At 73.0% G+C, this 55,331-nt stretch carries 53 protein-coding genes and 2 pseudogenes (2 of these 55 running past the window's edge); 21 read left to right on the top strand and 34 right to left on the bottom strand.

What is annotated here, in order from left to right; all coding sequences use genetic code 11:
* The 3 genes from AB0M30_RS23550 to AB0M30_RS23540 all read right to left on the bottom strand — a co-directional run.
* On the bottom strand, positions 1-501 hold the 5' portion of the coding sequence (locus AB0M30_RS23550) for a geranyl diphosphate 2-C-methyltransferase (RefSeq protein WP_364587070.1). Its footprint begins 351 nt before the window's first position; only the first 501 of its 852 coding nucleotides appear in the window; it begins with the start codon at positions 499-501; its stop codon lies beyond the left edge, outside the window.
* Positions 502-735: 234 nt separating this feature from the next.
* Positions 736-2,283, bottom strand: a complete 1,548-nt coding sequence (locus tag AB0M30_RS23545; protein WP_364587067.1) for a multicopper oxidase domain-containing protein — start codon at positions 2,281-2,283, stop codon at positions 736-738.
* Positions 2,276-2,668 carry a hypothetical protein gene (locus AB0M30_RS23540; protein ID WP_364587064.1) on the bottom strand — a complete coding sequence of 131 codons (393 nt, stop codon included), beginning with the start codon at positions 2,666-2,668 and terminating at the stop codon, positions 2,276-2,278. Before AB0M30_RS23540 ends, AB0M30_RS23545 begins: the two co-directional genes overlap by 8 nt.
* A gap of 76 nt (positions 2,669-2,744) precedes the next feature.
* Here AB0M30_RS23540 and AB0M30_RS23535 point away from each other — a divergent pair, with 76 nt between their 5' ends.
* Positions 2,745-3,626: a LysR family transcriptional regulator gene (locus AB0M30_RS23535; RefSeq protein ID WP_364587061.1), complete on the top strand. Its 882-nt coding sequence runs from the start codon at positions 2,745-2,747 to the stop codon at positions 3,624-3,626.
* Here the strand turns inward: AB0M30_RS23535 and AB0M30_RS23530 are convergent.
* The 5 genes from AB0M30_RS23530 to AB0M30_RS23510 all read right to left on the bottom strand — a co-directional run bounded on the left by AB0M30_RS23530 (position 3,595) and on the right by AB0M30_RS23510 (position 9,867).
* Complete coding sequence (locus AB0M30_RS23530; protein ID WP_364587058.1) at positions 3,595-4,425, bottom strand: carbohydrate ABC transporter permease; 831 nt, start codon at positions 4,423-4,425, stop codon at positions 3,595-3,597. The genes AB0M30_RS23535 and AB0M30_RS23530 overlap by 32 nt on opposite strands.
* Entirely contained in the window at positions 4,422-5,327 is a 906-nt protein-coding gene (locus AB0M30_RS23525; RefSeq protein WP_364587055.1) for a sugar ABC transporter permease, read from the bottom strand. The genes AB0M30_RS23530 and AB0M30_RS23525 overlap by 4 nt, the downstream gene beginning before the upstream one ends.
* Positions 5,324-6,658: an extracellular solute-binding protein gene (locus AB0M30_RS23520; protein ID WP_364587052.1), complete on the bottom strand. Its 1,335-nt coding sequence runs from the start codon at positions 6,656-6,658 to the stop codon at positions 5,324-5,326. The genes AB0M30_RS23525 and AB0M30_RS23520 overlap by 4 nt, the downstream gene beginning before the upstream one ends.
* A 58-nt stretch (positions 6,659-6,716) precedes the next feature.
* The gene (locus AB0M30_RS23515; protein WP_364587049.1) at positions 6,717-7,406 is read right to left on the bottom strand and encodes a DUF3152 domain-containing protein; all 690 of its coding nucleotides are present in this window, start codon (positions 7,404-7,406) and stop codon (positions 6,717-6,719) included.
* A 1,453-nt stretch (positions 7,407-8,859) separates the two neighbouring features.
* On the bottom strand, positions 8,860-9,867 hold the full coding sequence (locus AB0M30_RS23510; protein WP_364587046.1) for a polysaccharide deacetylase family protein: 1,008 nt from the start codon (positions 9,865-9,867) through the stop codon (positions 8,860-8,862).
* 195 nt (positions 9,868-10,062) lie between these two features.
* Here AB0M30_RS23510 and AB0M30_RS23505 point away from each other — a divergent pair, with 195 nt between their 5' ends.
* Positions 10,063-11,022 (top strand): hypothetical protein, encoded by a 960-nt coding sequence (locus tag AB0M30_RS23505; protein WP_364587044.1) that lies wholly within the window; start codon positions 10,063-10,065, stop codon positions 11,020-11,022.
* 146 nt (positions 11,023-11,168) lie between these two features.
* Here the strand turns inward: AB0M30_RS23505 and AB0M30_RS23500 are convergent, their stop codons facing one another.
* Positions 11,169-11,639 (bottom strand): hypothetical protein, encoded by a 471-nt coding sequence (locus tag AB0M30_RS23500; RefSeq protein WP_364587042.1) that lies wholly within the window; start codon positions 11,637-11,639, stop codon positions 11,169-11,171.
* Between the two features lie 1,394 nt (positions 11,640-13,033).
* Positions 13,034-13,375, bottom strand: coding sequence for a WGxxGxxG family protein (locus tag AB0M30_RS23495; protein WP_360171962.1), 342 nt, complete (start codon positions 13,373-13,375; stop codon positions 13,034-13,036).
* Positions 13,376-13,650: 275 nt separating this feature from the next.
* Between AB0M30_RS23495 and AB0M30_RS23490 the strand changes: the two genes are divergently transcribed.
* The 3 genes from AB0M30_RS23490 to AB0M30_RS23480 all read left to right on the top strand — a co-directional run bounded on the left by AB0M30_RS23490 (position 13,651) and on the right by AB0M30_RS23480 (position 15,342).
* Positions 13,651-13,992 (top strand): hypothetical protein, encoded by a 342-nt coding sequence (locus tag AB0M30_RS23490; protein WP_360171959.1) that lies wholly within the window; start codon positions 13,651-13,653, stop codon positions 13,990-13,992.
* A 298-nt stretch (positions 13,993-14,290) separates the two neighbouring features.
* On the top strand, positions 14,291-14,668 hold the full coding sequence (locus tag AB0M30_RS23485; protein WP_364587039.1) for a hypothetical protein: 378 nt from the start codon (positions 14,291-14,293) through the stop codon (positions 14,666-14,668).
* Positions 14,669-14,988: 320 nt separating this feature from the next.
* Entirely contained in the window at positions 14,989-15,342 is a 354-nt protein-coding gene (locus AB0M30_RS23480; protein ID WP_364587037.1) for a hypothetical protein, read from the top strand.
* A 49-nt stretch (positions 15,343-15,391) separates the two neighbouring features.
* On the opposite strand, the gene AB0M30_RS23475 is transcribed toward AB0M30_RS23480, so the two are convergent.
* On the bottom strand, positions 15,392-16,489 hold the full coding sequence (locus AB0M30_RS23475) for an AI-2E family transporter (RefSeq protein ID WP_364587035.1): 1,098 nt from the start codon (positions 16,487-16,489) through the stop codon (positions 15,392-15,394).
* 128 nt (positions 16,490-16,617) lie between these two features.
* Between AB0M30_RS23475 and AB0M30_RS23470 the strand changes: the two genes are divergently transcribed.
* Positions 16,618-17,559 (top strand): glycoside hydrolase family 43 protein, encoded by a 942-nt coding sequence (locus tag AB0M30_RS23470; RefSeq protein WP_364587032.1) that lies wholly within the window; start codon positions 16,618-16,620, stop codon positions 17,557-17,559.
* 80 nt (positions 17,560-17,639) lie between these two features.
* Entirely contained in the window at positions 17,640-18,809 is a 1,170-nt protein-coding gene (locus AB0M30_RS23465) for a hypothetical protein (RefSeq protein ID WP_364587029.1), read from the top strand.
* 2 nt (positions 18,810-18,811) lie between these two features.
* On the opposite strand, the gene ligD is transcribed toward AB0M30_RS23465, so the two are convergent.
* Both ligD and AB0M30_RS23455 read right to left on the bottom strand, forming a co-directional pair.
* Complete coding sequence (gene ligD, locus AB0M30_RS23460; RefSeq protein WP_364587026.1) at positions 18,812-20,824, bottom strand: DNA ligase D; 2,013 nt, start codon at positions 20,822-20,824, stop codon at positions 18,812-18,814.
* A gap of 102 nt (positions 20,825-20,926) precedes the next feature.
* Positions 20,927-21,484 (bottom strand): helix-turn-helix domain-containing protein, encoded by a 558-nt coding sequence (locus tag AB0M30_RS23455; protein ID WP_364587023.1) that lies wholly within the window; start codon positions 21,482-21,484, stop codon positions 20,927-20,929.
* 122 nt (positions 21,485-21,606) lie between these two features.
* Between AB0M30_RS23455 and AB0M30_RS23450 the strand changes: the two genes are divergently transcribed.
* Complete coding sequence (locus AB0M30_RS23450; RefSeq protein WP_364587020.1) at positions 21,607-22,311, top strand: alpha/beta hydrolase; 705 nt, start codon at positions 21,607-21,609, stop codon at positions 22,309-22,311.
* A 1-nt stretch (position 22,312) separates the two neighbouring features.
* On the opposite strand, the gene AB0M30_RS23445 is transcribed toward AB0M30_RS23450, so the two are convergent.
* Positions 22,313-23,191, bottom strand: a complete 879-nt coding sequence (locus AB0M30_RS23445; RefSeq protein WP_364587017.1) for an RNA polymerase sigma-70 factor — start codon at positions 23,189-23,191, stop codon at positions 22,313-22,315.
* Between the two features lie 159 nt (positions 23,192-23,350).
* Between AB0M30_RS23445 and AB0M30_RS23440 the strand changes: the two genes are divergently transcribed.
* Together AB0M30_RS23440 and AB0M30_RS23435 are read left to right on the top strand one after the other, a co-directional pair.
* On the top strand, positions 23,351-23,824 hold the full coding sequence (locus AB0M30_RS23440; protein WP_364587015.1) for a carboxymuconolactone decarboxylase family protein: 474 nt from the start codon (positions 23,351-23,353) through the stop codon (positions 23,822-23,824).
* A gap of 28 nt (positions 23,825-23,852) precedes the next feature.
* Complete coding sequence (locus AB0M30_RS23435; protein WP_364587012.1) at positions 23,853-24,470, top strand: class I SAM-dependent methyltransferase; 618 nt, start codon at positions 23,853-23,855, stop codon at positions 24,468-24,470.
* Here AB0M30_RS23435 and AB0M30_RS23430 read toward each other — a convergent pair.
* Positions 24,463-25,215, bottom strand: coding sequence for an HAD family hydrolase (locus AB0M30_RS23430; protein ID WP_364587010.1), 753 nt, complete (start codon positions 25,213-25,215; stop codon positions 24,463-24,465). The genes AB0M30_RS23435 and AB0M30_RS23430 overlap by 8 nt on opposite strands.
* On the opposite strand from AB0M30_RS23430, the gene AB0M30_RS23425 reads away from it, so the two are divergent.
* A complete protein-coding gene (locus AB0M30_RS23425) occupies positions 25,214-25,858 on the top strand; it encodes a hypothetical protein (protein ID WP_364587007.1) in 645 nt (214 codons plus the stop codon). The genes AB0M30_RS23430 and AB0M30_RS23425 overlap by 2 nt on opposite strands.
* A gap of 25 nt (positions 25,859-25,883) precedes the next feature.
* Here AB0M30_RS23425 and AB0M30_RS23420 read toward each other — a convergent pair whose 3' ends face one another.
* On the bottom strand, positions 25,884-26,330 hold the full coding sequence (locus AB0M30_RS23420) for a DUF4383 domain-containing protein (RefSeq protein ID WP_364587091.1): 447 nt from the start codon (positions 26,328-26,330) through the stop codon (positions 25,884-25,886).
* Positions 26,331-26,477: 147 nt separating this feature from the next.
* Here AB0M30_RS23420 and AB0M30_RS23415 point away from each other — a divergent pair, with 147 nt between their 5' ends.
* Complete coding sequence (locus AB0M30_RS23415; protein ID WP_364587005.1) at positions 26,478-26,636, top strand: hypothetical protein; 159 nt, start codon at positions 26,478-26,480, stop codon at positions 26,634-26,636.
* Between the two features lie 2 nt (positions 26,637-26,638).
* On the opposite strand, the pseudogene AB0M30_RS23410 reads toward AB0M30_RS23415, so the two are convergent.
* Positions 26,639-26,812: pseudogene (locus AB0M30_RS23410) on the bottom strand (DUF2188 domain-containing protein); the annotation flags it as partial.
* A 66-nt stretch (positions 26,813-26,878) separates the two neighbouring features.
* Positions 26,879-27,676, bottom strand: a pseudogene (locus AB0M30_RS23405) (manganese catalase family protein); the annotation flags it as partial.
* Positions 27,677-27,800: 124 nt separating this feature from the next.
* On the opposite strand from AB0M30_RS23405, the gene AB0M30_RS23400 reads away from it, so the two are divergent.
* Entirely contained in the window at positions 27,801-28,526 is a 726-nt protein-coding gene (locus AB0M30_RS23400; RefSeq protein WP_364587003.1) for an ATP-binding protein, read from the top strand.
* 192 nt (positions 28,527-28,718) lie between these two features.
* Here AB0M30_RS23400 and AB0M30_RS23395 read toward each other — a convergent pair whose 3' ends face one another.
* From AB0M30_RS23395 to AB0M30_RS23355, 9 genes are all read right to left on the bottom strand, one after another.
* A complete protein-coding gene (locus AB0M30_RS23395) occupies positions 28,719-29,456 on the bottom strand; it encodes a hypothetical protein (protein ID WP_364587001.1) in 738 nt (245 codons plus the stop codon).
* Positions 29,457-29,525: 69 nt separating this feature from the next.
* The gene (locus AB0M30_RS23390; RefSeq protein WP_103338248.1) at positions 29,526-29,777 is read right to left on the bottom strand and encodes a DUF2188 domain-containing protein; all 252 of its coding nucleotides are present in this window, start codon (positions 29,775-29,777) and stop codon (positions 29,526-29,528) included.
* 74 nt (positions 29,778-29,851) lie between these two features.
* Positions 29,852-30,718: a 4-hydroxyphenyl-beta-ketoacyl-CoA hydrolase gene (gene couO, locus AB0M30_RS23385; RefSeq protein ID WP_364586998.1), complete on the bottom strand. Its 867-nt coding sequence runs from the start codon at positions 30,716-30,718 to the stop codon at positions 29,852-29,854.
* Positions 30,719-30,732: 14 nt separating this feature from the next.
* Positions 30,733-31,626 (bottom strand): 3-hydroxyacyl-CoA dehydrogenase NAD-binding domain-containing protein, encoded by an 894-nt coding sequence (locus tag AB0M30_RS23380; RefSeq protein WP_364586995.1) that lies wholly within the window; start codon positions 31,624-31,626, stop codon positions 30,733-30,735.
* A complete protein-coding gene (locus AB0M30_RS23375) occupies positions 31,623-33,545 on the bottom strand; it encodes an acetoacetate--CoA ligase (protein ID WP_364586992.1) in 1,923 nt (640 codons plus the stop codon). Before AB0M30_RS23375 ends, AB0M30_RS23380 begins: the two co-directional genes overlap by 4 nt.
* A complete protein-coding gene (locus AB0M30_RS23370) occupies positions 33,542-34,318 on the bottom strand; it encodes a crotonase/enoyl-CoA hydratase family protein (protein ID WP_364586989.1) in 777 nt (258 codons plus the stop codon). Before AB0M30_RS23370 ends, AB0M30_RS23375 begins: the two co-directional genes overlap by 4 nt.
* On the bottom strand, positions 34,315-35,853 hold the full coding sequence (locus AB0M30_RS23365; protein WP_364586986.1) for a long-chain fatty acid--CoA ligase: 1,539 nt from the start codon (positions 35,851-35,853) through the stop codon (positions 34,315-34,317). The genes AB0M30_RS23370 and AB0M30_RS23365 overlap by 4 nt, the downstream gene beginning before the upstream one ends.
* Before the next feature lie 11 nt (positions 35,854-35,864).
* A complete protein-coding gene (locus AB0M30_RS23360; RefSeq protein WP_364586983.1) occupies positions 35,865-36,968 on the bottom strand; it encodes an NAD(P)-dependent alcohol dehydrogenase in 1,104 nt (367 codons plus the stop codon).
* Positions 36,969-36,984: 16 nt separating this feature from the next.
* Positions 36,985-38,457 carry an aldehyde dehydrogenase family protein gene (locus AB0M30_RS23355; protein ID WP_364586980.1) on the bottom strand — a complete coding sequence of 491 codons (1,473 nt, stop codon included), beginning with the start codon at positions 38,455-38,457 and terminating at the stop codon, positions 36,985-36,987.
* 310 nt (positions 38,458-38,767) lie between these two features.
* Between AB0M30_RS23355 and AB0M30_RS23350 the strand changes: the two genes are divergently transcribed.
* Together AB0M30_RS23350 and AB0M30_RS23345 are read left to right on the top strand one after the other, a co-directional pair.
* Entirely contained in the window at positions 38,768-40,369 is a 1,602-nt protein-coding gene (locus AB0M30_RS23350) for a sialidase family protein (RefSeq protein WP_364586978.1), read from the top strand.
* Positions 40,370-40,627: 258 nt separating this feature from the next.
* Entirely contained in the window at positions 40,628-41,053 is a 426-nt protein-coding gene (locus tag AB0M30_RS23345) for an STAS domain-containing protein (protein WP_364586975.1), read from the top strand.
* 19 nt (positions 41,054-41,072) lie between these two features.
* On the opposite strand, the gene AB0M30_RS23340 is transcribed toward AB0M30_RS23345, so the two are convergent.
* On the bottom strand, positions 41,073-42,008 hold the full coding sequence (locus AB0M30_RS23340; protein WP_364586972.1) for an NAD-dependent epimerase/dehydratase family protein: 936 nt from the start codon (positions 42,006-42,008) through the stop codon (positions 41,073-41,075).
* 134 nt (positions 42,009-42,142) lie between these two features.
* Here AB0M30_RS23340 and AB0M30_RS23335 point away from each other — a divergent pair, with 134 nt between their 5' ends.
* Positions 42,143-42,820 (top strand): TetR/AcrR family transcriptional regulator, encoded by a 678-nt coding sequence (locus tag AB0M30_RS23335; protein ID WP_364586969.1) that lies wholly within the window; start codon positions 42,143-42,145, stop codon positions 42,818-42,820.
* A gap of 161 nt (positions 42,821-42,981) precedes the next feature.
* A complete protein-coding gene (locus AB0M30_RS23330; RefSeq protein ID WP_364586967.1) occupies positions 42,982-43,518 on the top strand; it encodes a phosphatase PAP2 family protein in 537 nt (178 codons plus the stop codon).
* Here the strand turns inward: AB0M30_RS23330 and AB0M30_RS23325 are convergent.
* Positions 43,490-44,422 carry an anti-sigma factor RsbA family regulatory protein gene (locus tag AB0M30_RS23325; protein WP_364586964.1) on the bottom strand — a complete coding sequence of 311 codons (933 nt, stop codon included), beginning with the start codon at positions 44,420-44,422 and terminating at the stop codon, positions 43,490-43,492. The two genes, AB0M30_RS23330 and AB0M30_RS23325, sit on opposite strands and share 29 nt — an antisense overlap.
* A 124-nt stretch (positions 44,423-44,546) precedes the next feature.
* Between AB0M30_RS23325 and AB0M30_RS23320 the strand changes: the two genes are divergently transcribed.
* Positions 44,547-45,167 (top strand): hypothetical protein, encoded by a 621-nt coding sequence (locus AB0M30_RS23320; RefSeq protein ID WP_364586961.1) that lies wholly within the window; start codon positions 44,547-44,549, stop codon positions 45,165-45,167.
* Positions 45,168-45,173: 6 nt separating this feature from the next.
* Here the strand turns inward: AB0M30_RS23320 and AB0M30_RS23315 are convergent, their stop codons facing one another.
* The 4 genes from AB0M30_RS23315 to AB0M30_RS23300 form a co-directional block, all read right to left on the bottom strand.
* Complete coding sequence (locus tag AB0M30_RS23315) at positions 45,174-45,620, bottom strand: hypothetical protein (RefSeq protein ID WP_364586958.1); 447 nt, start codon at positions 45,618-45,620, stop codon at positions 45,174-45,176.
* Positions 45,617-46,918, bottom strand: a complete 1,302-nt coding sequence (locus AB0M30_RS23310) for a cation:proton antiporter (protein ID WP_364586955.1) — start codon at positions 46,916-46,918, stop codon at positions 45,617-45,619. The genes AB0M30_RS23315 and AB0M30_RS23310 overlap by 4 nt, the downstream gene beginning before the upstream one ends.
* Before the next feature lie 64 nt (positions 46,919-46,982).
* The gene (locus tag AB0M30_RS23305; RefSeq protein ID WP_364586952.1) at positions 46,983-48,074 is read right to left on the bottom strand and encodes a histidine kinase; all 1,092 of its coding nucleotides are present in this window, start codon (positions 48,072-48,074) and stop codon (positions 46,983-46,985) included.
* Positions 48,071-48,730: a response regulator transcription factor gene (locus AB0M30_RS23300; protein WP_364586949.1), complete on the bottom strand. Its 660-nt coding sequence runs from the start codon at positions 48,728-48,730 to the stop codon at positions 48,071-48,073. Before AB0M30_RS23300 ends, AB0M30_RS23305 begins: the two co-directional genes overlap by 4 nt.
* A 212-nt stretch (positions 48,731-48,942) precedes the next feature.
* Between AB0M30_RS23300 and AB0M30_RS23295 the strand changes: the two genes are divergently transcribed.
* The gene (locus tag AB0M30_RS23295) at positions 48,943-50,079 is read left to right on the top strand and encodes an alpha/beta hydrolase-fold protein (RefSeq protein ID WP_364586946.1); all 1,137 of its coding nucleotides are present in this window, start codon (positions 48,943-48,945) and stop codon (positions 50,077-50,079) included.
* A 28-nt stretch (positions 50,080-50,107) separates the two neighbouring features.
* Here the strand turns inward: AB0M30_RS23295 and AB0M30_RS23290 are convergent, their stop codons facing one another.
* Complete coding sequence (locus AB0M30_RS23290) at positions 50,108-50,980, bottom strand: S1 family peptidase (protein ID WP_364586944.1); 873 nt, start codon at positions 50,978-50,980, stop codon at positions 50,108-50,110.
* A gap of 192 nt (positions 50,981-51,172) precedes the next feature.
* Here AB0M30_RS23290 and AB0M30_RS23285 point away from each other — a divergent pair, with 192 nt between their 5' ends.
* Positions 51,173-51,679 carry an SET domain-containing protein gene (locus AB0M30_RS23285; RefSeq protein WP_364586941.1) on the top strand — a complete coding sequence of 169 codons (507 nt, stop codon included), beginning with the start codon at positions 51,173-51,175 and terminating at the stop codon, positions 51,677-51,679.
* Between the two features lie 3 nt (positions 51,680-51,682).
* On the top strand, positions 51,683-55,331 hold the 5' portion of the coding sequence (locus AB0M30_RS23280; RefSeq protein WP_364586938.1) for an amino acid adenylation domain-containing protein. 554 nt of this gene lie beyond the right edge of the window; only the first 3,649 of its 4,203 coding nucleotides appear in the window; its start codon is at positions 51,683-51,685; the stop codon falls past the right edge of the window.

The following is a 55,331-nucleotide window of genomic DNA, read 5'->3' as shown; positions in this document are numbered from 1 at the left end:
CATCGTGCTCTCGTTGTTCCAGATGCCCTGGAACGCCCCGGATTCGAACCCGGTGTCGAGCATGTTCCGCAGGTGGTAGCGCACCGAGCCGTCGATCCCGCGCTGCCGCACGTGCGCGTTGGCGAACCCGACCTGCTGCTCCGAAATGGAAATGCCGTCGACCTGGCAGCCGAACCGCAGGTGCGCCATGACGCTCGTGCCGCCGCGGCCGCAGCCGGCGTCGAGCAGCCGGTCCTCCGGCGTGATCGGGCCCAGGTGGTCGAGCAGGACGTCCGCCTGCGCGGTCTCGAGGCGGTGCATCTCCGCGATGATCGCCTCGTCGCGCTGGGCGGCCGGGGTTTCCAGCACGGCCGGGTCGTAGTCGCCGAGGCCGTAGTGGTGGTGGTAGAGGCCGTCGACGTCGCCCAGCCGGAGGTTCACCGGGTCCTTTTCCGCGTTCCAGTAGTCGGCGACCGACTGCTGGTACGCGGTCCGGGTCACGGGTTTCTCGAGAGCGGTCATCGATTGAACTCCTCGGTCGTTTCCTTGGCAGGAAAGGGATCCGTCGGCGGCTTCCCCTTACTGGGAGACGCTAGTGGCGGGAGTTTCACAGGGACAAGAAGCTTCACTCGGGCTCCGCCGTCGTGGCCCGTCCGGACCAGTGGGACCCGTGCCGGAAGTGGCCGGGGCCGGGCTGCCGCCCCTCGTTCGAGATCGCGGCCGCCTCGACCGGGTGACGAAACGCGACAGCGCGTGTCAGGTGATTTCGAGGTTCGCCATCATGCCCATGTCCTCGTGTTCGGCGTTGTGGCAGTGGAAGAGGTAACGACCGCGGTAGCCGTCGAACCGGGTGAGGATCTCCGCCGCTTCGCCCGGGCGCAGCGCCACGGTGTCCTTGAGCCCGGCGTCCTGCGGCAGCGGTGGCCGCCCGCCGCGCGAAAGCACCCGGAAACCCGCCAGGTGCAGGTGGACCGGGTGGTGGACGTCGGCGACGAGCCGCCACAGCTCGACGTCGCCGAGGGGGACGGTGACGTCCGTGCGGGCCGGGTCGAACGGCCGCCCGTCGATCAGCCAGCCGGATCCGCCGTCCCTCCGCCCGGCCCGGAAGGAGAAGTCGCGCACCCGGACCGGCCGGTCCCACGGAGTCAGGTCCGTCGACAGCACCGCGGGAACGCGGCTGTCGTCCCGGGCGCGGCGCGCGACCCGGAAGGCCATCACCTCGGCGGTGCGCCCGGACCCCAGCCGGTTGAGCAGGCGGACGTGGCCGCCCGCCGGGACGCCGGCGAAGTCGACGACGACGTCGTAGCGCTCGGCCGGCCCGACGGGCAGGGCGGCGTGGGTGACCGGCGCGGCGAGCAGCCCTTGATCGGCGCCGATCTGGACGAGCGGGAGCCGCCGCCCGTCGCCGGCGACCGCCTCGAGTTCGTAGTGCCGGGCGTTCGAGGCGTTGAGGATCCGCAGCCGGTACCGGGCCGCGTCGACCTCGTGCACCGGCCACGGCGCGCCGTTGACCAGGAGGACGTCGCCGAGCACCCCGCCCAGGAAGCTTTCCCGCACGCCCGGCCGCTCCCGCAGCGTGCCGTCCACCGACGGGTAGTCGAGGCTGCCGTCCGCGGCGAACGCGCGGTCGGTGAGCAGCAGCGGCAGCTCCCGTGGTCCCGACGGCAGGCCGAGCGCTTCTTCGGCGTCGTCGCGCACGATGTGCAGCCCGGCGAGGCCGCGCCAAAGCGCCGGAGCCGTGAAGTCCATCCGGTGGTCGTGGTACCAGAGCATCGCCGCTCGCTGGTCGAGCGGGAAGGTGTGGGTGCGGGTCAGCCGCGTCCGCACGGCCCGCGGGTCGGGCATCGGGTGGTGGTCCGCCGGCCACTTCGCGGGCAGCACCAGGTCGGTCGGGTAGCCGTCGGAGTCCGCCGGTGTCCGCCCGCCGTGCAGGTGCACGACGGTCGGCACGGGCAGCTCGTTGCGGTGGGTCACGGTGATCGCCTGGCCCCGGCGCGACTCGATCGTCGGCCCCGGGAACGTGCCGTCGTAGGTCCACATCGGCGTCCGGATCCCGGGCAGGACCTCGATTTCCGCGACCCGCTGGGTGATCTCGTAACGGCCGGGAGCCACCGGCGCCAGCACCCCGGGCAGCGGCAGCGGCACCTGGAACGGCGGGGGCAGCGGCACGGCACTGCGCAGTTCGGCGCCGGTGAGCGCGGGACGCCGGGACAGCGCGGCCGCCGTGGACAGCCCCGCGGCGGTCAGCAGGCCGAAGGCGCCGCCGAGGCGCAACGCCTGGCGCCGCGACAACCCCTCACGCATCGACGGCCTCCAGGGGACGGCGCCACAGGGCGACGACCAGCACGACGAGCCCCGCGACGGTCAGCACGCCCAGCGGCAGGTGCAGCCACAACGCGCCGGCCAGCCCGGCGAAGTACTGGATCGTCTCCGCGGCCGCCACCGCCGTCGTGGCGAGGAACGGCCACGCCCGCCGCACGCGGACCCAGACCAGGATCGCGGCGATCGCCTGCAGGTAGCCGAGGGACGTGACGACGTCGGCCCCGGCCGCGTGCAGGCGCAGGCCGTCGTAATCGCCGCTCAGGTACACGCCGGCGAACACCGGCTGGCCGGCGATCGCCACCAGGTGCGCGCCCGCCGCGGCCCGCAGCACCCAGCCGGCGGGTCTCGTTTTCGCTGTGCTTTCCACGCTCCGAAGCTATGACCGCGCGGTCATCGTGTCTAAGATCAATATCGCTATGCCGTTATGACGGGGGAGGCATGACGTGGACCTGGGGGCGCTGCGGCAGTTCCTCGTGGTGGCCCGGCTGGAGCACCTCAGCCGCGCGGCCGAAGAGCTGCGCGTCGCCCAGCCGTCGCTCAGCCGCACCATCGCGCGGCTGGAGAACGAGCTCGGCACCCCGCTGTTCGACCGGGCCGGGCGGCTGCGGCTCAACGACGCCGGGCAGCTCTTCCGCGGCTACGTCGAGCGCGCGCTCGGCGAGCTCGACGCGGGGCGGCGCGCGGTCGCCGACGCGACGGGAGAAGGGTTCGGCACCGTGCGGCTGGCGTCGGAAACCTTCCTCACCCTGACCCGGCCGCTCGCCGCGTTCAAGCGGGCCCACCCGGACGTCGAGGTCGAGCTGCACCAGCTGCCCGCCGATGCGATGGCGCGGGCGCTGCGGGCCCACGAGATCGACCTTTGCGTGGCGTCACAGCCGATTCCCGACGACGGCCTGGCCGGGGTGCGCCTGCTCGACGAGCCGGTGCTGGTGGCCACGCCGCTCGGCCACCGGCTGGCGGAGCGCGCCTCGGTCGCCGTCGAAGACCTCGCGGGCGAGCCATTCGTCACCGCCCGGCCCGGGCACTGGCACCGGCGGCTGCTCGACCGGCTCTTCGCCGCCCGGGACCTGACGCCGAAGATCGTCTTCGAAGGCGACGAACCGGGTGCCATCCAGGAACTCATCAGCGCCGGGCTCGGCATCGGGCTCAACCCGGCGATGGCCCGCCGCGTGGCCACGCAGGTGCCGGTCGTCTGGATCCCGGTGGACAGCCCGGACTGCCGGCGCACGATCACCCTGTTCTGGGCCGCGGGCGACCGCCTGCCCGCCGCGGCCCGGCTGATGCGCACCACGCTCACCGGGTGGGCGTGGGACCCTCCGTCGTGATCCCGGTGAGGAAGTGGCGCTGCGCCACGAAGAACACGATGAGCAGCGGCACGGTGGTGAGCACGCTGCCGGCCAGCACGATCTCCCACCGCTGCTCGCCCGCCTGGCCGAACTGGTCGGACAGCGCCTTGAGCCCGCGGGGCAGCGTGTACAGCGCCGGGTCGCGAAGGTAGATCAGCGGCTTGAGCAGGTCCGACCAGCTGGCCTTGAGCTCGAACACGAAACTGACGATCAGCGCCGGGCGGCACAGCGGCACCGCGATGCGCCAGAACAGCGTCCAGTGGCCGGCGCCGTCGACGCGCGCGGCTTCGAACACCTCCCGGGGCAGGCCGAGGAAGAACTGGCGCAGCAGGAAGATGTAGAACGCGCTGCCGAACAGGTTCCCCGCCCACAGCGGCACCTGCGTGTGCGCCAGGCCGGCGCTGTTCCAGATCAGGTACACCGGGATCATCGTCACCGCGGCCGGCAGCATCATGGTGGCCAGCACCAGGCCGAAGAGCGCGCTGCGGCCGGGGAAGCGGAAGTACGCGAAGCCGAACGCCACCAGCGAACTGGTCAGCGTCACGGCCACGGCCGCCGCGAGTGACACGACGACGCTGTTGAGGAACCAGGCCGCGACCGGTGCGGCCCGCCAGATCTCGACGTAGTTGTCCCACGCCCAGGTCCGGGGGATCAGCAGGTTGTCGAAGACCTGCGCGCGCGGCTTGACCGACGCGCTCAGCAGCCAGACGAACGGGTAGAGGAACAGCACGGTCGCCGCGGCCAGCGCCGTCCAGCGGACCACGCGGCGCGCCGTCACCGGTCACCGCCTTCGTAGTAGACGAACCGGCGGCTCAGCCGGACCTGCACGAGCGTGATCGCCAGGATGACGACGAACAGCAGCCACGCCATCGCCGAGGCGTAGCCGAGGTGGAGGAATTCGAAGGCCTGCTGGAAGAGGTAGATCAGGTAGAACAACGCCGCGTCGTTGCTGTAGGTCGCCGAGGCCGCGGAGCCGTAGAAGGCGGTGTAGGCCTCGTCGAACGACTGCAGCGCCGCGATCGTCTGGACGATGAGGGTGAAGAACAGCGCTCCGCTGATCATCGGGACGGTGATCCGCCGGAACCGCTGCCACGCCGACGCACCGTCGAGCTCGGCGGCCTCGTACAGCTCCCGGGGCACTCCGCGCAGCGCGGCCAGGTAGATCACCACCGTGCTGCCCACCGACCACAGGTGCATGAGCACCAGCCCCGGCTTCACCCACGGCCCGTCGGTGCTCCACTGTGGACCGTCGATGCCGACCAGCCCCAGCACGGCGTTGACCAGGCCGGCCTGGCCGTTGAACAGGATGAGGAACAGCACGCCGACGGCGACCTTCGGGGTGATCTCGGGCAGGTAGAACACCGTGCGGAAGAACCCGGCCGACCGGTGGCCCGCCCGGGTGAGCAGGGAGGCCAGCGCCAGCGAGACGGCCATCGTGGCCGGGACCGACATGATCGTGTAGACCAGGGTGTTGACCAGGCTCTTGCGCACGGCGGGGTCTTCGAGGAGCCGCCGGTAGTTGGCCCAGCCGACGGCGTCGGGCGACCGCAGCGCGTCGTAGTCGGTGAAGGAGAGCACCAGGCTGGCGATCATCGGGATCGCCATGAAGATCACGAACCCGATCATCCACGGCGACAGGAAGGCATACGCGGCCCAAGCTTCCTTCGTGCGCCGCTTCACCGGTGCGCCACCGCGGCGTCGAGCGCGCGCTGGGCTTCCTGCTGGGCTTGGCGCAGGGCGTCGGCGGGCTGCTGTTCGCCCGAGAGCACCCGGTTGACGGCGTTCTGCCAGGCCGTCTTGAATTCGGAGCCGGCCGGGGAGGCCGGCATGGTGAAGGCACTGTCCTGCGCCCGCAGCACGGTCCGCACGGCGGCGTCGAACGCGGGCCGGTCCTTCAGCTGCACGAGACTGCCGAAGATCTCTTGGTCGGCGACGCGGTTGCCGGTGTAGACGCCGGTGAACGCCTTGCCGGCGGCTTTCCGCTTCTCCGCCCGCGCCTTGGCGGCGGCGACCCAGGTGGGCGCGTCGGTCATCGTCTTGATCCAGGCGCAGGCCTGCTCCTTGTGGGTGCTCCCGGCCGGGATCACCCAGGCGCTGCCGGTGACCCAGTCGATCGGGGTGCCGGCGGTGTCGGTGAACGGCGCCGCGGAGACCCGCACGTCGGGGGAGTAGTTGGCGAGGACGTTGAGGTACCAGTCGTCCATCAGGCTGGCCGCCAGCTGGCCCTGCTTGAACGGGTTCTTCTCGCCGAAGAAGTCGAACGAGTCGCGGAAGGCCTTCACCGTGCTCCAGCCGCCCTGGGCGTCGATCAGCGACTTGGTGTAGGTCAGGGCCTCGGCCAGCTGCGGGTCGTCGAGATGCGCGGTGCGGCCGTCGTCGCTGAGCATCCGCACGCCGTTGGCCCTGGCCCACAGCGGGAGGAACTCGGGGATCTTCGGGTCGAACCCGATCCGCGACAGCCCGCCGCCCGCGCGGACGGTGAGCTTCCGCGCGGCCGTGGTCAGCTTGGCGCGGTCGGCGGGGGAGACGTCCTGGGCCGTCATCCCGCTCCCTTCGACGGCGGCGTCGTTCACGAGCAGGACCCGGTTGTCGTAGAACTCGGGCAGGCCGTAGACCTTGCCGTCGAGGGTGACTTCCGCGAGGGCGGCGGGCCGGTACTGGCCGACGTCGACGTGCTGCTTGGCGATGCAGTCGGTGAGCGGCTCGAGGGTGCCGCGCGCGGCGTAGGTGCCGAGCAGCTGCCGGTCGAGGTAGACGAGGTCGGGCGGGGTGTGCGAGGCGACGGAAGCGAGGAACTGCTGGGCGTCGAAGGCACTGCCGCCGATCTTCACGGTGGCCGGCGCGATCGCCTTGCCCGCCAGGTCGGCCCGGGTGGTGGCGATTTCGTCGCCGAGGCCGAACCCCATGGTCGTCAGGGTGGCCGCGGCGCCGGTGTCGCCACCGCTCCCGACCCCGCCACACCCGGAGAGCACCAGGACCGCCGCCGCACCGGCCAGAAGTTTCCGCGCCATCGCACACCCCTCCCAGAGGCGGCGTGGGTACCCGCTGGGCGAGGGTCCAAACCAGTGGTCAGTGCGGCGCGGCAACCCACGGGTTGGGGCGGCAGACGGCACCGTCGGGACGGACCTTCGTGGCGGCACCGGGTTCGCCGCGGTTGAGGTTCGCGAGGTAGGTGTTGGAGAGCCCGAAGGTCTGCTGCATCATCACCGGCGCGGGCGCGCCGGGGGCGGGGCAGCCGACGTGGCCGAGGCCGAGGGCGTGGCCCATCTCGTGGTTGATGGCGTAGGCGCGGTAGCCGGCCAGGTCGCCGTCGTAGGAGTGGGCGCCGCGGAGCCAGCGGGCGAGGTTGACGACGATCCGGTGGTCCCGCGACAGGCGGCATGACGAGTCGAAGGGGATGCTGAAGCCGCAGAGGTCCGGGCGCCGGGCGGTGCCGGGAGTGGTCAGGCTGATCCGGACGGCCGGCTCGGTGTCGGCGTCGGTCTCGGTCTCGCCCAGTCGGCGGAAGGTCACGGCCCCGAGCCCGATCCAGCCACGGGGGTCGGCGAGGATCGCGTCGACGTCGTGGCCGAAGGACGGAAGGTCGACGCCGTCTTCGATTTCGACGGTGTAGGTGAGGAGTTTCTCGCCGCTGCCGAACTTCTGGCCGGTCCCGGGGAGGACGTGCCAGGTCCCGCCACCGGCTTCGGTGACCGCCACCCCCTCGGGCAGGGCGGCCGGTTCGGGAGCGGCTTTCGGGGCGGCGGTGGTGGCCGGCACGGTGGGCAGAGCGGCAGCGACACCGGAGATCCGCCGGGGCTGAGCGGCTTCCGGGGTCAGGAGAAGGGCAAGGGCAAGAGCAACGGCGAACACGAGCACAGCGGGCGGCCACCAGGCGACGGGGGCGGGCTCGGGCGCGGGCGCCGGGGGCGGGGGGACGGGCGGTTCGGCCGGGGTGGCGGGTGGGCGCGGAACGCGGGGCGCGGGCGGGCCGACCGAGATCGCTGGGGCGACGGAGATGGTGCGGGGTCGCCGTGCCTGGGGTTCGGTTTTGGGCGCGGGTTCGGGGGTGGATCCGGGTTCCGGCGTGGATGCCGGTGCGGGGGTGGGCGCCAGTGCGGTCGCGGGTGCCGGTTGGGATGTGGGCGCGGATTCGGCTGCGGATTCGGTTGCGGGTGCCAGTTCGGGTGTGGGTGCTGGTTGGTATGTGGGTGCCAGCGCGGTTGTGGGCGCCGGTTCGAGTGTGGGCGCGGGTTCGGTTGCGGGCGCGGATTCGGGCGCGGGTGCCGGTTCGAGTGTGGGCGCGGGTTCGGTTGCGGGCGCGGATTCGGGTGCCGGTGCCAGTTCGGGTGTGGGTGCCAGCGCGGTTGCGGGCGCCGGTCGGGATGGGCGCGCCGATTCGGGTGCGGGCGCCGGTTCAGATGCGGGTGCGGGTGCGGCCGGCGCTGGGGCCATCCGGGCCGCAGCGGTCGGTGCGGCTGAGGTCGCTTCTTCGGTGGCGGTCCGCTGCTCGGGCGGCCAAACCGGGGCGCGTGTTGCCGTGGAAGCCAGGCGCGCCTCGGGAATCGGTGCGGCCGAGGGCGGCGGCGCGGGCGCTACCGGGGCGGCCGGAGCCGCCAAAGCCGCCTGAGCCACCGAGGCCGGCGCGGCCGGTGGTGCGGGGTGGCCTGGGGCGGTTTCGGTCGCCGGGGCCGGGGCCGGGGCCGGGGCCGGGGCCGGGGCCATCCGGGCCTCCCGGGCCGGTGCTGCCGGGCGGCCCGGCACAGTCCGAGTCGCAGCGGCCGGACTTTCCCCGACCGGAACTGCCGGAGCCGGAGCTGCCGGTGCCGGAACCGCGGGACTCGGAGCCAACGGAGCCGAAGCCGCCGGAGCTGCCGAAGCCGCCGGTGCCGAAGCTCCCGGAGTCGGAACCGCCGGAGCCGGAGCCGGAACCGGAACCGCCGGTGCCGAAGCTGGAGCCGGAGCCGCCGGTGCCGAAGCGGCCGGGGGAGCTGCCGGTGCCGAAACCGCCGGGCCCGGAGCCGCGGGAGCCGGAACCGCCGGTGCCGAAGCCGCCGGCGCCGAAACCGCCGGTGCCGAAGCCGCCGGAGCTACCGGAACCGCTGGAACCACCGGTGCCGGTCGACCGGCCGGTGGCGGGATCCGAGGCGCCCTCGGCGCCTGAACCCCCTGCGGCGGCGCCGGCCGCCGTCGGGGCTGGGGGAGCCAGTCCACTCGGGCCAATGGGTGTCGTTCAGTAGGCAAGGCCCACGCTCGCACACTCCGGCGCCACCGGGCCCCCGGTTCGCGGGTACGACACCGTCGACGGGTCGCCGTCGGAGGTGTAGCGGTGGCTCGTGGGCGCGGCCAGCTCGTCGAGCCAGTGGGCCGAGCCGTACTCCGCCTCCGAACCCGCCGACTGCGACCGGATCCGCGGGATCGCGGCGGGATCGAACTTGGCCGAGCACGGCGACGGCGCGGGGCCGGCCCCCACCAGCAGCGCGCCGCCGTACGCGTAACCCGGGCCCTGCAACGCCAGGCCCGTGCGGTGCGGGCGGCTTCCGTACGGCAGGGCCAGCGTCGTCGGCTGGTAGCCCGGGACCGCCTGGCGGATCAGCGCGTCCTCCTCCGCGATGGCCGCCGTCACCGCCGGTTCCGCCGCCGTGCGCAGGTTCGTGTGGTGCCGGGTGTGGTTGCCGATCTCGAAGTGGTGCTCGGCCAGCCAGCGCAGCGCGCGCCCGTCCGCGTCGCCGCCGAACGGGTGCTCGTTGACGTACAGGCTCGCGACCGGGCGGAACCGCGGGTGCGCCGCCGCGACGTCCAGGAGGATGCGGACCGCCGTGCCCGGTTCCGGTTGGCCCTGGGGCGTCAGGCGGAACGTGCTCGGGTCGCCGTCGTCGAACGTCAGGACCACCGGGTGCGCGCCGGCCGGGAGGTCGAGCCGGCGGGAGACCAGTTCCGCCGTCGTGACCGGGACGTAGTCCTCGGCCGCGAGCCGCTCGAGCTCGGCCGTGAAGTCGGCGGGGGTGCGCTCGTAGACCGACTTCGGCTGCTCGACGAGGCGGTGGTACATCAAAACCGGCACCTGGCCGAGCTCGTCGGCGCCGACCTGCCGGGCGGCGGCGGGCGTGATGCGGACCGGCGCGGCGGCGGGCGCCGGGTGCGGCGGCGAGGGCGCCGGGGCGACGGGCGCGGGGCCGCCACAGGCCGCCAGCGCGAGGACGGCGGTGAACCCGGCACCGGACCGGAAAAGGCAACGCATGCGGGGAAGTGTGCGTCCGGCCCGCCGCCGGCGCGGGCCGGGCCACCGGGTCGGGTGAGCCCGCAATGGCTTGCCACCGCCCGGAAAGCCGGGTTTCCGCAGGCCGACGCCACGAGCCCGAAAACGGCTTTGGCACGATTCGGTGATTGCCGGAAAACCGGTTTGGCGAAGATCGCCGACGGGTATTTCCCCGCGATGGTCCCGAAAAAGGCGGTCGCCGCCGAACGAACCTTCGATCGACGCCTGGTCCTCACCGCCGCCCTCGCGGGCTTGGCCACGAGTGCGTGTGGTGCGCTGCAACGAGGAAAGGTGCTGGCCGGGCCGGCCCCGGCCGCCGCCGCGGCAGCACCCGCGGCCGTCGCGGCGCCGCCGCCACCCCCTCCGAACCCGCTCGAAAAAGGCCTGCTCGTCGGCTTTTGCGGAGCTCCGGGCGCGAAGGCGCTCGGCCGCATGACGGGTGACCTCACCGAAGCGAGCCGGGCGCTGCGCCGCCAGATCGAGGCGTTCCCGGCAGGACGTCCGGTCACCCCGGTCGTCGAGCTGATCGCCACCACCGTGCACCGCTCACCGGGCGAGGACGGCATGTTCCGCAGCCGCTGCGGGGACGAGACCGTGCGCGACTACCTCGACGCCGCGCGGGCGCTGAACGGGTTGCTGCTGCTGAACATCCAGCCCGGCCGCGCCGATTTCCTCCCCGAGGTCCAGGCCTACGAGCGCTGGTTGACCGAGCCTGACGTCGGCGTCGCGCTCGACCCCGAGTGGGCCGTGGAACCGGGTGTCATCCCGGGCAAGAAGTTCGGCCGCACGACCGGCGACGAGCTCGACGGGGTCGCGCAGTACCTCGGGGCCCTGGCCGAGACGCACCGCCTGCCCGCGAAGGTGATGATCTACCACCAGGTCGCCGCGTCCGTCGTGCGTGACGAAGAGCTTCTGAAGCCGCACAAGGGGGTTTCGGTCGTCAAGGTCGTCGACGGCATCGGTTCGGCCGCCGCCAAGAAGGCGACGTGGAAGACGTTGATGACGACCATGCCCGCCCACGTGCGGCCGGGCTTCAAGCTGTTCTTCGAGGAGGACACCCGCCGCGGCGCGGGCCTGATGACCCCGGCCGACGTCCTGGCGCTGAGCCCCACCCCCGCCTACGTCGTCTACGAATAGCCGGAAGCGACAGCGAAAGCCCGGTGCGGTCCGCCGCACCGGGCTTTCGCGTGCCGGCATCGGTCCGCGCGGACGACGAAAGCCCGGCGCGGGAGGGGAACCGCGCCGGGCCGTCGCCGGCTTGTCCGTCCGGGGTACCGGCCGGCTCAGCCGACCGGGACGGGCAGCCCGCCGAGAAGGTCGTTCACCAGCGCGGAAAGGCTGATCAGTACCCGCTGCAGCAGCGCGTTGAGCAGGGCCGACACCGGCGGCAGCGCCTGGCGCTCCGCCATCTTGGCGGCGAGCTCGTCGACGCCCTTGCGCGCTTCGGCGTTGTCCTTCTGCGCCGTGGCCGCGCTGTCCTTGGCCGCGGCCTGGATCGAGTACCGCTTGCCCTGGGCCAGATCCGACAGCAGCGGGTCGAGGCGGGCGAGGGTGGCCTGCGTGCCGGGCACGTCCCCGTTGTCCGCCCGCGACGCCAGCTGGTCGCGCAGGCCCTGGACCTCCGCCGCGGCGGAGGTGGTGCTCGACGAACCGCTGCCACCGGGCCCGCCCGCCGTCGCCACACCCACCCCCGCCAAGGTCACCGCGGCGGCGGTGACGAACACCGTGAGCGCTCGGGTCAGTGCACTTTTCATGTCGTACTCCTCCGGATTGTGCGATGCCGACTGCGATCATGGTGAGCGCCGTCCGGCGATAACGCGAGCGGATGTCCGGGTGCCGGCGGAACCGGTTGATTTCACACGGTGTGCGGCCCCGCGAGTTCCCCGGAACAAACATCGACATCGCGTGAAGTGGCTGTTCGGCCGTTTTGCGCTTCTACTACGGATCGTGACGTCGCCACTCGTCCGTGTCCGACGATTGCGATGAATGGCTGAATCAGCCCGGTTTTCTTTACCTAAGGTGCGATCGGTGCCAGTTTCGAGTGAGGCACGACTTTCACTCGATCGTGAGGTTTAAGGAAAGAAATGATGGGTAATCATGCGCGTTTGGCCGAGGGCGGGAATGCCACTCTTAAGTAGGGTACGGTGCGAAAACACTTCTGGCGCGGCGAGTGCCTGGCTAATCTGGGTGGCGGTCGCGGGGCCGGTTTTTCCGGCCGTTACTGTGACCTCCTCGGTGCCGAGACCTGACAACTGGGCGCCATTCGGAGAGAAGGAAACGCAGAACGTCCCGACGCCGACGGCGCCGGGACGTTCTGCGCGAAGAGGAGAGGAATGGCGGTGCGCGGCACCAGGGTCACGCGGGCAGCCGGCGGGAGCCGGATGTGCGGTACCGGTGACACCCGGACGCCAGGGGACCAGGCACGCGGCGTCGGCCGAGGTCAGGCGCCCGGTGGGGATCGGGCGCGCGGCGCCGGAAGTGCCCCGGCGCTCGGCGGGGATCGGGCGTGCGGTATAGGTATTACCGAGGCGCAGAGCGGGAACCGGGCGCGCGGTACTGGTGGAGTGCAGGTGCTCGGCTGGGGTCGAGGGTGCTCGGTCGGCGCTGCGCCGGGTCGCGGCCTGTTACGCCGCAGGGATGAAGCCCGGGCTTCGAGTGGGGACCCGGTGTGCGTTGTCAGCGACACTCGCGTGCGGGGTGGGGGCTTGTTGCGCCGCACGGGCGGCGCTCGGGCTTCGAGTGGGGACCTGGTGTGTGGTACTGGCGGCGCTGGCGCATCAGGCGTGCGCCTGTTGCGCCACAACGGTGACACTCGAGCTCTGAATGGGGACCTGGTGTGCGGTGTCGGCGGCCCTCGCGCGCCGCGCGCGGGCGTGCCGCGCCGTACGGGTGGCGCTCGGGCTTCGAGTGGGAGCCTGCCGCGCCGCAAGGGCGGCGCTCAAGCTTCGAGTGGGGACCCGGTACGCGGTGTCAGCGGCAGTCACGCGCCAGGTGCGGGCCCGTTGCGCCACAAAGGTGACAGTCGAGGTCCGAGTGAGAACTCGGTGCGCGTTGTCAGCGGCACCCGCGCGCCGCGCCAAGAGCTGCTGCGCCATTCAAGTGGCGCCGAAACGCCCGGTGGGGACCGGTCCTACGACGTGACCGACCCTCAGGCGCCCGGCGGGTTCCGCCGCGGCTCGGCCGGCGGGTACGTGTTCGCCGGCGGCGGGGTGGCCCCCGCGGCCGGGTACCCCGCCATCGCGCCCGGCTTCGGGCCGCGGCGCACCAAGCCCGCCAATCCCAGCAACCCGACCAAGCCGAGCAGGCCCCACAAACCGTTGTCGTCGTTGTCGTCGCGGGTGGTGTCGCGGTTCGTTCCGTCGTCGTCGGTCTGCTGGTGCCACGCCGGTGCGACGATGTCCGGTGCCGCCGATGCCGGCACCGCCCCCGTCAGCGCGAAGGCGCCCGCCGCGATGGCGGCGCAGCAAAGCCTGCCTGCCTTGTGGTTCATCTCGGTTCTTCCTCCCGTTGCGGAAATCGGTCTTCCCGGGCGTACCCCCGCCGGCGGAATTCACTCCCGGTGTCACGGGAACGGGCGAAGACTTGGCCGCCGGGCCCCGGTTTCCGGTGCGTTTCCGGCCTTTGTAAGATGGTCACCGGTTCAAGACGGAGCCGTGCAGGGACGCGCCGCGCGCGCTCGTCCGCCTCCGGCCGTCCCTCCCTTCTCAAGCGCAGCAGCGCATCCGAGCCGGGCAACACCGTCCACTGCCGTGGACCGGGGGAGGAATGAACACTGAACTCGCCGTCGCGCCGCTCGGCGCGACGTACACGCCACGCCTGATCTGCACCACCGGCGATCGCCTGATCCACCCGGCGGACGGCCGCAACGACCTCGCCAGGATCGTCGTGCGCTGGGCCCGCGCCTGGGTTCCCGAGACCTGGCCCGCCCGCCAGTACTTCGCCGCGCTGGGCATCGGTGACGACGAAAACCCTTGCTACCACGACGAAGACGTCATCGGATGGCACCTTCTGCAGCCTCGGCCGGACTCGCTCGCGTGGCGGGTGCGGTCGGGCGAGATCGACGTGACCACCGCGCTCACCGCCGAAGCCGAGGCCTGGCCCGAATAGGCGATCCCCGCGAAGAGCTCTGCGTCACCCTGGCGCAGGGCTCTTTCGCGTGCCCGAAACATTCCTTGCTCCGCAAGCGATATCAGGGGACGGAGACCGGCATGGGCCTGGCAGGCAACAGAACCGGGGAATAACCCGATCGGACCACACGCGGCGCGGTCAGCGGCTCGCGGTACCCACACGATGGTGGCACACAGTGGAAAACCCGTCCTGGCATCAGTACGTTTCCCTCACACGGGACGGAGAACACACCTTCATGCCGTCCCGTCTCCGAATAGCGTTCATCGAGGAGCAATCCATGCTGAAGAAGATCGGGTTCGTCACGGCGGCCGCGGCGGCCGGTGCGTTCCTGGCCGGCGGCGTCGCCTCGGCCGACACCCCGGACGGTCACCACCACGGGCACCACCACGGTCACCACTACGGCGGCAACGACTACACCGGCCAGGTCGGCCTGGTGAACCTGAACAACACCGACGTGCTCCACAACGTCAACGCCGTGCTCGGCCTGTGCGGCAACGACGTCAACGTCCTCGGCGTGCAGGTGCCGATCCACGACTCGCTCAACGGCATCGGCGTGCCGATCCTGTCGCCGGGCAGCCACGAGGCCAGCGGCGAGAACCCGTACAACTGCGCCTCGGGCGGCCTGTCCGACGGCGGCACGAGCCAGGGTCACTGAGTTTTCCGTGCCCGGAGCCGCCCCGGCGTGCGGAAGCCGGCTCCGGGCACGGGAAATCGGCCGCCAGTGCCGACGCCGCACCGCGCCCGGAACACGGAGCGAGCTGCACACTCCGGTTCCGCGTTCCGGACCCGCCGCGACGCCGGACGGCGCCGACCCGGGTGGGACCGGCCGCGACGCTGGAGAAGTGCGCCGGTCCCGCCCGGCCTGACGGCACCATAACGAACTTTCCCGGGTCCGGCGAACCGAAGCCGGGCCCGTTTCTTTCCCCGATCCCCCGCCGGACCGTCCGGCGGGTACCCAGAAGGAGTATCTTTCCCGTGATCAAGCAGCTCGGCTTCGTCGCCACCGCCCTCGCCGCCGGGATGGCGGTGCTCGGCGGATCCGCGTCGGCGACCAGTGTCAGCGTGGCGGGCCACCCGGTCGACACCACCGACCAGTTCGGCCTCGTCGGCAACGTGCAGAACCTCGACGTGGTGCACAACCTGAACGTGGTCGGCGGCGTGTGCGACGACGACATCAACGTCCTCGGCGTCCAGGTGCCGATCCACGACACCGCCAACGGCATCGGCGTGCCGGTGCTCTCCCCGGGCGAGCACGAGGCCGAGGGCGAGAACCCGGACAACTGCGCCGCCGGTGAGATCGCCGACGGCGGGACCACCCAGGGCAACTGACCCCAGCGGGGTCCGACCGCCGCGCGGGTTCGCCCCGCGCGGCGGTTTGTCACGTCCGGTCCAGCCGGTGCACCGCCACTTCCCGCACGACGAGCAGCACGGCGGCCGCCACCGGCACCGCGACGAAGGCGCCGACGACGCCGAGCAGTGCGAACCCGAGCAGCACCGCGACAACGGTGACGAGCGCCGGGATCCGGACGGCGCGGCCGACGATCTTCGGCAGCAGCACGTAGTCCTCCACCACCCGGTAGCCGGCGAAGAACCCGAGCGTCGCGAGCCCGACCGGCACCGACACCGTGAGCGCGACGAGGGTGGTACCGGCCCCGGCCGCCACCGAACCCGCGACCGGCACCAGGTCCAGCACGGCGACGAGCACGGCGAGCACCAGCGGGTAGGGGACGCCGAACGCCGACAGCCAGGCGAAGGTCGCCGCTCCCGCGATCAACGACACCGCGACGTTGCCGACGAGGTACGCGCCGACCTTCCGGAACACCGCGTCGCCGATCAGGATCACCCGCGGCCGCCGCGACCGCGGGGCCAGCCGGTAGAGCGCGGCGCGGATCCGCGGGAAGTCGGCGACGAAGTAGGTGGCGAGCACCACGACGATCAGGGCGTCACCGAGCAGCCCCGCGAGCGATTTGGCCACATCGGACAGCGGCACGGACCGGACGGCGGCTTCGAGGCCGAAGGTTTCGTTGGCGCGGCCCAGCAGGGTGCCGTGGTCGCGCAGCAGGGTCAGGTACCGCGGAGCGCCGTTCCGGAGCTGCGTCGCCTGATCGGCCAGGGGTAAGGCGGCCGCCGCGATGGAGCCGCCGAGGACGGCCAGCCCGGTCACGACGACCACCGCGGCGGCGAGTGCGCGGGGGACCCGGCGCGCGAGCCGGGCGGTGAGTGGCTCGAGCCCCACCGCGAGGAAGAACGCGATGCCGATGAGCAGCAGCACGTCGGAGGCCGTCAGGAGGAGCTCGACGACCGCGACCGTGACGGCCACCCCGGCCGCGGCGAGCATCCCGGTGAAGAACGGCGAGCGGCGGTCGAGCGGCTTTCCCGGCCGGCCCAACGGTTTTTCCTGCCGGGCCGCCGCTCCTTCGGCCTCGCCGACGGGGTGCCCGGCGCGGTACGCCCCACGGCCGCTGGTTGCGTGCATGAGTCGGCGGCTACCCCGGGTGGCACGGCCGAATCCACCCGATCCGGGCACGCGGGCAAGTCCACGCTTCCCGGTGACGGTCTCCGCCTGCCGTTGCCGGAACCGTTGGGGTGCCAGCAAAATCGCCTATGCGCTTCAAGGGTCTTCTGCTCGTTCCGGTCGTCGCCGTCGCTGCCGCGTTCGCGGTGGCCCCGGAAGCGGCGGCCATCAGCGCACCGCGGCTGCTGATCAACCAGGACTTCCCCGATCCGGACGTCGTCAAGACGGCCTGGGGCTACTTCGCGTTCTCGACGGGTACGAAGGCGACGCGGATTCCGATGGCGAGCGCCACCGCGCCGGAAGGGCCGTGGCGCGTCGCCGGGGACGCGCTCGGAGCGGTCCCCGCGTGGGCGAAGCCGGACGGCGGGTTCTGGGCCCCGGACGTCACCCAGCTGGGCGACGGCACGTTCGTGCTGTACTTCTCGGCGGCGCAGACGGCGGGCGGCGAGATGTGCCTCGGCGCGGCGACGGCGAAGAAGGCGGAAGGACCGTACACCCCGGCCGGCGACCGCCCGCTGGTGTGCGAGCCCGGCGATCACGGGGACATCGACCCGCAGACGTTCGTCGACGCGGACGGGTCCCGGTACCTGCTCTACAAGAGCGACGGCGCGGCGACCGGGCCGCCGTCGGCGATCTGGGCGCAGAAGCTGCAGGCCGACGGGCGCACCTTGGCCGGTCCGCGCACCGAGCTGCTGCGGTCCGACCTGACGCCCGAGAAGTCGGTCGTCGAGGCGCCTTCGGTGGTGAAGACGGCGTCCCGGTACCTGCTGTTCTACTCCGCGGACACGTTCGAAAGCACGGGCTACCACACGTGTTACGCGTCCGCGCCGACCCTGGGCGGCGCGTTCGTGAAGGCGGACGCCCAGTTCCTGTCGACGGACCTGCTCGGCGGCAAGGTGGACGCTCCGGGTGGCGCCGACGTGGTGGACGGCCACATCTTCTTCCACGGCTGGCTCGGCGGCGGCCGCACGGCGAGGGGCCTGTACGAGCTGCCGATCACCTTCCCGGGTGACGTACCGCAACTGGGCTGATCGTGTCACCCACCCGGGTAGCGCTCGGTTGGGCCGGCCGGGCGCCGGATATCCGGGGAGCGAGGGAACGGAGGAGTGCCATGACGGTGTGGTGGGGATTGGCGGGCCTGCTCGGGCTGCTGGGGTGCTGCGGCCTGCTCCGGAGCCATCGCGCCGACGGAACGGCGGTCGAGGAAGACCCGCTGGCGCGCTATCCGGTGGCCCGCGAGCCGGCGACCCCGAACGCCGACGCGGCGCACACGCCGCTGATGACGCCGGCGATCACGCCGGAGATGCTCGCGGCTCAGCCGGGACCGGCGGGGCAGGCCGGGTCGGCTGGGCAGGCTGGGCAGGCGGGGGCGCCCGGGTCGGCTGGGCAGGCTGGGCTGGCCGGGGTGGATGGGTCGGCTGGGCAGGCTGGGCTGGCGGGGGCGGCCGGGTCGGCTGGGCAGGCTGGGCTGGCAGGGGCGGCTGGGCTGGCAGGGGCAGATGCGTCGGCAGGGCAGGCTGGGCTGGCAGGGGCGGATGCGTCGGCAGGGCAGGCCGGGCTGGCAGGGGCGGCCGGGTCGGTGGGGCAGGCCGGGTCGGTGGGGCAGGCCGGACTGGCGGGGGCGGATGGGGCGGCTGGGCAGGCCGGGTCGCGGCCGGAGGCGGTGGTGCCGGACTCGGGGAGTATCGCGGGGGAAATTCCGGCGCCGCGGCCGCAATCCGGCGAGGCGGGGGAGCGGCCGGGTGTGCCGGAGGGCGCGCCGGTTGCGGCTTCGGCGGGGCAGGCGGCGAGTGGATCGGTGCCTGTGCCGGGGGTTGGTGGTGCGCCGGTTTCTTCAGGTGGGGTGCAGGCGGCGGGTGGATCGGTGCCTGTGCCGGGAGCTGAGGGTGCGCCGGTTTCTTCAGGTGGGGTGCAGGCGGCGGGTGGATCGGTGCCTGTGCCGGGAGCTGGTGGTGCGCCGGTTTCTTCGGGTGGGGTGCAGCCGGCGGCCGGAGCGGTGCCTGTCCCGGCGGGTGCGGTTTCCGAGGTGCCACCGGAAGCAGCACACCTGCCGGCCGAGCCGCGAACCTCCGGTGTCCCGCAGCAACCGAAGCATGCGCTTCGACCCGAGGCGTCCGCGCCGGAAACCGGCGGTGTCCCCCGGACTCGTGAACCGGAAGCCGAGGCGCCGCAACAACAGCCGCAAAATCAGGCGCAACAGCAGCCGCGCCAGTACGTGCAACCGCAGCCGGACTCCGGCGGGATCGTCGGCGGCGTCAAGCGGCTTCTGCGGCGCGCCTGACCTCACCCCAGCGGCGCGCCGTCCCCGGCCAGCCCGGCCAGCAGGTCGCCGTGGTCTTCGATGCGGTCCAGGACGTCGTCCGCCGTGAACGTCAAGTGGTTCACGTGCCTGCAGGCGCGGACCTCGTCCCACGTCACCGGGGTCGACGCCGTCGGGTGGTCGCGGCCGCGCAAAGAATACGGGGCCACCGTGGTCTTCGCCGGGTTGTTCTGGCTCCAGTCGATGAACACCCGGCCCGTGCGCTGGGCCTTCGCCATCACCGCCGTCACCGACTCCGGCGTCTCCTTCGCCAGGCGCTGGGCTAGCCGCTTGGCGTACGCCGACGGGGCCGCCGGGTCGTCCGTCCGGATTCCGCAGTAGAGCTGCATTCCCTTGGAGCCCGACGTTTTCGCGTACGGCGTCAGCCCGTCGGCCACCAGGGCGTCGTGGAGGCGCTCCGCCACCCGGCAGCAGTCGACGATCGTCGTGCCCGGGCCCGGGTCCAGGTCGAACACCAGCCGATCCGGGGGACGGCGGGTGCCCGAGTCCACCGTCCACTGGGGAACGTGCAGCTCGAGCGCCGCCATGTTCGCCGCCCACACCAGGCCCGGGAGGTCGTCCAGGAGCGGGTAGTCGATCGTGCCGCCCGTGCCGGCCAGGCGCACCGTGCGCAGCCAGTCCGGGGCACCCTTCGGGACGTTCTTCTCGAACCACTTCTGGCCGTCGACGCCGTTCGGGTAGCGGATGAACGTCACCGGCCGGCCGGCCAGGTGCGGCAGCAGCACCGCCGCGACGCGGGAGTAGTAGTTGATCACCTCGCCCTTGGTGAACCCGGCCGCCGGGTACAGCACCTTGTCCAGATTGGACAGGGTGAGCCGCCGGTCGCCGGCCTGGACGGTGATCCGCTGGCCCGCCGGCTCGGGCGAAGACGAAGGCGCGGGCGAAGGCGAACGCGCGGGCGCGGGCGCGGGCGGCGAGGGAGAAGCCGGTTCGTGCGGAACCGCCCGCGGTGCCAGGACCTCGGCCGGGTCCTTGTCGTGGCGCAGACCCCGCCAGGCGGTGTGGCGGACGCGGCCGCCGCGGGTGAACTGGCGGTAGACGATCTCGCCGACCAGCCGCGGCTCCACCCAGCGGGCACGGACGGTGTCCTCCCGCGGCGGCGTCGTCGCGAACGGGTGGGTGCGCCGCTCCATCGCCCGCAGCTGCGCCTGCAGGTCGTCCCGGGTGGCCTGGCTGAAGCCGGTGCCGACGTCGCCGATGTAGACCAGGTCGCCGGTGCCGGGGTCGTGCGCGCCGAGCAGCAGGCCGCCGAGGGTGCCGGTGAAGCTGCGCTGGCCGGGCCGCCAGCCGCAGACGATCACCTCCTGCGTCCGGACCAGCGGGTGCTTGAGCCACGAGTCCGGCCGCTGCCCGGGCAGGTAGGCCGACGAGCGCAGTTTCGCGACGACCCCCTCGTACCCGGCGGACGCGGCGTGGGCGAGGAAGTCCGCGGGCGTGCGGCGGTCGGCGGCGAGCTCGTCGAAGGTGACCGCGCGGACCACCGAGACCCGGTACGGATCGGGCATCGGCAGTTCGGCCAGCAGCCGGCGGCGCTCGTCGTACGGCGTGGCCAGCAGGCTCCGGTCGCCGAGCCGGAGCAGGTCGAAGGCCAGGAACCGGACCGGGACGTCGGTGAACTCCCGCCCCTTCGGCCCGCTCTGGTGCCGGACGTAACGGCCGCGGCGCTCCTGCATCCGCTCGAAGTCGATCCGGCCGTCTTCGCCGTAGACCACGATCTCGCCGTCCAGGTAGGCGGCGCGGCCGTCCAGCGCGGGGGTGAGCACGCCCTCGAGGTCGCGGAATTCGGCGGTGAAGTCGATGTTGTTGCGGCTGGTGAGCACGGTGGTGCCGTCCGGGGCGATGCGCATGGCCGCCCGGTAACCGTCCAGTTTGTACTCGTAGGCCCACTCCGGGCCGCTGCGCAGCCGTCCGCCGTCGGCCTTGGCGAGCATCGGCTCCACCCAGGCCGGGACGTGCGACGCGTCGTCTGCCGCCATTTCGGACCTCCGTCACCTTCCGCGCCCAAGGTAACCCGTTCGGCCTAGATCTGCCGAGTTTTCGCAGGTGAAAGCGGCGTGAACGCCTGTTCGGCGCGCCGCTCAGGCGGGCAGGAAGTCGTCGACGGCCCGGCGCAAGGTGGCGCGCACCTTGCCGGCGTCGTCGAGTTCGCCGCCGTGCAGGGCGCCGTCGCGCAGCAGGACGAGCACTCGGGCCGCGTGGTCCGGTTCCGGGTGGCCGAGGTCCGCCGCCTGGTCGCGCAGGACGCCGAAGAACCACTGCCGGTGGTCGTCGATGACCCGGCGGACCCGGTTCTCCGGATCGGGGTATTCGGCGGCGGCGTTGAGGAACTGGCAGCCGCGGAAGTCTTCCCCGCACGTCGCGTCGCCGACCACCGCCATGGTTTCGGCCAGCGCCTCGCGCGGCGGCTTGCCCGCCCGCGCCGCGTCGACGGCCGTGCGGATCTGGCGGCTGGTCTCGGCGAGGTAGGCCGCGACCAGGTCGTCCTTCGTGGGGTAGTGGCGGTAGAAGGTCGCCCGGGTCACGGCCGCCTCGGAAACCAGGCGTTCCACCCCGACGGCGTGGATGCCCTCGGCGTAGAAGAGGCGGGCGGCGGTCGCGAGCAGCCGGTCCTTCGGGTGCGGCTCGGCAGTCCTCATCTCCTCAGCGTAGAGAAAGACCGATCGTTCTGCCAGATCGGCTTCGTCACATTGCCACGGCGGCCGCGAAGGTCCAGAGTTGCTAGCAGAAAGACCGATCGTTCTCCCTGAAGGAGCCAGCCATGAGCAAGCCCACCATCGTCCTGGTCCACGGCGCGTTCGCCGACTCGTCCAGCTGGACCGGGGTCGTCGCGAAGCTGCGGGAGCAGGGCTATCCGGTCGTCGCGGTGGCGAACCCGCTGCGGGGCGTCGAGTCCGACGCGGCCTACGTGAAGGACGTCGTCGACAGCGTCGAAGGCCCGGTCGTCCTGGCCGGTCACTCCTACGGTGGCGCCCTGATCACCCGCGCGGCCACCGACGCCCCCAACGTCCGCGCCCTGGTCTACATCGCCGCGTTCCAGCCGGACGCGGGCGAGAGCGTGTTCGAGCTGTCCGGCCGCTACCCGGGCGCCAAGCTCGGCCCGGAGACCACGAACGTCCTCGAGCACGACGGCGAGCCCGAGCTGTCGATCAAGCCGGCGGACTTCGCCGAGGTCTTCGCCGCCGACGTCCCCGCCGCCACCGCGGCGATCATGGCGGTGACCCAGCGGCCGGTCGCGCAGCAGGCGCTCGCCGCGCCGTTCGAGGGCACCCCGGCGTGGACGAAGCTGCCGTCGTGGACGCTGGTCGCGAACCAGGACAACGCGATCCCGGCCCAGGCGCAGGCGTTCATGGCCGAGCGCGCGTCGTCGACGGTCCGCCGGATCGACGCCTCGCACGCGGTCGCGGTGTCCCAGCCGGACGTCGTCGCCGAGGTGATCCTCGCCGCCGCGGCGACCGTCGAGTGAGTCAGCGGCACAGGGCGGTCGCCTCGTCCAGGCGCGACAGCTTCTCCGGGTTGCGCACGGCGTAGAGGCCCGTGACGAGCCCGTCGTCGACGCGGACCGCCACCACGGTGTCGACCTCGCCGCCGCGCCGCAGGATCAGCGCCGGGAAGCCGTTGACCTGGGCCGCTTCCAGGGTGCCGGCGGCGAGGTTGCCCAGGCCGGCGGCGAGCAGGCGGGCCACCTCCTGGGCGCCGGAAACGGGCGAGAGCACCGCCTGCACGACCCCGCCGCCGTCGCCGAGGAACACGACGTCCGGCGCGAGGACGTCGAGCAGCTCCCGCAGGTCGCCCGTCTCGGCGGCGCGCCGGAAGGCTTCGAGGGCGTCCCGGGTCGCCGCCGGCGAAACGGCACCGCGCGGCCGGCGCGCCGCGACGTGGGAGCGGGCCCGGTGCGCGATCTGGCGCACCGCGGCCGGGCTCTTGCCGACGGCTTCGGCGATCTCGTCGTAGCCCAGGTCGAACACCTCGCGCAGCACGAACACCGCCCGCTCGGCCGGTCCGAGCGTCTCCAGCACCAGCAGCATCGCCATCGAGACGCTGTCGGCCAGCTCGACGTCCTCGGCGACGTCGGGCGTGGTCAGCAGCGGCTCGGGCAGCCACGGCCCGACGTAGGACTCCTTGCGCCTGCCGAGCGCCCGCAGCCGCATCAGCGCCTGCCGGGTGGTGATCCGGACCAGGTACGCCCGCTGGTCGCGCACCGCGGCGAGATCCACCCCCACCCACCGTAGCCACGTCTCCTGCAGGACGTCTTCGGCGTCGGCGGCCGAACCGAGCAGCTGGTAGGCGACGGTGAACAGCAGGTTCCGGTGGGCGAGGAAGGCCTCGGTGGCGGGATCGGCCATGGGTCGCGCCCCTTTCGTTCGCGGGTTTCCCCTCCAGATGCCGGACGCCGTCGCGGTGTGACAGTGATCGTCGTCACCCGGCCAGGGTGTCACGGGGTGCGGGGCCGCCGGCATCTCGTGGTCGTTCGCAGAGACCGCACCACGAGTGAGGACGACGTCATGGAACCCCGTTTCACCTTGACCGACAACGAAATCGGCGCCAAGTTCGCCAAGCGGTTCGGCACCGCGAGCCTGGCCATCGTCCAGTCGCCGCTGGACAAGGTCACGCAGGAGCTGGTGTCGCTGCGCGTCAGCCAGATCAACGGCTGCGGCTGGTGCGTCGACATCCACACCAAGGAACTGGCGGCCGCCGGGGAGCCCGCCGTGCGGATCAACCTGGTCGCTGCCTGGCGCGAGGCCACCGTCTACACCGAGGCCGAGCAGGCGGCGCTCGCGCTGGCCGAGGAAGGCACCCGGATCGCCGACGCCGCTCCCGGCGTCTCCGGCGACACCTGGGCCCGGGTGCGCAAGCACTACGACGACGACCGGACCGCCGCGCTGATCGCCCTGGTCGCGCAGATGAACTCGGCCAACCGGCTCGCGGTGATCGTCCACCAGAAGGGCGGCGGGTACGAGCCGGGGATGTTCGGCTGAGGCGCCGGTTCGTGCTTCGCTGGGGGACATGACGAAGGCGGAGCGGTGGCGTCGGTACTGGGACCGCAAGTCCACGACCTACGACGCGGAGATGGGCTGCTGGGACCGCCGTCTCTTCGGCGATTCGCGGGCGTGGGCTTGCGGCCAGGCCACGGGCGAAGTCCTCGAGGTCGCGGTCGGGACCGGGCTGAACCTGCCGTGCTATCCCGCGGAGGTGACGCTCACCGGCGTCGACCTCAGCGAAGGGATGCTCGCCATCGCCCGCGACCGCGCCCGCCGGCTCGGCCACCCGGTGACCCTGCGCGAGGGCGACGCCGAGGCCCTGCCGTTCGCCGAGGCCTCCTTCGACACCGTGCTGTGCACGTTCGGCCTTTGCGCCATCCCCGACCCCGCCGCCGCGGTGGCGGAGATGGTGCGGGTGCTGCGGCCGGGCGGGCGGCTGATCCTGGTCGACCACGTCGCCTCGTCGTCGCGGGTCGTGCGAGGCCTGCAGCGGCTGGTCGAGCTCGCGAGCGTCCCGCTGGCCGGCGAGCACTTCCGGCGGCGGCCGCTGGAGCTCGTCGAGGCACTCGGGCTGCCCGTGCAGCGGCGGGAGCGGTTCAAGCTCGGGCTGGTGGAACGGCTGGTGGCCGGCAAGGTCAGCTGATCAGCACGCTCTCGTTCAGCCCGGCCAGGATCGCCGCGGCGTCGTCGTAGATCGCGACGGCGCCGGCTTCGGTCAGCTCTCCCGCGCCGACGCCGCCGGAGAGCACCGAAACCGTGCGCACGCCGGCCTTGGTGGCGGCGTGGACGTCCCAGACCGCGTCGCCGACGAAGATCGTCTCCTCCGGCGCGGTCCCGGCCTTCTCGAGGGCGGCGAACACCGGCTCCGGATCGGGTTTCGTCGCTTCGACGTCGTCGCCGGAAACGATGCCCGCGACCACGTCGTCGACGTCGAGGACGCGGCGCAGCTCCTTGAGCTCGTCCGGCGCCGCCGACGTCGCCAGCACGACGCGGATCCCGCGGTCCGCCAGGGCGCGGATGAGGTCGGGGGCGCGGTCGAACGGGCGCAGCAAGTCGGCCGTCTCCAGGTAGAAGCGGCTGTGCAGCTCCTTCGCCTCGTCGCCGATGCGGCCGGCGTCTTCGTCGCCCAGCAGGGTGCTCAGCAGCTTGCCGGACCCCTTGCCGATCGCGCGGTGCACGCGCCAGGAGTCGACGTTCCGGTCCAGCGCGTGGAACGCCCGGCGCCAGGCGTGGACGTGGAGGTAGTTGGAGTCGACGAGGGTGCCGTCGACGTCGAACAGGACCGCGGTGGCGATGGCTGGCTCCTCGGGTCGGTGCGGTTTCCCGGTGCTCCGCGCGGGTACCGGGAGGGGTGATCGGAATACCCCGGCCCGGAGGGAAGTACACATGACCGGCCTCGTCTCGGCGGGTTTCCGCGGGCTGGCGGCGCTGCGGCGCGCCCCGGCCTTCCACCCGGTGGGCGTGGTCCGGCACGGCGAACTCCGGCCCGTCGCCGGCGACCTGCCGTGGCCGGCCGGGCCGGCGCCCGTCGTCGCCCGCCTGTCCAAGGGCGCCGGCACCCCCGGGCGGCTGCCGGACGCGCTCGGGCTGGCGGTGCGGATCCCCGGCGCGGGCCGCGACGGCGGGCCGTGGGACATCCTGCTGACGACGGCGGGCAGCGGGCACGTCGGGCGGATGCTGCCCCGGCCGGCGGCCGCGTGGACGCGCGGCGCCTACAGCAGCCTCGTGCCGTACCGCCGGGCCGACCGGCTCGTCTGGCTGGGGGCGTGGGCGGAGCCGGCGTCGCCGCGGATCGAAGCGTCCCTCGACGCGGCCCGGGCGACGGAAACGTGGGAGTTCGTGTTCCGGACCGGGCGCGAGGACGGGCGCTGGTGCGACAGCGCCGTGCTGACGCTGACGGAGACCGGCGGCGAGGCACCGGTGTTCGACCCGATGCTGAACCACCCGGACGGGCTGGAGTTCGCCCCGGCCTGGCTGGGGCGGCTGCGGGAGCGGGCCTACGCGGGGAGCCGGGCCGGGCGGCCGTCGTGAACCGGCCGCCCGCCCCGGTGCCCGGTCACCGCGAGTCGGCGACGGGGCTGCGCGTGGCGCCCAGCGGGATCAGGCCGAGCGCGATCATCCCGACGCCCAAGCCGAAGTGCAGCCAGTTGTCGGCGGTGTTCACCGGAACGAAGTTGGCCGCGCTGCCCTGGTCGATCACCAGGCCGTAGAGCCACAGGACGAGGTAGATCACCCCGCCGCCGACCAGGAAGCCCCGGGCGCCGCTCGGCGTCCTCGCCAGGGCGAGCCCGGCGACGCCGAACGCGAGGTGCACGATGTTGTGCAGGATCGAAACGGTGAAGATGCCCAGGAGCAGGGCGCCGGAATGGTGCCCGGCCCAAGTGAGCATGTCGTAGTGGGTCGTCACGCCGGGGATGAACCCCAGCACGCCGACCAGCAGGAAAACCACTCCCACGATCGCGGCGAGGAGCTGGCGCGGGGTTCGCCGGACCTCGGTCTCCATCGATGCCATGGTCGTTTCCTCCCGATTCGGTGAGCGGGCCCTCGGCCGGGGACCCGCCGGGCGGCGTGCCCGGCCACGCGGCGGGCAAACGCGTTTCACCCCGCCTGCCGCCGGGTATGCCCGGGTTTCGCCCGATCGGAGGAAGCGATGAGCACTCCCGAAATCGACCCGGTGACCGCCGAGAGCATGGAAGCCGACGCCGACATCGCCGGCGAGCACACCGAGCCGACGTTCCGCGACCAGGAGCCCCGCGCGGGCGGCAGTGACGAAGAGGACGCCGACCGCGGGGGCATGCCCTCGGCGTGAGGTCAGGGCCGGGCCCGCGGGTAGGTCCGGCGCTCGCCGATCCGGCCGTCCTTGGTGTGGATGAAGTGGGCCGTGCCGCGCTTGATCGCGAGCTTGCGGCCTTCCGCGACGGCGTCGGACTTCGTCTCGGCGCTGCCGGACGCCCGCGTGTTGCCGACGACCTTGTTCTTCCAGACCGAGCCGTCGTGGAAGGTTTCGACGTCGCCGTCGACCGGTTCGAGCGCGGGCCCCTCGGCGGCTTCGTAAGTGCCGAAAAGGGCGGGGTCGGGTTTCGGTGCGGTGCCGGGGCCGCCGAGGGGTTCGGGGTCCATGAGGTATTCGATGCCGGCGTCGGTGGTCCAGCTGGTGCCCTTGGCTCCGTCGGGGCCGTCGGAGAGGTGCCAGATCGTGTGGTTGTGAGTCTGGTCCTCTTCGTCGAGGAGGGCGCCGGGCGCGATGTCGCCTTCGAGTCCGTCGGTTTGGAGTTCTTCGATGGCGGCGAGCCATTGTTTTTGGTGGACGGTGTCACGGGCGAGGTTGAATTTGAGCATGGCTTTGACGCCGGGGTCGTCGGTCATGTTGTAGAGCCGGGCGGTTTGCAGCCGGCCCTGGGCTTCGGCGGCTGCGTTGGCGCGGAAGTCGGCGAGGAGGTTGCCGGAGGCGATGATGTACCGGCCGTTCCAGGGGTAGCCGTTGCTGTCGGCGGGTAGTGCTCCGCCGCCGGCGACGATGGCCTGCTGGACGTCCATGCCGCCGAGGGTGGCGGCCATCACCGGGTCCTTCACCGCTTCGGCGGTGGCGGTGGCCGGAGCGCCTTCGAGCAACCGGGCGACCATGGTGGCGAGCATTTCGACGTGGCCGATTTCTTCGGTGGCGGTGTCCATGATCAGGTCTTTGTACTTGCCTTCGATGCGGCAGTTCCAGCCTTGGAACAGGTATTGCATGGTGACGCTCAGTTCGCCGTAGGCGCCGCCGATGAGCTCCTGGAGTTTGCGGGCGTAGACGGGGTCGGGCTTTTCGGGCTTGGCCTCGAACTGCAGCAGCTTCGTGTGACGGAACACATCGTCTCCCTTCCGAGCCCGCGGAGTTCCCCCGATCGGCCGCGTCAATCGGGGAAACGCCGTGTTTGACGGGTTCGGGAACGGCTATCCGATCGGGTGAACGTCGTGAAGGAGGTGGTCACCGGTGCTCGCCCGGCACAACTCGGTGTGGCTGGTGCCCCGGCACGGCGCACCGGCGAAGGCTTCGGTCGTCGGCGTGCTGGACTGGACGACGTACGCGGAGCTGCGCGACCGAATGCTCGAATTCGCGGCCGACTCCGAGGACGGCGTCCTGATCGACGTCGAGCGCCTCGAACTGCGCGACCGGGCGCTGATCCGCGTGTTCGCCCTGGTCGCTCTGCGCGTGGGCGAGTGGCCGGCGATCCCGTTCGCGCTGGTGACGGGCCGCCCGGACCAGCGCGCGGCGCTGGCGGCGAGCGGCGTGCCGGTGTACGCGGACACCGCCACCGCTGAGGCGGCCCTGACCCGCCCGGCCCGGCGGAGGGTGGGCCGCCTGCTCGACCGCTCGCCGCGCACGTCGGCGCGTGCCCGCGGGTTCGTCCGCGGGATGTGCGCCGAGTGGATGGTGCCGGAGCTGGCCGAGGACGCCGAGCTGATCGCGACCGAGCTGGTCGAGAACACGCTCCGCCACACGGATTCGGCGCCCCGCCTGCGCTTGGAGCTGCGCCGCGGCACTCTGTTCGTGGAGGTTTCCGACGAAAGCCGGCGGCCGGCGGTGCTGCGGGAGGGCCTCGATCTCGCCCGGGCCGGGCTGGGCTTGCGGATGATCACCAAGGTCGCGAAGCGGTGGGGGAGCAGCGGGTCCCGTTCGGGCGGGAAGACGGTGTGGGCCCAGCTGGCCCGCCGGTGAGCCGCTGACGACCCGGGTGCGCCGCCCACCTCGGCTCCGGCCGCCCAACGAAGGCAGGGCTGAGTCGGTCGTCTGCCCCGGCCGGCGCCTACGCGAAGCGCTGGGCCGGAAAGACGGCCAACCTGTCGGTAGCTCGGCCGCCACCAGGGCCTTCGATGCCCCGGCAGCGGCCTCCCTACGCGTTCGACCTGGTCAGGAACCCGGGCCGGAGTAGATCTCGGCTGCCGCGGGCTCCGAGACCGTCGTCGGCTTGTTCCAGTCGCGGAACTCGATGGCGCCGTTCTTCGGGTCCGCCATGCGCAGCAGGTAGTGCGGCTCGGTCGCGGCCACCGTGGCCGTGCCGTCCGGGCTCGCGAAGCTCAGCGCCGGTGCGCCCGCGAGCGTCGTCGGCTCGCCCGGCTTGAAGGTCGTCTTCTGCAGCTCGCCCAGCGTGCCCTCGGTGAACGACTTGTAGTCGAGGAACACCTTGAACGCGTCCGCGATGCCCTCGCCGATCTTGGCCTTCGACGACACCCACTTGCCGGTGAGCTGCTTGGCCGCGGAGGCCGGGACGCCGGCCTGCTTCACCAGCGAGTCGCTGAACTTGAAGTAGTACTTCTCGCCGATCCGCAGGACGGGGATCTCGAGGCCGTCCTTCACCACCGTGCCGCTCGCGCTGTCCGGGTTGAGCTGCAGGTCGAGGTTGATGGCGCTGCCTTCCTGGGCCATCGTGCCCTTGACGTGCACGGCCGAAGCCTGCTTGGCGGCGTCGGAGATCGCGGCGCCCACCTTGGCGGCGTCGAGGGCCGGGGCCGCCGGAGCCGTGGACGACGCCGGGGTGGTCGAGCCGGCCGCGGCCGGGGCCGGGGCCGGGGTGCTCGGAGTGCCGGCGCAGCCGGCGAGGGCGAAGGTACCGGCCGTGAGGAGCGCGGCCAGGCGGAGGCGAGACATGGGTGATCCGTTCGTGAAGGCCGGGGCGTCCCCGGACACGAACGGGCTATCGTCCGAACGGGTGTTGTGTTACAGCGCCCGTGACTGAGCGCCGTCGCCGCGGTCGGTGCGCCGGGCGCCGGGGCGGAAGTCGCGTTCGGTTTCGACGTCGCCTTCCGGCGTGTGGACGAAGTGCCCGACCCGGCGTTTCCGCGCGATCTGCCGCCCCGCCAAAACGGCGTCGACGCGGCGGGGGGAGGTATTGGACGCCCGGCGGCCGCCTTCGACGCGGTTCTTCCACAGTCCGTCTTCGTAGTAGGTGTGCACGTCACCGTCCGCCACGACGCCGCCTCCCATCGTGAGTGCTGGAAGGCTGCGGATGCCCGGGGACGTAGCGGACAAACGTTATCCGGCGTTCAAGACAGGCCGAGTACTTCGATGGCGTTGTCCTTGAGGATCAGCGGCCGCACCTCGTCCTTGATCTCCAGCTCGGCGAAATCGGCGAGCCAGCGGTCCGGGGTGATCACCGGGAAGTCGGACCCGAACAGGACTTTCCGCTTCAGCAGGGTGTTGGCCGCGCGGACCAGCTGCGGCGGGAAGTACTTCGGCGACCAGCCCGACAGGTCGATGTACACGTTCGCCTTGTGCGTCGCGACCGAGATCGCTTCGTCCTGCCACGGCACCGACGGGTGCGCCAGGATCACCGTCAGCTCCGGGAAGTCGGCGGCGACGTCGTCGAGCAGCATCGGGTTCGAATAGCGCAGCTTGATGCCGTGCCCGCCCGGCAGGCCGGCGCCGATGCCGGTCTGCCCGGTGTGGAACAGGGCCGGGACGCCCAGGTCGGCGATCGCCTCGTAGAGCGGGTAGTACCGGACGTCGTTGGGCTCGAAGGCCTGCAGGCTCGGGTGGAACTTGAACCCGCGCACCCCGTGCTCGCCGACGAGCCGCCGCGCGCGCAGCACGGCGGCCTTGCCGGCGTGCGGGTCGACCGAGCCGAACGGGATGAGCACGTCCGCGTGCTCGGCGGCCGCGTCGGCGATCTCCTCGCTCGACAGCGCGGGGTGCCCGGTCGCGGCCGGCGCGTCGACCGTGAAGACGACGGCCGCCATCTTCCGGGTCCGGTAGTGCTCGGCGATCGCGGTCACCGTCGGCGTGCGGTCCTGGCCCGCGCGGAAGTACTTCTCGGACGCGTCCAGCAGTTCCTGGTCGAGGGCGAAACAGCCGTGGCCGTCCTGCTCGACGTGGGTGTGGACGTCGATGGCGGTCAGGGAGGAAAGGTCCACGAAGAGCTCCAGGGTCAGGGCAGGTCGGGCTGCGCGGCCTTGGCGGCCAGCAGCTGGTCGAGGACGGCGTCGCGGGCGGCGACGAGCCGGTCGTGGTCGGTACCGGCCAGTTCGGCGTCGACGCCGGCGACGAGGGACTCGGCGAGTTCCGGCGTCAGGTGGACGCGGCCGAGATCGCGCCACCACTCTTCGGTGGGCGGGCCGAGGTGGCGCAGGACGTGCGCGAGCCCGCCCGCGCCGCCGGAGAGGTGCTGGTTGACGAACGGGCCGAGCACGGCCCAGCGCAGGCCGGGCCCGTGCGCGATGGCGGCGTCGATGTCGGCGACCGTCGCGACCCCGCGCTCGACGAGGGAGTACGCCTCCTGCCAGAGCGCGGCCTGCAGCCGGTTCGCGACGTGGCCCGGCACCTCCCGCGTCAGCCGGATCGGCCGCTTGCCGACCGAGGAGTAGAACGCCATGGCCCGGTCGACGACTTCGGGCGCGGTGTCGCGGCCGGGCACGACCTCGACGAGCGGGATCAGGTGCGGTGGGTTGAACGGGTGCCCGACGACGACCCGCTCGGGGTGGCGCGGGCAGCCGCGGGCGATGACGCTCGGCAGCAGCCCGGACGAGCTGCTCGCCAGGATCACGTCCGGCCGCGCGGCTTCGTCGAGGACGGCGAACAGCGCGTGCTTGACGTCCTCGCGCTCGGGCCCGTTCTCCTGGACGAAATCGGCGGCGGCGGCCGCTTCGCCGGCGTCGGCGACGAACCGCAGCCGATCCGTCCGCGCGTCTCCGAGGGCACTCCGCAACCGCTCCTCGGCGCCGGGCGCCGGATCGGTGGCGATGACGTCGAGGCCCTGCCCCAGGAAGAGGGTGGCCCAGCCGGCCCCGATCACGCCGGTCCCGACGATCGCGACGGTCGTCATGCGCGCTCCAGGAGGAAGGCGTCGAGGGAGGCGGGATCGGCGAGCACGTCCCGGCCGACGACCTCGCCGACCGGGGCGCCGCGCAGGAGTTTCTTCACCGGCAGCTCCAGTTTCTTCCCGGTGCGGTTGCGGGGGATCGACGGCACGGCGGTGATCGCGTCCGGCACGTGCCGCGGCGAGAGCGCGGTCCGCAACGCCGACGCGATCTTGCCGCGCAAGGCGTCGTCGAGTTCGGCACCGGACCGCAACGCCACGAACAGCCGGAGGTCGCCGTTGCCGCCCGCCGGGTCTTCGAGGTGCACGACGAGGGAGTCCTCGATCTCCGGGAGTTCCTCGACGACGGCGTAGAACTCGGCGGTGCCCAGCCGGACGCCGCCGCGGTTGAGGGTGGCGTCGGAGCGGCCGGCGATCACGCAGCTGCCCTCGGGGGTGAACCGGATCCAGTCGCCGTGCCGCCAGACGCCGGGATAGGTCGAGAAGTACGTGTCGCGGTAGCGCGCACCGGAGTCGTCGCCCCAGAACCCCACCGGCATCGACGGCATCGGGGCGGTGATCACCAGCTCGCCCAGCTCCCCGACGACTTCGGCGCCGTGCTCGTCGAACGCCTTCGCGTCGACGCCGAGGCAGGGGCCGGAGATCTCGCCCGCCCGGACCGGCTGCAGCGGGCTGCCCTGGACGATGCCGCTGCACACGTCGGTGCCCCCGCTGCCGACGTTGAGCAGGACGCCCGGGAACCGCTCGTGCACCCAGTGGAAGCCCTCGGCGGGCAGCGGGCTGCCGGCCGCGCCGAGCTGCCGCAGCGCGGAAAGGTCGTACTCGGCGGCCGGGTCGAGGCCCGCCTTCCGGCACGCCATCAGGAATCCCGGGCTCGCGCCCATCAGCGTCGCCCGCGTTTCCTCGGCCAGCCGCCACTGCCAGGCCAGGTCCGGGTGCAGCGGGTTGCCGTCGACCAGGACGATCGACGCGCCGGTGAGCAGCCCCGAGACCAGCGCGTTCCACATCATCCAGGCGGTGGTGGAGAACCAGAGGATCCGGTCGCCGGGGCGCAGGTCCCAGCTGAGGCCGTGGTTCTTCAGGTGCTCAAGGAGGATTCCGCCGTGGCCGTGCACGATCGCCTTCGGCTTGCCCGTGGTGCCGGAGGAGAACAGCACGCACAGCGGGTGCGCGAAGGCGACCGGCTCGAACCCGGGCGCGCTTTCGGTGAGCAGGTCTTCCCAGGAGAGCGTGCCGGGCAGGTCGTGGCCGCCGTAGGGGATGTGCACGACGTGCTCGGCGGTGGGCAGGCCCGCGCGGATTTCGGCGACTTCGGCGCGGCGGTCGACGTCCTTGGCGCCGTAGCGGTAGCCGGACACCGTCAGCAGCACCCGCGGCTCGATCTGGCCGAACCGGTCGACCACCGACCGGGCCCCGAACTCGGGGGCGCAGGAGGCCCAGATCGCGCCCAGGCTCGCGACCGCGAGGTAGGCGACCACGGCTTCCGGGATGTTCGGCAGGTACGCCACAACCCGGTCGCCGCGCCCGACGCCGAGCCGGGCCAGGCCCGCGCGGGCGCGCGCGACCTGGTCGCGCAGCTGGTCCCAGGTGAGGTCGATGCGCTCCCGCGTCTGGGAGTAGGCGACGACCGCGGTGGCGCCGCCGGGCCCGTGGCCGAGGGCGTGCTCGGCGTAATTGAGGGTCGCGCCGGGGAACCATTCCGTGCCGGGCATGGTCCGGTCGGGCACCACCGCGGTGGCCGGGGTGTGCAGGCGGACGCCGAAGAAGTCCTTGATCGAGGACCAGAAGCCGCCGAGGTCGGTCACCGACCACCGGTGCAGGCCCGCGTAGTCGTCGAAGAAGTGCCCGCGGGCTTCCAGCCACCGCAGGTACCGGCCGATCTCGGTGGTTTCGCGGACGTCGGGGGCGACCGGGCGCAGGATCATCGGCCGACCTTCCCGGCCCGCTTTTCGAGGAACGCCTGCATCCGTTCCTTCGCCTCGGCGCTGCCACTGGCGACCGCGGCCATCAGCGCCTCCATCAGATACCCCTCGGCCGGGTTGGCCTCGGCGATGCGGGGGAGGGCCTGCAGGACGGCGAAGTTCGTGATCGAGGAGTTCGAGGCGATCTTGCGGGCCAGGCCGAGCGCGTGCTCCAGGCCGTTCTCGACGCGGTAGTGCGACAACCCGGCGGCGTGGCCCTCGTCGGCGTCGAGCACGCGGCCGGTGAGCATCATGTCGGCCATCCGGTGCGCGCCGATCAGCCGCGGCACCCGCACCGACCCGCCGCCGCCGACGAACAGCCCGCGCTGGCCTTCCGGCAGGGCGTAGAACGCCGAGGGTTCGGCCACGCGGATGTGCGCGGCGGCGGCCAGTTCCAGGCCGCCGCCGACGACCGCGCCCTTGAGCACGGCGACCACCGGGACCCGCCCGCGTTCGAGCCGCTCGAAGGCGCGGTGCCACATCATCGAGTGCTCCAGGCCCTCGAACGCGTCGCGCTCGGTGAGCTCGGACAGGTCGAGCCCGGCGGAGAAGTGGTCGCCGACGGCGTCGAGCACGACGGCCTTGACCCCCGGCGGCGGGGCGCCGAAGAACGTTTCGAGGCCGAGCACGGTGGCGTCGTCGAGGGCGTTGCGCTTCTCGGGACGGGCCAGCCACAGCACGGCGACGTCGTCCCGCAGCTCCAGGCGCAGTGAAGGGGGCAGCAGAGGCGTGGTCATGCGGGTCCGTTCGTGGTGAAGGTTTCGGCGGCGAGGGCGCGCAGTTCGACGCGGCGGATCTTGCCGGTGGCGTTGCGCGGCAAGGTGTCGGTGAACCGCACGTGTCTCGGCACCTTGTAGCGTGCCAGGTGCCGTTCGAGGTGGGCGCGGAACTGCGGTTCGTCCAGCTCGGCACCGGGCCGGACCACGACGAAGGCCGCGCCGGCCTCACCCCAGCGCTCGTCGGGCACGCCGACCACGGCGCAGGCGTCGACGGCGTCGAGCCGGACGGCGACCGCTTCGATCTCGGCCGGGTACACGTTTTCCCCGCCGGAGATGATCATGTCCTTGACCCGGTCGACGACGTGGGCCCAGCCGTCGTCGTCGACGCGGACGACGTCACCGGTGCGGAACCAGTCGTCCTCGACGAAGCTCGCTCGCGATTCTTCCGGCCGGTTCCAGTAGCCGCCGAAGACGTGCGGGCCGCGCACCAGCAGCTCGGCCGGTGTCCCGTCGAGCGGCTGCGGCGTGAGGTCCGGGCCGAGGGCCGCGACGTCGGTGAAGAAGTGCGGCACGCCGGCGGCGACCGGGTGGTCGAGCGTGCCCTCGTGGGTGGCCATCGAGACACCCGGGGCGGCTTCGGTCATGCCGTAGCCCTGCAGGAGTTTCACGCCGCGGTCGAGCCACGCGCGGGCGACGCGCTCGGCCACCGGCGACCCGCCGTAGAGCACGCAGGTCAGCGAGCTCAGGTCGGTGCGGTCCCAGTCCTCGTGGCGGCACATCATCTCCAGCATCGTGGGCACCGCGGAGAAGCTGGTGATCCCGGCCGCGCCGATCCGGGCGAGGATGGTGCCCGGGTCGAACTTGGCCACCGGTTCCACGCTGCCGCCCTTGAACAGCGTCGGCAGCGTGATCTGGCCGAGCCCGACGCAGTGGAACAGCGGCGCGATGCACAGCGCCTTGTCGGTGCCCAGGACGTCGAGGTGGGCGAGCTGGTTGACGGTGTTCCAGGTCAGGTTGCCGTGGGTGAGGACCGCCGCCTTCGGCCGTCCGGTGGTGCCGGAGGTGTAGAGCAGCAGGCACGGGTCTTCCAGCTCCACCCGCGTTTCCGGCGGGGGACCGGCCTCGGCGATCGCCGCCTCGAAGTCCCCGCCGGCCGGGTCCGTGGCGAGGACGACGCCGCCCGGCAGCCCACCGGCCGCGGCGACGAGGCCGGCCGTGTCCGGGCTGTGCACGAGGACCGACGCGCCGCTGTCGTCGAGCATGTACCGGATCTCCGTGGGGGCGAGCCGGTAGTTGAGCGGGACGAAGATCGCGCCGCAGCGGGCCGTGGCGAACAACGTCTCGAACACGGTGATGTCGTTGACGCCGAGGTAGGCCACGCGGTCGCCCGGGCGCACGCCGAGCCGGGTCAGCGCGCCGGCGAGGCGGGCGACCCGGTCGGCGAGCCCGGCGTGGGTCAGCGTCCGGTCCGCCTGCACGAGCGCGGTGCGGTCCGGGTTGATCCGCGCCCGGCGGGCGGGCCAGCTGCCGAGGCCGAAGTCGGGGAGGTGCACGGTCTTCTCCTTCACAGGCGGAGCACCGGTTTGATCGTCGTGCCGGCGAGCATGTCGTCCACTGCCTGTTGAATCTGCCCGAACTCGTAGTGCGTGACCAGCTTTTCGACCGGGAAGCGGCCCGCGGCGACCAGCCCGGCCAGGGTCGGCACCAGCGCCTGGGTCTCCGCGTCGCCCATGGTCAGGCCCACGACGTGCCGGCCGGGGAGCAGGAAGTTGACGTCCACGGGCACCTCGGTGCCGAACGCGGGCGCCCCGACGACGACCGCGGTGCCGCGCGCGGCCAGCGCGCCGATCGCCGTCCCCAGGACGCCGGCGTTGCCGGTGGTCTCGACGACGCCGTCGACGCCGCGGCCGCCGGTCAGCTTCCCGACCGTCTCGGCGAGGTCCTCGCCGCTGGTGTCGATCGTGTCGGTGGCGCCGAGCTCGCGGGCGAGTGTGAGCCGTGCCGCGACGCGGTCGACGGCGATGATCCGCGTCGCCGGCGTCAGGTGGGCGGCCATCACCGCCGACAGGCCGACCGCGCCGGCGCCGGTGACCAGCAGCGTGGCGCCCGGGCGCGGGGCGAGGACGTTCCACACGGCGCCGGCGCCGGTCATGATGCCGCAGCCGAGCGGGGCCAGCAGGTCCAGCGGCGCGTCGGCGGCGACCTTGACGACGCTGCGCTCGTCGGCGACGGCGTGCCCGGCGAAGCTGGACTGGCCGAAGAAGTGCCCGCCGAGCGGGGTGCCGTCGCGGGAGATCGGGGTCGTGCCGTCCGGGCGCCGGCCGCCGAGCAGGTTGGCGGGCAGCCAGGTCTCGCAGTAGGCGGGGTGGCCGTCGCGGCAGTTCGCGCAGCCGCCGCACGAGGTGTAGCTGAGCAGGACCCGGTCGCCGGTCCGCACGCGCGTGACGGCGGCGCCGACCTCCTCGACGATCCCGGCGCCTTCGTGGCCGAGCACGCCGGGCAGCGGGAAGGGCAGCGCGCCGGCGGCGACGCCGAGGTCGGTGTGGCAGACGCCGGTGGCGGCGATCCGGACCCGGACCTCGTCCGGGCGGAGGTCGTCTAGGGCCACTTCGCCGAGGGTGAAGCCGGCGCCGGCGGACTCCACGACGGCCGCGGTGGTGGTGGTCATGCGGGTGCTCCTGGGCTCAGGCGAGGGAGATGACGACGGACTTCGTGCGCGTGTACGCGTCGAGGGATTCGGGGCCGTACTCGCGGCCGTAGCCGGAGTCCTTCACGCCGCCGAAGGGGATCGCGGGATCGAGCATCGCCCAGTCGTTGACCCAGACGATCCCGGCCTGCAGCCGGGCGGCGACGCGGTGCGCGCGGGCGAGGTTCGTCGTCTGCAGCCCGGCCGCGAGGCCGTAGGGCGTGCTGTTGGCCAGCGCGACCGCTTCGTCTTCGGAGGTGAAGCGCTGGACGGTCAGCACGGGACCGAAGATCTCCTCCCGGATCACCCGGGAGTCGTCCGGCAGGTCCGCGATCACCGTGGGCTGGAAGAAGAACCCGCCCTCGATGTCCGGCCGGCCGCCGCCGGTGACGATCCGGCCGCCGTCGGCGCGGGCCTGCTCGACGTACTGCTCGACCTTCGCCCGGTGGCGCTCGCCCGCCATCGGGCCGACCACCGTCGCGGGGTCGAACGGGTCGCCGACCGGCACGTGCGGCACGGCTTCGGCGAGCGCGCCCAGGATCGTGTCGTACAGCGCGTCGGCGACGAGCAGCCGGGGCCCGCCCATGCAGAACTGGCCGGTGTTGAACACGAACGCCTTGATCGCCGCGCCGACCGCCTGCTCGACGTCGGCGTCCTCGAACACGATGTGCGCCGCGTTGCCGCCGAGCTCCAGGGTGACCGGCTTCAGGTGCTGCCCGGCCAGGGCCGCCGCGTGCCGGCCGACCGCGGTGGATCCGGTGAACGCGATCTTGTCCACCCCGGGGTGGCCCAGCAGGGTGTCCCCGATCTCCGAGCCGAAGCCGGTGACCACGTTGAGCGCGCCGTCGGGCACGCCGGCCTCGGCGAGCAGCCCGGCCATCAGCAGCGCGCTGAGGGAGGTGTCCTCGGCCGGCTTGTGCACCACGGTGTTGCCCGCGGCCAGCGCGGGCGCGATCTTCGAGGCGGAGAGGACCAGCGGGAAGTTGAACGGGGTGATCGCGGCGACCACGCCGAGCGGTTCGCGGCGGGTGTAGGCGTGCGCGGGGATCGGGACCGGCCGCGTCGCGCCGTCCAGGCCCTGCGCCAGGGCCGAGTAGTACTCGTACTGCTCGGCGACGGTCTCGACGTCGACCGCGCGGCACAGCGAGATCGGCTTGCCGACGTCGGCGCTCTCCAGGGCGGCGATCTCGTCGGCGCGGGATCGCACCAGGTCCGCGACCCGGTGCAGCACGCGGGCCCGCTCGCGGGCCGGCGTCGCGGCCCAGCCCGGGGCGGCCTGCCGGGCCGCGGCCACGGCCGCGTCGACGTCGGCGGCCGTCCCGCGGGCGAGGGAGGTGAGGGTCCGGCCGGTGGCCGGGTCCACGGCGTCGAAGCGGGCCTCGGTCTCCGTCCACCGGCCGCCGATGAACAGCCGGCCCGGTTCGACGTCCGGGCGGGGCCGGGTGCCCGGCTTCTCCTCCACTGCGGTCATCGTCCGACTCCTCACTGAGCGGCAGGTATATCAGGAACCCTGAGATGCATCAGGATGCGGTGGGGAGCCCGTCCGTGTCAAGGGCCGCGCTCCGGGCCGGCCGCGGCGGGATTTCCGGTGCAAATCTTTTGGCCATCCGTTAACCGATTCCCGTGTGGACGGACGACTTTTTCAGCGGGGAACCGGATGTTTCACCCGCGGCGCCCGGGACCCGTAACGACCGTGCGGGGAAAGGCGACTCCAGCGTGCCCGGTGCGGGACCGTGTCCGTTCCGTCCGGCCCGCGGGGCGTGTCGGAAAAGAGGTCACCCGTGAACCCGAAGAACTCCCGGCGGTTCGCCCGCCGATCCCTGCCGCCCGGCGCCGCGGTGGCCGCCCTGCTGGCCGGCGCCGGTGTCGCCGTCGCCACCACCTTCGCCGCCGGGGTGCCGGTCGCGGTGCCCGGCCACCCGCTCGGCGGCGGGGCGGCCTGCGCCGCGCTCGTCGCTCAGCAACAGGCGCGCGGCAGCGTCAACTACCCGGCGTCCGAGGTCGAGCCGTACGTCGCCGCCGACCCGGCCGACCCGCGGCACCTCGTCGGCTCGGCGCAGCAGGACCGCTGGAACGACGGCGGGTCGAACGGCCTGACCAACGTCGTGTCCCGTGACGGCGGGGCGACCTGGACGCCGGCCGCCGCGCAGCCGCGGTTCAGCATCTGCGCCGGCGCGCCGGCCGGCTCGCCCGGGTACTTCCAGCGCACCACCGACCCGTGGGTCAGCTTCTCCGCCGACGGCCGGGTCGTGTACTCGATCGCGGACTCCTTCAACGCCGACGGCCCGGCGTTCGGCGGGGCGAGCGCGATCCTGATCAGCCGCTCGCTCGACGGCGGCGACCACTGGGAAACCCCGGTCACCGCGCGCCTGGACACTTCGACGCAGGTGCTCAACGACAAGGAGACGGTGACCGCGGACCCGCTGCTCGCGGACCGCGCCTACGCGGTGTGGGACCAGCTGGTCTCGCCGCAGAGCCACGCCAACCCCAGCGCGTACACGCACGCGTTCACCTACCGCGGCCCGAGCTACTTCTCCCGCACCACCGACCAGGGCCGCACCTGGAGCACCGGCCGGATCATCTTCGACCCCGGGCAGAACGACCAGACGATCGGCAACCAGATCGTGGTGCCGGCGACCGGCCCGGGGCGGGGCGTGCTGATCAACGGCTTCGACCTGATCACCAACAAGGGCGGCGCCTGCCTGGTCACCCACGGCGGTGCGCACTGCCACGGCTCGTCGACCTCGACCGCGGCGGTCATCCGGTCCACCGACGGCGGGACGACGTGGTCCGGCGCGATCGGCATCGACACCCAGCAGGTGGCTTCGGTGACGATCGCCGGCCACCCGGTCCGCTCCAGCGACGAACTGCCCGAGTTCGCCGTCAACCCGGTGAACGGCTTCGTGTACGCGGTCTGGCAGGACGCCCGGTTCAGCGCCACCGGCGCGGCCAAGATCGCCTTCGCGCAGTCGGCCGACGGCGGGCTGACGTGGGGTGCCACGATCCGCGTCGACCAGTCGCCGGGGGACACCCCCGCGTTCGTGCCGCAGATCAAGGTGACCGCCGACGGCACGATCGGCCTGAGCTACTACGACCTGCAGAACGCGACGCCGGCGCAGCCCGGGCTCACCGACGCGTTCCTCGCCCACTGCCACGCCGCCACGAGCGACTGCGGCGACCCGGCGAACTGGGCGGTCAACGGGCAGACGAGGCTGACGGCCGCGCCGTTCGACTTCACCACCGCCCCGGACGCCGGCGGCTACTTCCTCGGCGACTACTCCGGGCTCGCGGCCACGGGTCCGGCGCTGACCGCGTACTTCGGCGTCGCGCGGCCGGTGGCCGTCAGCGGGGCGTCGGACATCTTCGCCAACCACGCCGGGTAGGTGAGCCGGGGGTGATCGGGAAACCGTGACTCGTCACGGTTTCCCGATCATCGTTCACCCGGATGGGTGGTTTGGATGGCGCGCGTGCGGACCGCGTGCGGAGGTAGGGGGTTCGGCCGTTGGCGGGGTTGCGCCGTTCGGATCAAGGACTACGCTGCGAAGTGCGGTTCAGCAGCATCCGTCCCCGAACTTGCCAGCGACCGAGCGGGTCGGTCGAGAACGACCCGCTCGTCACGTCATCTGCGAATGAGGCGTGGAATGTTAGTCGTCCAGCCCCCAGCGACGGCGATCCCCGTAGCGCCGTCGAAGCGCGAACAGCGCACCGCGTTCGACATCCAGGTCATCCGCCCGTACTTCGGCGCGGTCATGGTCCGCATCCGCGGCGCGCTCGACGCGGACAGCGCACCCCAGGTGCGATCGGCCCTCAGCACCTGGGCGCACCGCCGGTTCCCGGTCCTGGTGCTCGACCTGTCCGGGGTCGACTTCCTCGACGGAGCGGGCCTCGCGGCCCTCGGCGGCATCCAGGCGCGGGTGGTCCGCGAAAACGCGACGCTGCGCGTCGTCACGGGCGACAATCGGGTGGTGCGCCGGGCGTTGTCGGCCAGCGGGCTCGACCACGCGCTGAACGTCAGCCGCCTGCCGTCCGGGTGGGAACGCGCCACGGAGATCCCCAGCCAGAGCTGACGGGCCGCGCCGCGTCCTTTCACCGGGGCGTGGCGGGTTCGCGCAGTCCGTCGATCGTCTCCCGCAGTGCTTCGTCGGTCGGGGTCGGCTCGATGCCGAACGCCGCCGTCGCGGCCGACGAGTCGAGGACGAACGGCCGCCGCAGCTGGTACTCCATTTCCACCATCTCCCGCGCCATCGGGTTGAAGAAGCCGCCGAGGCGCAACACGAGGCCGGGCATGATGGTGACGCGGGCCGCCGGTGCGCCCGCCAGGTCCGCGGCGCGCTCGGCCAGCCGGCGCAGGGACATCGCCGGTGCCGTCGGCACGTGCCACGGCCGGCCCCACGCCCGCTCGTCGGCCGCGACCGCGACCAGGGTGCGGGCGACGTCGCCGACGTGGGTCCAGCTGTGCGGGGCGTCCAGGTCGGCCGGCGCCGAGGCTCGCTTGCCGGCCAGCACCTTCGGCAGGACCAGGGCGGTGAACGACGAAAGCGCGCCGGCACCGAGGTAATCGGACCCCCGCACGTCGGCCGTGCGGATGCGGCCGGCTTCGTGCGCGGCCAGCGCGTCGGCCCACAGCTTCGCCCGCACCTCGCCCTTCACCGAGTTCGGCCGCATCGGCTGCTGCTCGGTGATCGGGCCGTCGACGGCGCCGTAGGCGTAGAGGTTGCCGGTCGTGACCAGCGGGACTCCGCTCGTCTCGGCGGCGCGCAGGAGCGCCGCCCCGAGCGGGGGCCAATCGGCGGCCCAGCGGTGGTAGGCGGGTCCGCCGCAGCTGTACAGCGCGACCGCGCCTTCGGCGTGCCGCGCGAGGGTGGCGGCGTCGGTGGCGTCGGCGGCGATCAGCCGGACGCCGTCGACCGCCGGGCCCCCGCCGCTGCGGCTGAGCAGCAGGACCTCTTCACCGCGGGAAGCGAGCAGACGAGCCGTGGCCGAGCCGACCGGACCGGCTCCGACGATGACGTGCAGGGACATTGGGGACCACCTTTTCCACCCAGGCGAGAACACTGTTCTCGAATGAGAACACCGTACTGGCGCACGGCGGCCGCCGTCAAGAACACTGTTCTCGCCGAGATCGGGTGTTCTCGGAAGTGTGCGAGACTGGGGTGGTGTCCGCCTCGTCGCTGCGTGCCCGGGTCCGCTCGGAGATGCACCAGGAAATCAAGGAAGCCGCCCGGCGCCGGCTCGCCGAGGAGGGTGCGAACCTGTCCCTGCGTGCCGTGGCGCGGGACATGGACATCGTCCCTTCGGCGCTGTACCGGTACTTCCCGAGCCGCGATGCCCTGCTGACCGCGTTGATCATCGACGCGTACGAGGGGCTGGGCGCGGCCGCGGAAGCCGCCGAAGCGGCGGTTCCGCGCGACGACCCGCGCGGCCGGTGGCTGGCCGTGTGCCGCGCGGTGCGGGCCTGGGCGCTCGCGCACCCGGCCGAATACGGCTTGCTCTACGGAACCCCGGTGCCCGGCTACGCCGCCCCGCCGGAAACCGTGGCACTCGCGTCGAAGGTGATCCTCCTGCTCACCGCCGTCGTCGGCGACGCCCCGGGGGAGCCGGGCGCACCCCGGCCGCTGCCCGGGCCGGTCCGCACCGACCTGCGGCGGCTGATCGACCAGCAGGCCGCGGACGTGCCGGAGGAATGCCTGGACCGGGTGCTGCTCGCGTGGACGCACTTGTTCGGCCAGCTCAGCTTCGAGGTCTTCCACCGGCTGGACGTCATGATCGCGGCGCGCACCGAATACTTCGAGCACCACATGGCCCTGCTGGCCGACCTCGCCGGCCTGCCGTGACCCGCCCCAGCGGGCGAGATCGCCGATGAGGCCGTGCGGTTCGGCGTCGATCCGGTCGAGGCCGTTGTCGGTCTCGAGGCCGTGGCGCGGACAACCGCGGGGATGCTCCATCCTGGACAGACGGGTGATTGAACCGGGGCCGGTGCGGGAAGTTGGGGGCCATGCCGAGCGAAATGTCCCCTCCGGCCGACGATGGACCGGATGAAAACGAGCTTCCGGTCACCCGGCCGGCATGGCCGGTCACGGCGCTCAGCGCGGCGGCGCAGGGCGGCCTGCTGTGGGTCCTCGTGGCCGGCGTGCTGGCGTGGCGGCCGGGGCCCCGGCGCCGGGCGGCGGGCCGCGGGCTCGTGGCGGCCGCGGCCGGGATGGCGTTCGGGCACGGCGTGAAGGCCGTGGTGCGCCGGCCGCGGCCGGCCGCGCAGAACCTGCCGGCCCACCGCGCACTGCTCGAACAGCCGAAGTCTTCGGCGTTCCCGTCCACGCACGCGACGACGGCGGCCGCGTTCACGGTCGCCGTCGCGCTCACCGCGCCCGCGACGGGGGCCGCGCTCGCGCCGCTGGCGGCCGCGGTCTGCTACAGCAGGCTCCGGACGCGGGCGCACTGGCCGACCGACGTGTACGGCGGCGTCGCGATCGGTGCCGTCGTGGGTGGGCTCGTGCACCGCCGGTTCAGGCGCGGAAGTACGCCCGGAAGGTAGTGCCGTCGTCGCCGGTGTGCAGGCGGACGAGGTCGGCGAGCTGGTTGACGAGCAGCAGCCCGCGGCCGCGCGGCTGGTACGGGGTCGCGGGGTGGCGCCCGGCGAGGGGATCGGTGAGCCGGCCGAGGTCGTGGACCTCGCAGACGAACTCCCCGTCGCCGCCCCAGAACCGGACGGTGCCCGAGCCGCTGCCGTGTTCGACGCTGTTGGACAGCAGTTCGGTGACGACCACCTCGACGTCGGCGACCCGGACCTCGTCCAGCCCGCAGGCGGCCGCGCGGACGTGGGTCAGCGCGCGGGCCGCCGCGAGGTCGGTGGTGTCCGCCAGTTCGAAGGCCCCGGCCGGCACGGGCAGGGGCTGGTTGTACCGGGCGACCAGGTCGTCCGGGGCGTAGGCGGGGCTGGTGCGCTGCCCGGTGCCGTCGATCACGACCGGGTGCGTGACCTCGGCGTCGGCGAGGACGTCCGGGGCGAGCGCGCCGGCGTCGTAGGGACAGAGGATGGTCGCGTCCCGGCCGGTGAAGGCGAGGTTGATGAGGGCTTCGTGCTGGGCGCACGCCGGGTACTCGACGGCCGAGCGGGCCGCCCAGATCGGCTCGCCGATGATCCGCACCGGCCGGCCGGGGTGGCTGTCGGCGAAGGCGCGCAGCACGCCGGGGATGATCCGCCCCGGGTTGCGCCCGGCCTCGGTCATGTCCAGCAGCCGCACCCGCGCGGCGTCGGCGCCGAGTTCCCGCCGCAGCAGCTCGAGGTTGTCGCCGGGGACCGCGACCGCCACCGGCTCCCCGGCGGCGAGGGCGCCCCGGACGAACGGCACGGTGCCCGCCAGGTATTCGGCGGCACCCCGGTAGAACAACGCGGGGTGCCCGAACGCGCCGGTGCCCGTCTCCGCGGTTGCGCTCAAGCCGCCTCTCCTTCCACCGGGGACGTCACCAGTATGCGCGAACCCATCCCCGGATCGGGCGGCCCCGGTCACTGACCGCTACAGTGCAAAAAAGCGCGGCATCGCTTCGACCTGGGGGGTCAGCTTGCTGGAGACGCGCCGCATCACGGCGTCCGACGGCGCCGCACTGCTGGGCGGCTTGGTGTCCGGGGCCGTCGGGGCGTACGCCTACTACAGCCCCACGCTGCGGCCGCTGGCGCACGCGTTCACGCTGTGGATAGCCCTGCTGGCCGCGGTGGTGCCGGGCGCCCGCGACGGCCGGGCGATCGCCCGCGCGATCGTCGCGCTGGCGGCGGCGGTGGTGGCGTTCTACTACGGCAAGGACGTCATGTACGGCGTCAAGTATCCGGGGATGCCGTATGAGGTGGACCTCGGACAGCTGGGGTTGTGGTGCGTCCTGGCGGCGGTCGCGGGCGTGGCGGCGGGCGTGGTGTTCGGCCCGATCGGCCGCGAGGACGTCCGCGGCACCGTGAGCACGGCGCTGGCGGCGGGGCTGCTGCTCGGCGAGGTGGTCCGCCGGTCCGGCCGGGCCGACGGAGTGGTGTTCACGGTGGCGACGCTGCTGGCGCTCGGGCTGGTGCTGGTGCGCGGGATCCGCTCGCGTCCGCAGGCGGTCCGGGTGGCGGGGTGGACGGTGCCGATGGCGTTGGCCGGGTTCCTGCTGGTGTCGGCGCCGGATGTGCTGGAGCAGATCGTGCTGATCTGAGACTCGTCAGTCCACCGGGACGTAGGCACCGTCGCCGGCTTTCGCGGTGGCGAGGTCCGCGTGCGTCGACGCCCTCGTCGTGAAGCGGCCTCGTGTCACGCGGACATACGCCCCGTCCAGCGGGAACACCAGCACGAACTTCGCCCCGTCGGTTCCGCGCAGCACCGCGCCGCGGCGCAGGTTGCCGAGGAACTCGATGATGTCCCGTTCGATTTCCTCGGCGAACCAGCGCTGCTCGTCCTGGGAAATGTCGTACAGGTCGGTGTCGATGTCGTACGTGGCGCGCCGGCCCGTCACCGGGTCGCAGGCCGCGAACTCCAGGCCGAGCCAGCGGCCCGGGTTGACGATCACGGTCGCCTGCCAGGTCGATCCGCTCAGGTGCCAGGAGTCCGTCTCGGCCGTGTACGTCGCCTGGAGCGTGCGAAGGACCTCCAGAAGACGGCGGCCCGTCATGGCGCCTTCGGGACGGCCACGGCCGGCCTGGTCTCGCCGACCGGCGGGCCCGGTTCGCGCAGGAACCGTTTCGCGGGTTCGGCGCCGGCGCCGTGCAGCAGCACGCTGCCGAGGACGCAGGTGACGGTGATGGTCAGGATGGTGTCCGCCGTTCCGCCCTCCGGGAGGCGGTTGAACGCCAGCAACCCGAACACGATCGACGTCGTCCCGCGCGGGCCGAGCACGCCCACCAGGAGCCGCTCGCGGGCCGAAAACCCGGAGCCGGTCAGGGCGAGGAGCACCGGGACCACGCGGGCCAGGGTGAGGGCCAGCGCGCAGAACAGCACCACCTGCCACGAGACGCCCAGCGAGACGATGAGCACCGCCGACACCCCGACCATGAACCACATGACCGTGGTCATCAGCGCGGTGACGTCCTCCAGCAGCCGCAGGTCGGGCCCGAGGACCAGGCCGCCGGCCGCGCGCCGTGCGGCCGGCGCGGCGCGGAGGAAGCGCGCCTGGGCCTGCCGGTGGACGTAGCGGAACGCGATGCCGCAAACGAACGAAGCGACGAAGCCGTTCCCGTCGATGCCGACGGTCACCGTGTAGGTCAGCAGCGGCGCGAGCAGGACCGCGACGCGCGAAGACTGCCCGGTCATCCAGTTGCGGCGCTGGGCGCGGTCCATCAGCCAGGCCAGCAGCGCGCCGAGCACCACGCCGGCGACGACGGCTTTCAGGGCGAAGGGCACCACGGTCCCCAGCGCCGCCAGCGGTGTCCGGTGCTGGTCCTGGTCGCCCGCCAGGATGAGGGCGAAGAGGAACAGCGGGGAGACGATCCCGTCGTTGTACCCGCTCTCGACGTTGACGACGCTGCGGACGCGGGCCGGCACCGCCCGGTCGCGGACCAGCCGCTCGGCCGGGGCGAAGTCGATCGGCATGACGACCCCGGCGATCAGCAGCAGGACCGGCCAGGACAGCCCCGGGAACAGCGCCCAGCCGAGCACCATCGCCAAGCCGAGGCTCAGGGGCAGCGCGATGAGCAGGAGCCGGGCGACCGACCCCGGGGAGCTGCCCCAGAGCCGTCCGCCGCGCACCTCGGTGGCGTCGGTGAACAGCAGCACGGCGAGGATGATCTCCGCGACCTGCTGCACGGCCTGGGTGTTGAGGACGGCGCTGATCGAATCCTCGACGAGGAGGCCGGCCGCGACCCCCGCCAGCACCATGACCAGTGGCGCGCCGAGGTACCAGCGGTCCAGGCGCGTGGCCAGCAGCGATCGGACCACCAGTGCGGCGGCGATCGCGAGGAACAGGGCGTTCACGGTACCTCGGGTTTCGGGACGGCGGACGGAATTACGGTGTCCATTGAGGACTGTCTACAATGCACTAAGAACGCCGGTCGGGCCGGGGGAGACGCAGCTGCAGCCGGTAGCCGCCGTCGGCGCGGGGACCCGCCCGGACCGTCCCGCCGAGCAGCGCGGCGCGCTCCTGGAGGCCGACGAGCCCGTGCCGGGCGCTGGGCAGCGGCAAGGTCGGCCGGGTCGGGGCGGTGTTGCCGACGGTCACCGTCAGATCGGTGTCGTCGTGGGCGAACTCGACGGTCGCCGTGCTGCCCGGGGCGTGCTTGCGGACGTTGGTGAGGGCCTCCTGGACGGTTCGGTAGATGGTGCGCTGGACGGCCGTGTCGATCCCACCCGGTGTGGTGCCCTCGAGGCGGCATTCGATGCCGCTGCCGGCGATCAGCCTGTCCAAATCGGACAGCGTGGGCTGCGGGGCCAGCCCGGTCGCGGAGCTGCCGGAGGCACGCAGGAGGTTCACCATGTGCCGGAGCTCGTCGAGCGTGTCCACCGAAAGCCGGCGGACGTTCTCGGCCGCCGCCTTCAGGTCCGGGTCCCGGGTGGAGACGCCCATCGCGCCCGCCTGCACGGCGATCAGGCTGACCTGGTGCGAGACGACGTCGTGCATTTCGCGGGCGAGCTGGTTGCGTTCGGCGGCCAGGATCGCCTGCGCGTCCAGCACCCGCTCGTGCTCGCGCGCCTCGCGGATGTCTTCCAGCCGCAGCGCCAGTTCCTGCCGCGCGTGGACGAGCCTGCCGAAGAAGATCGGGGCGGCCGCGGTCATCGTCGCGTAGATGAGGGTGAGCGCGAGATCGGTGCGCTGGTACCCGAATTCCAGCCCGGGCACGAAGTAGCCGGCCGCGGCCAGCAGGCCGCAGGTGGTGAGCAGGACCCGGTTCGCGTACCGCACGGCGACCACGTACAGCGCGACCAGCGTCGCGATCACCGACCCCAGCAGGACGAGCGCCGGCAAGGTGAGCACGAAGGCGGGCACGGGCCACCGCCGCCGCACGAGCAGCGCCCCGACGGCCACGACGGCGGCGCCGGTGATCAGCGGACCGGCGGGCTGGTTGAACGCGGCGTCGAGGGCGGCGAGGACGATCAGCCCCGCGTCCGCGAGGACGGTCCGTGCCCGGTTCACGACGCGGTTTCGCCGTCGGCGAGCAGGCCCGCGCGCTGGGCCACGAGCGCCGCCTGCACGCGGCTGCCCACGTGGAGTTTGGTCAGGATCGCCGACACGTGGTCCTTGACGGTGCCGACGCTGACGTGGATCCGGCGCGCGATGTCCGTGTTGGACAGTCCGTCCGCGATGAGGACGAGCACCGCCCGCTCGCGTTCGGAGAGCCGGCCGACCTGCGTGGCCGCGGACGACCCGGCGCCCGAGTCGAGGTAGCCGTCGACCACCGTCCGGGTGACCTTCGGCGACAGGACGACACCGCCGGCGGCCAGCGTGCGGACGAGCTGGGCGAGCTGCTCGGGCGCGGTGTCCTTGAGGATGAACCCGGCCGCGCCCGAACGCAGGGCGGTGGCGATGTACTCGTCGGAGTCGAACGTGGTGAGCATCGCGACGACCGGCGGGCTCGCCAGCCCGCGCAGCTGCCGCAGGACGGTCAGGCCGTCGACGTCGGGCATCCGGATGTCGAGCAGCACGACGTCGGGGCGCCGCAGGCCCACCTCCTTGACCGCCTGCGCGCCGGTGACGGTCGCCACGACCTCGATGTCGCCGGCCGCCTGCAGGATGAGGCGGAAGCCCGACCGCACCAGCTCCTCGTCGTCGACGACGACCACTCGAACCATGCGCCCAGTCTCGCCGGGCCGGGCCCGGGCCCGCCACCCGGAGCCCGGCGACCGGCGGGCAGCCGACCGGCCGGAACGCACCAGCCGGTCGGCGGGGAGTTCGGGCCGGGTCGCCGGTGCCGGTGGCCGGTGGCGCGCGCCGACGATGGGGACCGGCGAAAGGAGTCTCCTGTGGACAGCCAAGACCCCGGCCCGGCCGCGGCGGGCCCCCGGTGAGCGTGTCGGTGCCGGCCGAGGTGGCCCGCCACGCCCAGGCGGCGGGCCCGCTCGAGTCGCCGTGGATCTGGCTCGGCTGCGCGGGCGTGGCCGTCGCGTGCCTGGCGGTCACCTTCTTCGTGCGCCGCCGCACCGGTGCCCGGCGGTGCGGGATCGCGGTGACTGCGGTGTGCGCCCTGCTGACCGCGACGGCCGCGGTCAACGCCCAGGTCGGCTACGTGCGTTCGGGGGCGGACCTGGTCCTGCTGCTGCAGCGCGGCGGCGGGCCGTTCCACGGGATCGGGCGGATGTTCGAAGGCGAGGGGTCGATGCCCGGGACCCAGCGGATCCGGCTCGCCGACCCCGCCGACCCGGACGCCCCGCTCGTGGAGCGGATGGTCATCGCCGACCCGGCCAACGCCGTGCTGTCCGGCCGGAACTTCCTGCTCCTCCCGCCGGGGTACACCGACCCCGCGAACGCGCACCGGCGGTACCCGGTGGTCTACCTCGTCCACGGGAGCCCCGGCGGCCCCGAGGACTGGCTGGCCGGCGGAGACGCCCCCGGGACGCTGCGGCTGTTCCACCGGAGCCGGGCGCTCCCGCCGATGATCGTGGTGAGCGTCGACCTCAGCGCGGGCAAGCCGGGCCGCAACTGGGAGGGCCTCGACGTCCCGGGCGGCCCGCGGCTGGAGACGTACCTGGCGCGCAGCGTGGTGACCGCGATCGACCGCCGGTACCGGACCCTCGCCGACCGGGAGCACCGCGCGCTCGGCGGGATGTCGAGCGGCGCCTTCGCGGCGTTGAACATCGGCTTGCGCCACAGCGGTGAATTCGGCGCGCTGCTGCTGAGCATGCCGTACGACACGCCGGAGAACCGGACGGCCCTCGGTGCGTCGGCGAGCGCCAACACGCCGCGGGACTACCTGGCCACGATGCCGTTCCCGCGGCCGGTCTCGGCCGTGCTCGCGGCCGGAACGGGGGTGCCCGGGGACGTGGCCGACGCACGCCGCATCGCGGAGGCGTTGCGGTCACGAGGTCAGCAGGCGGAGGTGCACACCGAAGACGGCTTCGGCCACACCTGGCGCACGGCCCGGGCGACGCTCCCGCACCTGCTCGCCTTCGCGGCCGGGGTGTTCGAGCGGGCGCGCGGGTGACCGCTTGCGCCTGGCCGGTGACCGCGGGTCAGCCGCCGATGCGGGCGCCGACCGCCGCCAAGGCCGTGGTCACCGGCTGGAAGAACGTCACGCCGCCCGTGCGGCAGTCGCCGCTGCCTCCCGAGGTGACGCCGATCGCGCTGCCGTCGCCGGTGAACAGCGATCCGCCGCTGTCGCCGGGCTCCGCGCACACGGTCGTCTGGATCAGGCCGGTGACCCGGCCTTCGGGGTAGTTGACCGTGGCGTTCAGGGCCGTGACCCGGCCGCTGTGCAGGCCCGTGGTGCTGCCCATCCGGGACACCTGCTGGCCGACCTGGGCCGCGGCCGCGCGGGTGATGGCCACCGTCCGGCCGCCGCCGGTGTCGACGACGCTGGGTGCGGCGGTCGCGGCGTTGTCGTACGTCAGCAGCGCGAAGTCGCCGGCGCCGGGAAACGTCGACTGCTTGAGCGTGGCCACCGGCCGCCCGCCCTGGGTCAGCGACCACTGGCGGCCGGCGGCGGCGCAGTGGCCGGCGGTGAGGATGCCGGGACCGCTGTTCGTCGTCACGTTGAACCCGAGGGAACACCGGGCCCCGCCGGCGAAGATCGCGTCGCCGCCTTCGGCGAACAGGCTGAGGACGCCGGGCGTCCGTTCGACGCGGACCGCCTTCCCGCGGGTCGCCGCCAGCAGGCTGTCCCATCGGGCGCCCTGCACGGTGCTGTCGGCGGTGACCACCGTTTCGCCGGTCCCCGCGTCGACCGCCCAGGCCGTACCGGTGATCGCCTGCGCCGCCGCTTCGGTACCGGCCCCGCCGGCGGCGTTCGCCTGGGGGAGCGCGATGGCCGCGGTGCCGGCCGCCAGGACGGCGGCGGCCGCGGCCAGGATCTTGCCCCGGCTGATCTTCCTGTGTCGGGAGCGCATGGGCGATGACCTCCGTAGCCGTTGATCCACTTCCTGTAGTGGTGCACGGCTCGCACCCGGCGACCGGTTCAGCCGGATCGGTAGCAGCCGGTCGTTGAGAGGACACTGAGAGCTTCGCGGCGGTGCGCGTGAACTCTCCGGAACCGGCCCGCGTGACCCGGGCAGACGATCCACTCCCCGGGAGGTCCACGGATGACCGACATCATCGAGGCGCGGCGCGCGGCCGTCGTCCGCAGCGAGGGCGAATACCGGCTGGTCACCAACCAGGCCGTACCGGCAGGCGTCCTGCTGTTCACCCTCGACGGCGAGCTCACGACGACGCCGACGCGCTACACCGTCCAGCTCGACGAACGGCGCCACGTCGACCTGCCGGCCGGCTGCCCGCTGGAAGAGGTGCTCGATCGCTACTACTGGCGGTTCATGAACCACGCGTGCGAGCCGGCCGCGGTGATCCGCGGCCGCTCGGTGCTCAGCCTGCGCCCGATCCCGGCGTGGTCGGAGATCACCTTCCACTACGCCAGCACCGAATACGACATGGCCGAGCCCTTCGGCTGCCGGTGCGGCGGCGCGCGCTGCGACGGCGTCGTCCAGGGCTTCCGGTACCTGACGGCCGAGCGGCGCGAGGCCCTGCGCGCGCTGCTCTCGCCGTACCTGCTGGCCGTGCTCGACGGCCGCACCGCCGAACCCGTCGGGGCGTGAGGAGTGAGCGAGGCGCTCCAGCGGGGCGGGCCGGCCGAGGTTCCGCTCCTGCACCACTTCTTCGAGCAGTCGGCCCGGCGGCGGCCGGACGCGATCGCCGTCGACGTCCCGCCGTCCGGGGGGCGGCCGCGGCGGACCGTCACCTACCGCGACCTGCACCGCCGGTCCACGGCCGTGGCGCGCGCGGTGCAGCACGCGGTCCGACGGCCGGGGATCGTCGCGATCCTGCTGTCCCGCACGACCGAGGACCTCTACTTGGCGCAGCTCGGCGTGCTGCGGGCCGGCTCGGCGTACGTCTGCCTCGACCCGTCGTTCCCCGACGAGCAGCTGCGCCACATCCTCGACGACGCCGCGCCCGCGCTGCTCGTCACCGACCAGGCGGGACACGAACGCGCCACCCGGGCCGGCTACACCGGTGCGGTCCAGCGCGTCGACGGCGCGGCCGAGCCCGCGGCCCAGCCGGCCTCGTCCGCTTTTCGGGGGCTCCGGGTGGCGAAGCCCCCGGCCTGGGGCGAAGCTCCAGTTGTCATCGCACCCGCGGCCCCGCCGGGACTGGCCTACGTCATCTACACCTCGGGCACCACGGGCAAGCCGAAGGGCGTGCTCGTGGGGCACCAGGGCGTGGTCAACCTGATCCGGTCGGACGTCGCCGAGTTCGGCCTCGGACCGGGGGACCGGGTGGCCCAGGGGTCCTCGCCGGCGTACGACTCGTCGGTCGAGGAAGCGTGGATGGCGTGGGCGTGCGGCGCCACCGTCGTGGTGCTGGACGACGAGACCGCCCGGCTCGGCCCCGACCTCGTGCCGTGGCTGCGGCGCGAACGGATCACCGTGCTCTGCCCGCCGCCGACCCTGCTGCGCGCGACGGCGTGCGAAGACCCGCGGCGGGAGCTGCCCGACCTGCGGCTGCTCTACGTCGGCGGGGAGGCGCTGCCCGACGACGTCGCCGAGCGGTGGGCCCCCGGCCGCCGGATGGTGAACGGCTACGGGCCGACCGAGTGCACGGTGACCTGCCTGCGCGCCGACGTCGAGCCCGGGAAACCCGTCGCCGTCGGCAAACCGGTGCCGGGCATGCGCGCCTGGGTCCTCGACGAGCGGCTCGAACCGGTCAGGCCGGGGCAGCAGGGCGAGTTATGCATGAGCGGCGCCGGCCTGGCGCTGGGCTACCACGGCAAACCGGAGCTCACCGCCGAGAAGTTCCCGCAGCACCCGCGGCTCGGGCGGCTCTACCGCACCGGCGACCTCGTGCACGCCGCGGCGGACGGCACGCTCTTCTACCACGGCCGCATCGACTCCCAGGTCAAGCTGCGCGGCTACCGGATCGAACTGGAGGCCATCGAGGCGTCGCTGGCCCGGTTCCCCGGCGTGCGCGAGGCGGCCTGCCGGGTCCAGGGCGAGGGCGCCGGCCAGGTGATCGCCGCGCACGTGGTGCCGGACGGCGCGATGCCGGACGCGGCCGCGCTCAAGGACCACCTGCGCCACGCCCTGCCGCCGTACATGATCCCGGCGGTGTTCGGGGCCGCCGTGACGCTGCCGCGCAGTGCCGGCGGCAAGCTGCGCCGCACCGACCTCCCGGTCCTGGCCACCGGGAGCCCGGCGCGGCGGCACGCGGCGGCCGGAACGGCCGGCACCGAAACCGAGGTGTTCATCGCGGAGGCCCTTCGCGAGGTGTTCGAAACCGAGGACGTCGGCCCCGACGACGACTTCTTCGACGACCTCGGCGGCAGCTCGCTGCAGGCGGCGGTGCTCATCTCGAAACTGCGCGGCAACCCGCTCACCGAAGCCATCGCCGTGCGGGACGTCTACCGCGCCCGGACGGTGTCCGGGCTGGCGAAGCTGGCCGCGCCGGCGACCCACGACGAAATCGACGCGGTCGCTGCCCCCGCGCGCAGCGCGATCACCATCACCCTGGCCCAAGCGGCGTGGCTCGGTGCCGAGCTGGCGGTCGCCGCGCCGATCGGCTGGTTCGCCGCGTTCGTCGCGCTGCCGTGGCTGGCCGGGCGGATCGGCCTGGTCCCGCTGATCGCGCTGCTGCCGATCGCGCTCGTCGCGCTCGGCTTCGGCTGGACGCCGGTCGCCGTGTTCGTCGCCGTGCGCGCGAAACGGGTGCTCATCGGCAAGTTCGAGCCGATGCGCGTCCCGGTGTGGAGCGGGTTCCACCTGCGGCTGTGGATCGTGCGGCACCTGCTGCGGTTCGTGCCGTGGGGCACCATCGCCGGCACCGAGTTCCAGAACATGGCGCTGCGCTCGCTCGGCGCCCGGATCGGCAAGCGCGTGCACCTCCACCGCGGCGTCGACGTCGTCCAGGGCGGCTGGGACCTCCTGGACATCGGCGACGACGCCACCGTCGGCCAGGACGCCTCGCTCGGCCTGGTGCAGCTGACCGGGGGCCACCTGGTGATCGGCCGGGTCACCGTCGCCGGCGGGGCCACCGTGGACGTCCGGGCGGGGATGTCCCCGAACACCCGCCTCGGCCGCGGTGCGTGGCTGGCCGCGTTGTCGTCCCTGCCGTCCGGGACCGCCGTTCCCGACGGGCGGCGCTGGGACGGTGTCCCCGCGCACGACGCGGGCCCGGCGCCGCGCGCCCCCGTCCCGGTGGTGTCCGGCAGCATGCTCTCGCCGTTCGCGCACGGGCTCGCCACCATCGCCGCCCGCGCGCTCTTCGCCTGGGTGTTCACGCTGCCGCTGTCGATCGTCCTGATCGGGCTGGTGCTGGCCTTCGACGTCACCTACCCGGCCCTGCTGGACGCGCTGACGCGGCCGTGGGCGCACGGGGGCTTCATGCTCGTCTTCGCCGTGGCGAGCTGCGGGTCCCTGCTGGTTTCGGTGTGGGCCGAGGCGTTCTGCGCGCGGGCGCTCGGGCGGGTCGAGGAAGGCGTCATCAGCCGGTGGAGTCCGGCCTACATCCGCGTCAGCCTCAAGACCGGCCTGGTCACCACGGCCGGGAACTGGCTCTCCGGCGGGCTGTTCTGGCCCGTCTGGCTCCGCTGGGCCGGGATGGAGATCGGCCGCGGCTGCGAGATCAGCACGATCATCGACGTCGTCCCGGAGCTGGTCGAGATCGGGCCCGATACGTTCTTCGCCGACGGCATCTACCTCGGCGGCCCGCGGATCCAGCAGGGGACGGTGACGCTCGCGCGAGTCCGGTTGGGACACGACACGTTCCTCGGCAACCACGCCGTCATCCCGGGCGGGCAACAGCTGCCCCCGGACATCCTGATCGGCGTCTGCACGGTCGCCGACGACCGCATCATGCGGCCCGGCACGTCGTGGTTCGGCCACCCGCCGATCCTGCTGCCGCGCCGCGAAATCGTGGAAACCGACCGCAGCCTCACCCACGACCCGTCGTTCGCGCGCGTGGTCACCCGGGTGTTCTGGGAGTGGCTGCGCTTCGCGCTCCCGGTCGTCCCCCTGGCCGTGCTGACCGCCTGGTTCGTCATGATCGGCTACGCCGCAACAGCCTTGCCACTCGCCGCGTTCGTCTTCCCCGGTGCCGCCGTGGTGACGCTGGCGACCGCGCTCCTGCCGTGCCTGATCGTTCTCGCGCTGAAGTGGGGGCTGCTCGGGCGGGTCAAGCCCGGGGTGCACCCGCTGTGGTCCTGCTGGTGCAGCCGCTGGGACTTCCTCTACGTCGCCTGGGGCGTGATCGCGGGCG

Source organism: Amycolatopsis sp. NPDC051716, from assembly GCF_040681595.1.
In the GTDB taxonomy this organism is placed as follows: Bacteria; Actinomycetota; Actinomycetes; order Mycobacteriales; family Pseudonocardiaceae; genus Amycolatopsis.
The sequence above is the reverse complement of the archived record's forward strand: the minus strand, read 5'-3'. Positions and strand labels throughout refer to the sequence as shown.

What these genes read in the sequence shown, in the direction of transcription:
- AB0M30_RS23340 (WP_364586972.1), bottom strand. Translation starts at nt 42,008, where the DNA reads ATGTCCCTGCACGTCATCGTCGGAGCCGGTCCGGTCGGCTCGGCCACG.
- AB0M30_RS23370 (WP_364586989.1), bottom strand. Translation starts at nt 34,318, where the DNA reads ATGACCACGCCTCTGCTGCCCCCTTCACTGCGCCTGGAGCTGCGGGAC.
- AB0M30_RS23520 (WP_364587052.1), bottom strand. Translation starts at nt 6,658, where the DNA reads ATGGCGCGGAAACTTCTGGCCGGTGCGGCGGCGGTCCTGGTGCTCTCC.
- AB0M30_RS23395 (WP_364587001.1), bottom strand. Translation starts at nt 29,456, where the DNA reads ATGTCTCGCCTCCGCCTGGCCGCGCTCCTCACGGCCGGTACCTTCGCC.
- AB0M30_RS23445 (WP_364587017.1), bottom strand. Translation starts at nt 23,191, where the DNA reads ATGGCCGATCCCGCCACCGAGGCCTTCCTCGCCCACCGGAACCTGCTG.
- AB0M30_RS23485 (WP_364587039.1), top strand. Translation starts at nt 14,291, where the DNA reads ATGCTGAAGAAGATCGGGTTCGTCACGGCGGCCGCGGCGGCCGGTGCG.
- AB0M30_RS23415 (WP_364587005.1), top strand. Translation starts at nt 26,478, where the DNA reads ATGAGCACTCCCGAAATCGACCCGGTGACCGCCGAGAGCATGGAAGCC.
- AB0M30_RS23475 (WP_364587035.1), bottom strand. Translation starts at nt 16,489, where the DNA reads ATGCACGCAACCAGCGGCCGTGGGGCGTACCGCGCCGGGCACCCCGTC.
- AB0M30_RS23470 (WP_364587032.1), top strand. Translation starts at nt 16,618, where the DNA reads ATGCGCTTCAAGGGTCTTCTGCTCGTTCCGGTCGTCGCCGTCGCTGCC.
- AB0M30_RS23315 (WP_364586958.1), bottom strand. Translation starts at nt 45,620, where the DNA reads ATGACGGGCCGCCGTCTTCTGGAGGTCCTTCGCACGCTCCAGGCGACG.
- AB0M30_RS23440 (WP_364587015.1), top strand. Translation starts at nt 23,351, where the DNA reads ATGGAACCCCGTTTCACCTTGACCGACAACGAAATCGGCGCCAAGTTC.
- AB0M30_RS23510 (WP_364587046.1), bottom strand. Translation starts at nt 9,867, where the DNA reads ATGCGTTGCCTTTTCCGGTCCGGTGCCGGGTTCACCGCCGTCCTCGCG.
- AB0M30_RS23285 (WP_364586941.1), top strand. Translation starts at nt 51,173, where the DNA reads ATGACCGACATCATCGAGGCGCGGCGCGCGGCCGTCGTCCGCAGCGAG.
- AB0M30_RS23450 (WP_364587020.1), top strand. Translation starts at nt 21,607, where the DNA reads ATGAGCAAGCCCACCATCGTCCTGGTCCACGGCGCGTTCGCCGACTCG.
- AB0M30_RS23495 (WP_360171962.1), bottom strand. Translation starts at nt 13,375, where the DNA reads ATGAACCACAAGGCAGGCAGGCTTTGCTGCGCCGCCATCGCGGCGGGC.
- AB0M30_RS23435 (WP_364587012.1), top strand. Translation starts at nt 23,853, where the DNA reads ATGACGAAGGCGGAGCGGTGGCGTCGGTACTGGGACCGCAAGTCCACG.
- AB0M30_RS23380 (WP_364586995.1), bottom strand. Translation starts at nt 31,626, where the DNA reads ATGACGACCGTCGCGATCGTCGGGACCGGCGTGATCGGGGCCGGCTGG.
- AB0M30_RS23545 (WP_364587067.1), bottom strand. Translation starts at nt 2,283, where the DNA reads ATGCGTGAGGGGTTGTCGCGGCGCCAGGCGTTGCGCCTCGGCGGCGCC.
- AB0M30_RS23490 (WP_360171959.1), top strand. Translation starts at nt 13,651, where the DNA reads ATGAACACTGAACTCGCCGTCGCGCCGCTCGGCGCGACGTACACGCCA.
- AB0M30_RS23355 (WP_364586980.1), bottom strand. Translation starts at nt 38,457, where the DNA reads ATGACCGCAGTGGAGGAGAAGCCGGGCACCCGGCCCCGCCCGGACGTC.
- AB0M30_RS23375 (WP_364586992.1), bottom strand. Translation starts at nt 33,545, where the DNA reads ATGATCCTGCGCCCGGTCGCCCCCGACGTCCGCGAAACCACCGAGATC.
- AB0M30_RS23360 (WP_364586983.1), bottom strand. Translation starts at nt 36,968, where the DNA reads ATGACCACCACCACCGCGGCCGTCGTGGAGTCCGCCGGCGCCGGCTTC.
- AB0M30_RS23345 (WP_364586975.1), top strand. Translation starts at nt 40,628, where the DNA reads ATGTTAGTCGTCCAGCCCCCAGCGACGGCGATCCCCGTAGCGCCGTCG.
- AB0M30_RS23330 (WP_364586967.1), top strand. Translation starts at nt 42,982, where the DNA reads ATGCCGAGCGAAATGTCCCCTCCGGCCGACGATGGACCGGATGAAAAC.
- AB0M30_RS23290 (WP_364586944.1), bottom strand. Translation starts at nt 50,980, where the DNA reads ATGCGCTCCCGACACAGGAAGATCAGCCGGGGCAAGATCCTGGCCGCG.
- AB0M30_RS23420 (WP_364587091.1), bottom strand. Translation starts at nt 26,330, where the DNA reads ATGGAGACCGAGGTCCGGCGAACCCCGCGCCAGCTCCTCGCCGCGATC.
- AB0M30_RS23425 (WP_364587007.1), top strand. Translation starts at nt 25,214, where the DNA reads ATGACCGGCCTCGTCTCGGCGGGTTTCCGCGGGCTGGCGGCGCTGCGG.
- AB0M30_RS23430 (WP_364587010.1), bottom strand. Translation starts at nt 25,215, where the DNA reads ATGTGTACTTCCCTCCGGGCCGGGGTATTCCGATCACCCCTCCCGGTA.
- ligD (WP_364587026.1), bottom strand. Translation starts at nt 20,824, where the DNA reads ATGGCGGCAGACGACGCGTCGCACGTCCCGGCCTGGGTGGAGCCGATG.
- AB0M30_RS23500 (WP_364587042.1), bottom strand. Translation starts at nt 11,639, where the DNA reads ATGAAAAGTGCACTGACCCGAGCGCTCACGGTGTTCGTCACCGCCGCC.
- AB0M30_RS23300 (WP_364586949.1), bottom strand. Translation starts at nt 48,730, where the DNA reads ATGGTTCGAGTGGTCGTCGTCGACGACGAGGAGCTGGTGCGGTCGGGC.
- AB0M30_RS23505 (WP_364587044.1), top strand. Translation starts at nt 10,063, where the DNA reads ATGGTCCCGAAAAAGGCGGTCGCCGCCGAACGAACCTTCGATCGACGC.
- AB0M30_RS23465 (WP_364587029.1), top strand. Translation starts at nt 17,640, where the DNA reads ATGACGGTGTGGTGGGGATTGGCGGGCCTGCTCGGGCTGCTGGGGTGC.
- AB0M30_RS23455 (WP_364587023.1), bottom strand. Translation starts at nt 21,484, where the DNA reads ATGAGGACTGCCGAGCCGCACCCGAAGGACCGGCTGCTCGCGACCGCC.